This window comes from Neorhizobium sp. PAMB6716, assembly GCF_058242805.1.
In genome coordinates, this window is the sequence record NZ_CM177835.1 from 1,748,689 (window position 1) to 1,804,026 (window position 55,338).

59 protein-coding genes and 1 tRNA gene (1 of these 60 only partly in view) are annotated in these 55,338 nt (G+C 61.0%); 32 read left to right on the top strand and 28 right to left on the bottom strand.

Features of this window, described 5'->3' with window-relative positions; all coding sequences use genetic code 11:
* A protein-coding gene (gene tyrS, locus AC4CWH_RS08470) for a tyrosine--tRNA ligase (RefSeq protein WP_491321197.1) crosses the window boundary here: on the top strand, positions 1–1,160 show its 3' portion. The gene continues 97 nt to the left of window position 1, outside the view; the window shows 1,160 of its 1,257 coding nt (coding positions 98–1,257); its start codon lies beyond the left edge, outside the window; it ends in the stop codon at positions 1,158–1,160.
* 92 nt (positions 1,161–1,252) lie between these two features.
* Here tyrS and AC4CWH_RS08475 read toward each other — a convergent pair whose 3' ends face one another.
* On the bottom strand, positions 1,253–4,669 hold the full coding sequence (locus tag AC4CWH_RS08475; protein ID WP_491321198.1) for a hypothetical protein: 3,417 nt from the start codon (positions 4,667–4,669) through the stop codon (positions 1,253–1,255).
* 113 nt (positions 4,670–4,782) lie between these two features.
* On the opposite strand from AC4CWH_RS08475, the gene AC4CWH_RS08480 reads away from it, so the two are divergent.
* The 5 genes from AC4CWH_RS08480 (at position 4,783) to AC4CWH_RS08500 (ending at position 9,719) form a co-directional block, all read left to right on the top strand.
* A complete protein-coding gene (locus AC4CWH_RS08480) occupies positions 4,783–5,250 on the top strand; it encodes a peroxiredoxin (protein WP_491321199.1) in 468 nt (155 codons plus the stop codon).
* Between the two features lie 13 nt (positions 5,251–5,263).
* Positions 5,264–6,127, top strand: a complete 864-nt coding sequence (locus AC4CWH_RS08485; RefSeq protein WP_491321200.1) for a ferritin-like domain-containing protein — start codon at positions 5,264–5,266, stop codon at positions 6,125–6,127.
* 84 nt (positions 6,128–6,211) lie between these two features.
* Positions 6,212–7,609, top strand: a complete 1,398-nt coding sequence (locus AC4CWH_RS08490; protein WP_491321201.1) for a M23 family metallopeptidase — start codon at positions 6,212–6,214, stop codon at positions 7,607–7,609.
* Between the two features lie 174 nt (positions 7,610–7,783).
* Complete coding sequence (locus AC4CWH_RS08495) at positions 7,784–9,301, top strand: DEAD/DEAH box helicase (protein WP_491321202.1); 1,518 nt, start codon at positions 7,784–7,786, stop codon at positions 9,299–9,301.
* Positions 9,302–9,308: 7 nt separating this feature from the next.
* Positions 9,309–9,719: an NUDIX domain-containing protein gene (locus tag AC4CWH_RS08500; RefSeq protein WP_491321203.1), complete on the top strand. Its 411-nt coding sequence runs from the start codon at positions 9,309–9,311 to the stop codon at positions 9,717–9,719.
* An 89-nt stretch (positions 9,720–9,808) separates the two neighbouring features.
* On the opposite strand, the gene AC4CWH_RS08505 is transcribed toward AC4CWH_RS08500, so the two are convergent.
* The 8 genes from AC4CWH_RS08505 to AC4CWH_RS08540 all read right to left on the bottom strand — a co-directional run bounded on the left by AC4CWH_RS08505 (position 9,809) and on the right by AC4CWH_RS08540 (position 16,869).
* On the bottom strand, positions 9,809–10,147 hold the full coding sequence (locus AC4CWH_RS08505; protein WP_491321204.1) for an AzlD domain-containing protein: 339 nt from the start codon (positions 10,145–10,147) through the stop codon (positions 9,809–9,811).
* Positions 10,144–10,911, bottom strand: coding sequence for an AzlC family ABC transporter permease (locus AC4CWH_RS08510; RefSeq protein ID WP_491321205.1), 768 nt, complete (start codon positions 10,909–10,911; stop codon positions 10,144–10,146). Before AC4CWH_RS08510 ends, AC4CWH_RS08505 begins: the two co-directional genes overlap by 4 nt.
* Before the next feature lie 99 nt (positions 10,912–11,010).
* Entirely contained in the window at positions 11,011–13,533 is a 2,523-nt protein-coding gene (clpA, locus tag AC4CWH_RS08515; RefSeq protein ID WP_491321206.1) for an ATP-dependent Clp protease ATP-binding subunit ClpA, read from the bottom strand.
* 9 nt (positions 13,534–13,542) lie between these two features.
* The gene (clpS, locus tag AC4CWH_RS08520) at positions 13,543–13,896 is read right to left on the bottom strand and encodes an ATP-dependent Clp protease adapter ClpS (protein WP_491321207.1); all 354 of its coding nucleotides are present in this window, start codon (positions 13,894–13,896) and stop codon (positions 13,543–13,545) included.
* Between the two features lie 261 nt (positions 13,897–14,157).
* On the bottom strand, positions 14,158–14,508 hold the full coding sequence (locus AC4CWH_RS08525) for a phasin family protein (RefSeq protein WP_491281639.1): 351 nt from the start codon (positions 14,506–14,508) through the stop codon (positions 14,158–14,160).
* A 264-nt stretch (positions 14,509–14,772) separates the two neighbouring features.
* Positions 14,773–14,976 (bottom strand): DUF3126 family protein, encoded by a 204-nt coding sequence (locus AC4CWH_RS08530; RefSeq protein WP_210105165.1) that lies wholly within the window; start codon positions 14,974–14,976, stop codon positions 14,773–14,775.
* Positions 14,977–15,175: 199 nt separating this feature from the next.
* Positions 15,176–16,000, bottom strand: coding sequence for a serine O-acetyltransferase (cysE, locus tag AC4CWH_RS08535; protein ID WP_491281640.1), 825 nt, complete (start codon positions 15,998–16,000; stop codon positions 15,176–15,178).
* Positions 16,001–16,083: 83 nt separating this feature from the next.
* The gene (locus AC4CWH_RS08540; RefSeq protein WP_491321208.1) at positions 16,084–16,869 is read right to left on the bottom strand and encodes an alpha/beta fold hydrolase; all 786 of its coding nucleotides are present in this window, start codon (positions 16,867–16,869) and stop codon (positions 16,084–16,086) included.
* A 158-nt stretch (positions 16,870–17,027) separates the two neighbouring features.
* Here AC4CWH_RS08540 and AC4CWH_RS08545 point away from each other — a divergent pair, with 158 nt between their 5' ends.
* Together AC4CWH_RS08545 and AC4CWH_RS08550 are read left to right on the top strand one after the other, a co-directional pair.
* Positions 17,028–17,273: a zinc-finger domain-containing protein gene (locus AC4CWH_RS08545; RefSeq protein ID WP_491321209.1), complete on the top strand. Its 246-nt coding sequence runs from the start codon at positions 17,028–17,030 to the stop codon at positions 17,271–17,273.
* An 11-nt stretch (positions 17,274–17,284) separates the two neighbouring features.
* Positions 17,285–18,451, top strand: coding sequence for an FAD-dependent monooxygenase (locus AC4CWH_RS08550; protein WP_491321210.1), 1,167 nt, complete (start codon positions 17,285–17,287; stop codon positions 18,449–18,451).
* Here AC4CWH_RS08550 and AC4CWH_RS08555 read toward each other — a convergent pair whose 3' ends face one another.
* Positions 18,452–19,642 (bottom strand): cystathionine beta-lyase, encoded by a 1,191-nt coding sequence (locus AC4CWH_RS08555; RefSeq protein WP_491321211.1) that lies wholly within the window; start codon positions 19,640–19,642, stop codon positions 18,452–18,454.
* A gap of 357 nt (positions 19,643–19,999) precedes the next feature.
* On the opposite strand from AC4CWH_RS08555, the gene AC4CWH_RS08560 reads away from it, so the two are divergent.
* From AC4CWH_RS08560 to AC4CWH_RS08575, 4 genes are all read left to right on the top strand, one after another.
* The gene (locus AC4CWH_RS08560) at positions 20,000–21,025 is read left to right on the top strand and encodes an amino acid ABC transporter substrate-binding protein (protein WP_491281645.1); all 1,026 of its coding nucleotides are present in this window, start codon (positions 20,000–20,002) and stop codon (positions 21,023–21,025) included.
* A gap of 103 nt (positions 21,026–21,128) precedes the next feature.
* A complete protein-coding gene (locus AC4CWH_RS08565) occupies positions 21,129–22,322 on the top strand; it encodes an amino acid ABC transporter permease (protein ID WP_491321212.1) in 1,194 nt (397 codons plus the stop codon).
* A 3-nt stretch (positions 22,323–22,325) separates the two neighbouring features.
* Positions 22,326–23,480 carry an amino acid ABC transporter permease gene (locus tag AC4CWH_RS08570; protein WP_491321213.1) on the top strand — a complete coding sequence of 385 codons (1,155 nt, stop codon included), beginning with the start codon at positions 22,326–22,328 and terminating at the stop codon, positions 23,478–23,480.
* Between the two features lie 13 nt (positions 23,481–23,493).
* Positions 23,494–24,267: an amino acid ABC transporter ATP-binding protein gene (locus tag AC4CWH_RS08575; RefSeq protein ID WP_491281648.1), complete on the top strand. Its 774-nt coding sequence runs from the start codon at positions 23,494–23,496 to the stop codon at positions 24,265–24,267.
* 87 nt (positions 24,268–24,354) lie between these two features.
* On the opposite strand, the gene AC4CWH_RS08580 is transcribed toward AC4CWH_RS08575, so the two are convergent.
* On the bottom strand, positions 24,355–24,999 hold the full coding sequence (locus AC4CWH_RS08580) for a hypothetical protein (RefSeq protein WP_491321214.1): 645 nt from the start codon (positions 24,997–24,999) through the stop codon (positions 24,355–24,357).
* Between the two features lie 347 nt (positions 25,000–25,346).
* The gene (locus AC4CWH_RS08585; protein ID WP_491321215.1) at positions 25,347–25,715 is read right to left on the bottom strand and encodes a hypothetical protein; all 369 of its coding nucleotides are present in this window, start codon (positions 25,713–25,715) and stop codon (positions 25,347–25,349) included.
* A 130-nt stretch (positions 25,716–25,845) separates the two neighbouring features.
* Here AC4CWH_RS08585 and AC4CWH_RS08590 point away from each other — a divergent pair, with 130 nt between their 5' ends.
* The 3 genes from AC4CWH_RS08590 (at position 25,846) to AC4CWH_RS08600 (ending at position 26,870) form a co-directional block, all read left to right on the top strand.
* Complete coding sequence (locus tag AC4CWH_RS08590; RefSeq protein WP_491321216.1) at positions 25,846–26,145, top strand: hypothetical protein; 300 nt, start codon at positions 25,846–25,848, stop codon at positions 26,143–26,145.
* Between the two features lie 130 nt (positions 26,146–26,275).
* Positions 26,276–26,401 (top strand): hypothetical protein, encoded by a 126-nt coding sequence (locus AC4CWH_RS08595; protein WP_491321217.1) that lies wholly within the window; start codon positions 26,276–26,278, stop codon positions 26,399–26,401.
* Positions 26,402–26,624: 223 nt separating this feature from the next.
* A complete protein-coding gene (locus AC4CWH_RS08600; RefSeq protein WP_491321218.1) occupies positions 26,625–26,870 on the top strand; it encodes a DUF982 domain-containing protein in 246 nt (81 codons plus the stop codon).
* 99 nt (positions 26,871–26,969) lie between these two features.
* Here AC4CWH_RS08600 and AC4CWH_RS08605 read toward each other — a convergent pair whose 3' ends face one another.
* Positions 26,970–27,209, bottom strand: coding sequence for a hypothetical protein (locus tag AC4CWH_RS08605; protein ID WP_491321219.1), 240 nt, complete (start codon positions 27,207–27,209; stop codon positions 26,970–26,972).
* 509 nt (positions 27,210–27,718) lie between these two features.
* Between AC4CWH_RS08605 and AC4CWH_RS08610 the strand changes: the two genes are divergently transcribed.
* The gene (locus AC4CWH_RS08610) at positions 27,719–28,348 is read left to right on the top strand and encodes an exopolysaccharide biosynthesis protein (protein WP_491321220.1); all 630 of its coding nucleotides are present in this window, start codon (positions 27,719–27,721) and stop codon (positions 28,346–28,348) included.
* A gap of 72 nt (positions 28,349–28,420) precedes the next feature.
* Here the strand turns inward: AC4CWH_RS08610 and AC4CWH_RS08615 are convergent, their stop codons facing one another.
* Positions 28,421–28,627 carry a hypothetical protein gene (locus AC4CWH_RS08615; RefSeq protein ID WP_491285350.1) on the bottom strand — a complete coding sequence of 69 codons (207 nt, stop codon included), beginning with the start codon at positions 28,625–28,627 and terminating at the stop codon, positions 28,421–28,423.
* 233 nt (positions 28,628–28,860) lie between these two features.
* Between AC4CWH_RS08615 and AC4CWH_RS08620 the strand changes: the two genes are divergently transcribed.
* The 3 genes from AC4CWH_RS08620 to AC4CWH_RS08630 all read left to right on the top strand — a co-directional run bounded on the left by AC4CWH_RS08620 (position 28,861) and on the right by AC4CWH_RS08630 (position 30,376).
* Positions 28,861–28,935, top strand: a tRNA-Asn gene (locus tag AC4CWH_RS08620).
* 233 nt (positions 28,936–29,168) lie between these two features.
* A complete protein-coding gene (locus AC4CWH_RS08625) occupies positions 29,169–29,501 on the top strand; it encodes a hypothetical protein (RefSeq protein ID WP_491321221.1) in 333 nt (110 codons plus the stop codon).
* Between the two features lie 122 nt (positions 29,502–29,623).
* Positions 29,624–30,376, top strand: coding sequence for a hypothetical protein (locus tag AC4CWH_RS08630; RefSeq protein WP_491321222.1), 753 nt, complete (start codon positions 29,624–29,626; stop codon positions 30,374–30,376).
* 11 nt (positions 30,377–30,387) lie between these two features.
* Here AC4CWH_RS08630 and AC4CWH_RS08635 read toward each other — a convergent pair whose 3' ends face one another.
* Genes AC4CWH_RS08635 through AC4CWH_RS08685 form a run of 11 tightly spaced genes read right to left on the bottom strand, consistent with a single transcriptional unit; the run spans position 30,388 to position 41,958 of the window.
* Positions 30,388–31,206 carry a hypothetical protein gene (locus AC4CWH_RS08635; RefSeq protein ID WP_491321223.1) on the bottom strand — a complete coding sequence of 273 codons (819 nt, stop codon included), beginning with the start codon at positions 31,204–31,206 and terminating at the stop codon, positions 30,388–30,390.
* 1 nt (position 31,207) lies between these two features.
* Positions 31,208–33,925, bottom strand: a complete 2,718-nt coding sequence (locus AC4CWH_RS08640) for a hypothetical protein (protein ID WP_491321224.1) — start codon at positions 33,923–33,925, stop codon at positions 31,208–31,210.
* Positions 33,926–33,933: 8 nt separating this feature from the next.
* The gene (locus AC4CWH_RS08645) at positions 33,934–37,281 is read right to left on the bottom strand and encodes a TipJ family phage tail tip protein (protein WP_491321225.1); all 3,348 of its coding nucleotides are present in this window, start codon (positions 37,279–37,281) and stop codon (positions 33,934–33,936) included.
* Positions 37,278–37,700 carry an NlpC/P60 family protein gene (locus AC4CWH_RS08650; RefSeq protein ID WP_491321226.1) on the bottom strand — a complete coding sequence of 141 codons (423 nt, stop codon included), beginning with the start codon at positions 37,698–37,700 and terminating at the stop codon, positions 37,278–37,280. Before AC4CWH_RS08650 ends, AC4CWH_RS08645 begins: the two co-directional genes overlap by 4 nt.
* The gene (locus AC4CWH_RS08655) at positions 37,697–38,221 is read right to left on the bottom strand and encodes a hypothetical protein (RefSeq protein WP_491321227.1); all 525 of its coding nucleotides are present in this window, start codon (positions 38,219–38,221) and stop codon (positions 37,697–37,699) included. The genes AC4CWH_RS08650 and AC4CWH_RS08655 overlap by 4 nt, the downstream gene beginning before the upstream one ends.
* Positions 38,218–38,640 (bottom strand): hypothetical protein, encoded by a 423-nt coding sequence (locus AC4CWH_RS08660; protein ID WP_491321228.1) that lies wholly within the window; start codon positions 38,638–38,640, stop codon positions 38,218–38,220. Before AC4CWH_RS08660 ends, AC4CWH_RS08655 begins: the two co-directional genes overlap by 4 nt.
* Positions 38,637–39,950: a hypothetical protein gene (locus tag AC4CWH_RS08665; protein WP_491321229.1), complete on the bottom strand. Its 1,314-nt coding sequence runs from the start codon at positions 39,948–39,950 to the stop codon at positions 38,637–38,639. The genes AC4CWH_RS08660 and AC4CWH_RS08665 overlap by 4 nt, the downstream gene beginning before the upstream one ends.
* Positions 39,889–40,290 (bottom strand): hypothetical protein, encoded by a 402-nt coding sequence (locus AC4CWH_RS08670; protein WP_491321230.1) that lies wholly within the window; start codon positions 40,288–40,290, stop codon positions 39,889–39,891. The genes AC4CWH_RS08665 and AC4CWH_RS08670 overlap by 62 nt, the downstream gene beginning before the upstream one ends.
* The gene (locus AC4CWH_RS08675; RefSeq protein WP_491321231.1) at positions 40,287–40,748 is read right to left on the bottom strand and encodes a hypothetical protein; all 462 of its coding nucleotides are present in this window, start codon (positions 40,746–40,748) and stop codon (positions 40,287–40,289) included. Before AC4CWH_RS08675 ends, AC4CWH_RS08670 begins: the two co-directional genes overlap by 4 nt.
* Positions 40,748–41,656 (bottom strand): ParB/RepB/Spo0J family partition protein, encoded by a 909-nt coding sequence (locus AC4CWH_RS08680; RefSeq protein ID WP_491321232.1) that lies wholly within the window; start codon positions 41,654–41,656, stop codon positions 40,748–40,750. Before AC4CWH_RS08680 ends, AC4CWH_RS08675 begins: the two co-directional genes overlap by 1 nt.
* Entirely contained in the window at positions 41,653–41,958 is a 306-nt protein-coding gene (locus tag AC4CWH_RS08685; protein WP_491321233.1) for a helix-turn-helix domain-containing protein, read from the bottom strand. The genes AC4CWH_RS08680 and AC4CWH_RS08685 overlap by 4 nt, the downstream gene beginning before the upstream one ends.
* 247 nt (positions 41,959–42,205) lie before the next feature.
* On the opposite strand from AC4CWH_RS08685, the gene AC4CWH_RS08690 reads away from it, so the two are divergent.
* The 9 genes from AC4CWH_RS08690 to AC4CWH_RS08730 all read left to right on the top strand — a co-directional run bounded on the left by AC4CWH_RS08690 (position 42,206) and on the right by AC4CWH_RS08730 (position 48,714).
* The gene (locus AC4CWH_RS08690) at positions 42,206–42,901 is read left to right on the top strand and encodes a S24 family peptidase (protein ID WP_491321234.1); all 696 of its coding nucleotides are present in this window, start codon (positions 42,206–42,208) and stop codon (positions 42,899–42,901) included.
* An 11-nt stretch (positions 42,902–42,912) separates the two neighbouring features.
* The gene (locus AC4CWH_RS08695) at positions 42,913–43,233 is read left to right on the top strand and encodes a hypothetical protein (protein ID WP_491321235.1); all 321 of its coding nucleotides are present in this window, start codon (positions 42,913–42,915) and stop codon (positions 43,231–43,233) included.
* Positions 43,233–43,580 carry a hypothetical protein gene (locus AC4CWH_RS08700; RefSeq protein ID WP_491321236.1) on the top strand — a complete coding sequence of 116 codons (348 nt, stop codon included), beginning with the start codon at positions 43,233–43,235 and terminating at the stop codon, positions 43,578–43,580. Before AC4CWH_RS08695 ends, AC4CWH_RS08700 begins: the two co-directional genes overlap by 1 nt.
* A 274-nt stretch (positions 43,581–43,854) precedes the next feature.
* Complete coding sequence (locus AC4CWH_RS08705) at positions 43,855–44,028, top strand: hypothetical protein (RefSeq protein WP_491281656.1); 174 nt, start codon at positions 43,855–43,857, stop codon at positions 44,026–44,028.
* A gap of 194 nt (positions 44,029–44,222) precedes the next feature.
* Complete coding sequence (locus AC4CWH_RS08710) at positions 44,223–44,522, top strand: hypothetical protein (protein ID WP_491321237.1); 300 nt, start codon at positions 44,223–44,225, stop codon at positions 44,520–44,522.
* Positions 44,523–44,857: 335 nt separating this feature from the next.
* A complete protein-coding gene (locus tag AC4CWH_RS08715) occupies positions 44,858–45,895 on the top strand; it encodes a cysteine synthase A (RefSeq protein ID WP_491281658.1) in 1,038 nt (345 codons plus the stop codon).
* Positions 45,896–45,903: 8 nt separating this feature from the next.
* Positions 45,904–46,644: an alanyl-tRNA editing protein gene (locus AC4CWH_RS08720; protein WP_491321238.1), complete on the top strand. Its 741-nt coding sequence runs from the start codon at positions 45,904–45,906 to the stop codon at positions 46,642–46,644.
* A gap of 73 nt (positions 46,645–46,717) precedes the next feature.
* The gene (gene sseA / locus AC4CWH_RS08725; protein WP_491321239.1) at positions 46,718–48,139 is read left to right on the top strand and encodes a 3-mercaptopyruvate sulfurtransferase; all 1,422 of its coding nucleotides are present in this window, start codon (positions 46,718–46,720) and stop codon (positions 48,137–48,139) included.
* Positions 48,140–48,243: 104 nt separating this feature from the next.
* Complete coding sequence (locus AC4CWH_RS08730; protein WP_491321240.1) at positions 48,244–48,714, top strand: DUF1203 domain-containing protein; 471 nt, start codon at positions 48,244–48,246, stop codon at positions 48,712–48,714.
* 46 nt (positions 48,715–48,760) lie between these two features.
* On the opposite strand, the gene AC4CWH_RS08735 is transcribed toward AC4CWH_RS08730, so the two are convergent.
* Positions 48,761–49,432, bottom strand: coding sequence for a PadR family transcriptional regulator (locus AC4CWH_RS08735; RefSeq protein WP_491321241.1), 672 nt, complete (start codon positions 49,430–49,432; stop codon positions 48,761–48,763).
* A 333-nt stretch (positions 49,433–49,765) separates the two neighbouring features.
* On the opposite strand from AC4CWH_RS08735, the gene AC4CWH_RS08740 reads away from it, so the two are divergent.
* A complete protein-coding gene (locus tag AC4CWH_RS08740) occupies positions 49,766–51,754 on the top strand; it encodes a bifunctional 2',3'-cyclic-nucleotide 2'-phosphodiesterase/3'-nucleotidase (protein ID WP_491321242.1) in 1,989 nt (662 codons plus the stop codon).
* A 57-nt stretch (positions 51,755–51,811) separates the two neighbouring features.
* On the opposite strand, the gene AC4CWH_RS08745 is transcribed toward AC4CWH_RS08740, so the two are convergent.
* Together AC4CWH_RS08745 and cobT are read right to left on the bottom strand one after the other, a co-directional pair.
* On the bottom strand, positions 51,812–52,165 hold the full coding sequence (locus tag AC4CWH_RS08745; protein ID WP_491321243.1) for a hypothetical protein: 354 nt from the start codon (positions 52,163–52,165) through the stop codon (positions 51,812–51,814).
* 264 nt (positions 52,166–52,429) lie between these two features.
* Positions 52,430–53,461 (bottom strand): nicotinate-nucleotide--dimethylbenzimidazole phosphoribosyltransferase, encoded by a 1,032-nt coding sequence (gene cobT / locus AC4CWH_RS08750; RefSeq protein WP_491321244.1) that lies wholly within the window; start codon positions 53,459–53,461, stop codon positions 52,430–52,432.
* Positions 53,462–53,560: 99 nt separating this feature from the next.
* On the opposite strand from cobT, the gene cobS reads away from it, so the two are divergent.
* Genes cobS through AC4CWH_RS08765 form a run of 3 tightly spaced genes read left to right on the top strand, consistent with a single transcriptional unit; the run spans position 53,561 to position 55,305 of the window.
* The gene (gene cobS / locus AC4CWH_RS08755; RefSeq protein ID WP_491321390.1) at positions 53,561–54,358 is read left to right on the top strand and encodes an adenosylcobinamide-GDP ribazoletransferase; all 798 of its coding nucleotides are present in this window, start codon (positions 53,561–53,563) and stop codon (positions 54,356–54,358) included.
* Positions 54,359–54,376: 18 nt separating this feature from the next.
* Complete coding sequence (locus AC4CWH_RS08760) at positions 54,377–54,604, top strand: DUF1289 domain-containing protein (protein WP_491321245.1); 228 nt, start codon at positions 54,377–54,379, stop codon at positions 54,602–54,604.
* Positions 54,601–55,305, top strand: coding sequence for a retropepsin-like aspartic protease family protein (locus tag AC4CWH_RS08765; RefSeq protein WP_491321246.1), 705 nt, complete (start codon positions 54,601–54,603; stop codon positions 55,303–55,305). Before AC4CWH_RS08760 ends, AC4CWH_RS08765 begins: the two co-directional genes overlap by 4 nt.
* Positions 55,306–55,338: the final 33 nt, after the last annotated feature.

Consider the following 55,338-nt stretch of genomic DNA (forward strand, 5'->3'; position numbering starts at 1 on the left):
AGGAGACGGTCACGGCCTATATCGGCTACGATCCAACGGCCTCCAGCCTGCATGTCGGCCATCTTACCCAGATCATGATGCTGCACTGGTTCCAGCAGACCGGCCACCAGCCGATCTCGCTGATGGGCGGCGGCACGGGCATGGTGGGCGACCCCTCGTTCAAGGAAGAAGCGCGCAAGCTGATGACCATCGAGATGATCGAGGAGAATATCGCCTCGATCAAGCGCTGCTTTGCCCATTACCTGAACTACGATTCCGGCCCGAAGGGCGGCGCCCTGATGATCAACAATGCCGAATGGCTGCGTGGGCTGAACTACCTCGAATTCCTGCGCGATGTCGGCCGTCACTTCTCGGTCAACCGCATGCTGTCCTTCGACAGCGTAAAAACGCGGCTGGACCGCGAGCAGTCGCTGTCCTTCCTCGAATTCAACTACATGATCCTGCAGGCCTACGACTTCGTGGAGTTGAACCAGCGTTACGACTGCCGGCTGCAGATGGGCGGCTCCGACCAGTGGGGCAACATCATCAATGGCATCGATCTCGGCCACCGCATGGGCACGCCGCAGCTTTACGCGCTCACCTCGCCGCTTCTGACGACCTCGTCCGGCGCCAAGATGGGCAAGTCGGCCTCAGGCGCCGTGTGGCTGAATGCCGATCTGATGCCCGTTTATGACTTCTGGCAATACTGGCGCAACACGGAAGACGGCGATGTGATCCGTTTCCTCAAGCTGTTCACCACCCTGCCCATGGACGAGATCGCAAAGCTTGCAAGCCTCGGTGGCTCGGAGATCAACGAGGCAAAGAAGATCCTTGCGACCGAAGTGACCGCAATCCTGCACGGCCGTGACGCGGCGGACGCATCGGCAGAAACCGCACGCAAGACCTTCGAGGAAGGCCAGCTTTCAGACAACCTGCCGTCGATCGACGTGGCTACGGGAGAACTGGAATCCGGCATCGGCCTGCTCGCCCTCATCGTCAAGGCCGGCCTTGCCGCGTCCAACGGCGAAGCCCGCCGTCATGTGCAGGGCGGTGCGGTGCGCATCAACGACCAGCCGGTCGCCGACGAGCGCAAGCTGATCGGTACAGGCGACGTGACCGGTGATGGCGTGATCAAGCTGTCGCTGGGCAAGAAAAAGCACATCCTGGTGCGCCCGGCCTGATCGGCTAAAACGTCTTTAAAGAACAAGAAGTCCGGCCCTCGCGCCGGACTTTTTCGTTCTCCATCGCGTGCATAGGCGGCAACGTTCACGTTTTACTGGAACTCGAAGATCTGGCGGAAAACGCCGGGCGCAATGATCGATAGGGGATTGATCGTCAGTTTCGGCTGGTCGAAGCGACCAACGACCTTGAAGGTGATGCCCAAAAGTCCGCGGTCGCGGCCATTGCCGAGAATGGCACCAATGATCGGCAATTCCGCAAACAGCCGGTTGAGGCCATAGGCGGGCATGAAGGTTCCGGTCATGTCCATATTGCCTGCGGCATCGCGCAGCATGCCTTGAAATGTCGCACCGATCTGCTCACCGCGCACGACGCCGTTTTCAACACCAAGCGCACCGCCGCGATAAACAACGCGGGCAAAGGCGCGCTGGAATTTTTCCGAACTGACATCGATGTCGCGCTTCACCGCCGCATTGAGGCTTCGCCCGTCCTCGCCGACCGGCGTGGAGACGATGGATTGCAGGCGGTTTTCGTTCACCAGCGAGAAGCTGCGGATATCGACCGACCCACTCATGTCTCCCGCCGCTTCGTTGTTGAGGCGAATGTTGAGCAATCCGCCGCGCATGTGATCGTAGAGATTGGCGAAACGCACAAGCGCACCGGCGTCCCCACTGGTCAATGTGATAACTTCACCGCCGTCGCTGCCGGCCGTCTGGGCCACAACAGCCTGCCCGCTACCGGTCACCGCGTTCAAGTCCACCGCACTCAGCTTGCCCTCGCGCAGCGAAAGCGAGAAATCGACATTGCCGAGGCTTTCGTCGTTGAAGCCGATGGCGCGGTCGAGTTTTGCCCGCACACGTGCGCTGCCGGAGGATTTGCCGCCACTGCCGCTGCCACTGCCGCCGCCTTGGGCACGGATCTGCTGGAGAACGGGACGCAGGTCGGCGGCCTTGCCGGAGGCGGAAATATCATAGGTGCCCTTGGATCGTCGCACGGACACGGCAAGGTCATCGGAAGGTGACAGGCGGACCTGCGAGAAATCGGCAGAGACCAGCCCGCCGCTCCCCATCTTCAGGTCGCCGCGCACGCCAAAACCATCGCCGGTCACATCCAGCCCATGAATATCGGCGCCGCCGTCTTTTTCGCTCAGTTCAAACGCAGCAGTTGCCGGAATGCCGCTTCCTTTCGTCCAGCCGACCCCCGGCACGGACAGCACCGCGCGCCCGAGATCGAGCTTGACGCTTTGGCGGTCATCATCGATGCGTTTGACCTCCACGCCCACGGTGCCGTTGATGATATCGGACAGGCCGGGCGCCAGTTTTTCCCGCTGCTCATTGTTGAGCGATGCCGTGACCACCAGGTCTCGCGCCACCTCCGACGTCTTGCCGATCGGCTCGACAAGCTTGATCTGCGCCGGAACGGCATCGATGGTGCCCTTGGCGGAGAGACGGGCAGCACTTCCGTCGATATCGAGATCACCCTCCAGATTGCCAATCTTTCGCCCGGCAATCGGTTGGCCGACATCAACGTTCAGGAGATCGATATTGGCCGAAAAGGAGGGCTTGGGCGGATTTTGGGCGCTGACCAGGCCAAAGCGGGCCTTGACTGCCGCGCGGCCATCCCCCTTGAAGTCTTCGGGCTTGAAGGGCGTATTCTTCAGGCCTTCGATCGGCTTGAAGCTTGCAAGTTCCGCCAGCGCATCGGCAGAACCCGACACGTCGAGCGCAAGATCGGCCATCAGCGGCTGTGTGTAGGTGGAGGCAATGGCAAACTTGCCGCCGTCTGCGGTTACGCTACGTCCGGAGGGAAAATAGGACGCTGCTTTTTTCACCCCCACTTCGATACGTTCGCCACGCACGTCCACATGGCCGGCGAGATCGCGCACCGGTGGCAGGTCTCCGGGAAGGGTCAGCCGGGTATCGGCAATGTCGAAGACGATGTTCAGCTCGTTGCTGTCGAGCTGCAGGGGGATGCCCGGCCCATGCATCCGCCCGGCCGGGATGAAGACCGAAATCGAGCCATTGGTGACTGTTCCGCCGAACATATTGGCGACGGCCCAGTCGCGCGCCTTGCGCGCCATCCAGAACGGCCAAAGCTGCTTGACGCCGGCCACATCCATGCGCGGCAACTGCGCACCAAAACTGATTTCCGGCGAGACGACGCCGGGGAAATGCACCTTCAGCGAGCCCGCCATCTGGCCGGCGGGGCTCGAAACCTTCATGTCATCATATTCGAGCACGCGGTCGGCCGAGAAATAACGGCCGCTGGCAGTGAGATCGAACAGAACCGGTTCCTCGCCGCCATTGGCGGCCTGCGCATGGCCGCCGCTGATCAGCGTGCTGAGGCCAAAACCGGGGCGCTTTTCGGCAGGATTCAGCCGGTCGAGATCGACGATGGCGCCGGTCAGCGGCAGGACGGTCGGCCCGAAGCGGAATTTCGACGGCCGGATCTCGATGGAATTTCGGGTGAAATCATAGGCGGTGTGGATTTCCGCGCCCGACAGTTCCTGACCGACGCCATCGAAATAGAAAAAGCCCGGCGCATGGTGAATGCTCGCCTCGATCACAGGCTCGGTTTCCTGCGTATCGCGTGTCGCGTTGATATCGACGTCGATGGCACCCTGAAGCCCCTCGCGCGGCGCACCGTCGGGCATGCGCTGCAGCAGGAAGGGCGTCATGTCGAGGCCGGCCACGTGCGCTTTCAGGGCTCGCGTCACGCCATTGACGGCGGTTGCCTGCACATTGAGATCAGCACGCCGCCCATCCAGTTCCATGATGCCGGTGAGCGCCACCAGGCCTTCCTGCGTCAGCGTCAGCTTCAGGTCATTGATGAGAAGCGTGGAAACCTTGCCTTCACGGTCCGGCGGAAACTGGATGTTGATGCCGTTGATGCGCACAAGGCCGGTTCCGGTGCGCTCGATAATGCCGCGCGCCTCGTCCAGCCGCTGGAACGCCTGTTCGAGCGCTGCCGGCAAGCGGTCGACACGCGTCTTCGACAGGTCCATCGGATCGCCTGATGGCAGGAGTGCCGTATCGAGCGAGATATTGTCGGCCTCCATGCGCCGGATGGTGACGCGACCGCTGATCAGCGCCAGCGGATCGATGGCAAGGCGGATGGCGGCGGTGCGCGTCAGGTGTTCGCCGGTCGCGACCTCAACGATATCGACGTCCCGGGCTTCGAGCGCCAGGCGAAAATCATGATCGAAGCGGATGGCGGTGGAGCCGACCGTTGCGCTGTAGCGATTGCCGATGGCGTTGGAGAGGGCGCTCTGCGCGCGCGCATTGAGCGCGCCGTCAATGGTGCCTGTTTCGATGGCAAAAAAGCCGCTTACCACCGCACCGGCACAAAGCGCCAAAAACAGCAGACAGAAGCGCAGGATGCCTTGCGCACGCGAACGCTCGCGCGGGCAGTGCACGATCAGCGGATCATGCGCCTGCGCCGAGGGAAGCTCATGCAGCGCCACCAAATCCTTCCGGCGGAAGCTGACCTTTTCCCCTCTGATTTCCGCCATGTTTCTCCAAAGCGTGCGTCACCCGTGATTCGGGTGATCTGGACCAATGTCGCGCCAGTATATATCGATTGCGGCGACAATTACCCAACATGCAGGCGAAAGAAAGGAAAACTATGTCGGAACTAGCAAGCGGCATGCCAGCCCCGGATTTTACCCTCCCCCGCGATGGCGGCGGTGAAATCACGCTGTCGGCCCTCAAAGGCGCACCGGTGGTTCTCTACTTTTACCCCAAGGACGACACCAGCGGCTGCACCACCGAGGCGCTGCAGTTTACAGCGCTTTCCGCCGAGTTCGAAAAACTGGGCGCCACCGTGGTTGGCGTATCCCCTGATTCGGCGGCCAAGCACGACAAGTTTGTAAAGAAGCATAACCTGTCTGTGGCGCTTGCCGCCGACGAGGAACAGGTGGCGGCCAATGCCTATGGCGTCTGGAAACAGAAAAGCATGTACGGCAAGAGCTATATGGGCATCGAGCGATCCACCTTCCTCATCGCAACCGATGGCACAATCGCCCGCGTCTGGCCGAAGGTGAAGGTCGAGGGCCATGCGCAGGAAGTGCTTGAAGCGGTGAAGGCCTTGTGACAAGGACGGGGCCATGACAGAGGCCCCGCTCCCACAAGAAGCCACACCCAAAATCCCGCTGCCGCCGGTATCGTCGCTGCGCGCCGGCGCCATACTTGCCATTTCGTCGGCTGATCTCGACGTGAAGACGGAACTGGCGCAGCAGACGGCCACCCGCTGGTTCGAGCGGCGCCTGTCGCTTCGCTCCCCACTCGATCCGCCACTTGCCGACCGCCCCGGGCGCCCGGCAAAGCCGGAGCTGGTGCCGCCGAAGCTTGTCGAAAAGCGGTCCCTTCACACGGTCAAGGGCCGCATCGCTATCCTCCATGCCATCGCCCATATCGAGTTGAATGCCGTGGATCTCGCGCTTGATATTGTCGCGCGTTATGCAACCGAACCGGTGCCGAATTCCTTCTTCGATGGCTGGATGCAGGTGGCGTTCGAGGAGGCCAAACATTTTCGCATGGTGCGCAAGCGGCTGAACGACCTGGGTGCCGATTATGGCGACATGCCCGCCCATGACGGCCTCTGGCAGGCTGCCCATTCCACCCGCAACGATTTGACCGCACGCCTTGCCGTGGTGCCGCTGATCCTTGAGGCCCGCGGGCTTGACGTAACGCCCTCGCTGCAGGCCAAGATGCGCGAGACCGGCGACCATGAAACGGCCGCCGTGCTGGACGTCATCTACACCGACGAGAAAGGCCATGTCGCCATCGGCGCCAAATGGTTTCGTTTTCTCTGCGCGCGTGAACGCAAGGACCCGGCAGCCACGTTCCGGGATCTCGTGCGGGCCAATTTCCGCGGCGCGCTGAAGCCGCCTTTCAACGATCTCGCCCGCGCCGAAGCCGGCCTCACACCCTCCTTCTACCGGGCACTGACGGCCACCAGCAACGCCTGATACACACCATGTAACGCTTCGTTAACCTTAACAGGTTCTAATCTTCTAAAGAGAAGGCCCTTAAGGATTGGCTGGGAGACGAACGTGGCGAAGGCTGGCGACAACAGCGTCTTTGGCAGGAAAGCCACAAGACCCGTTCTCATCCTGGCATCCGGCAACACCGTGCGTCATGTCACCCTTCGCCCCTGGATGGTCGCGGGCGGCGTAACGCTGTTTGGCGTTCTCTCCATCGCCTATCTCGCCGCCACCACCTATCTCGTCTTCCGCGACGACCTGATCGGCGCCTCGATGGCAAGGCAGGCACGCATACAGCACGACTATGAGGGCCGCATTTCAACGCTGCGCGCCGAGATCGACCGCATCACGTCACGTCAGCTGATCGACCGCAAGCTGGTAGAAGACAAGGTAGAGCTGCTTCTCGAACAGCAGGAAACGCTTTTTTCCAGGCATGGAAAGCTTGGCGACTTCGTTCAACGCGCCGAAGCCTCAGGCCTCACCCCTCTCAACGGACACGAGCTTGCCAGCGACGAGCCACTTGCTGAAACCGGTCTCGCCCAGGCCTACCAGCAACACAACACGACCGAAAATCCGGCGGGCCGAAACCGGGCCCTGAAAGCCATCGAGCGGCTGATCATGCCGGAAACCACGCCGGCGGCGGGGCCGAACGGCGCCCCGGCCACGCTCGGCTTCGTGCCTCTTCGCGACCAACCCCTGCCCGGCGAAGGTGTGGCGGAACGGGCAAGCCGCGCAGTTTCCAAAGTGGCGCGGTCGCTGAAGACCATTGAGCAGGAACAACTGGCGCGCATCCGCGGTCTCACCGAAAACGCCGATGAGACGGCAGACGCAATGGCAGCCATCATGCGGCGTACCGGGGTTTCGCTCCAGCCGCCGTTGGCAGAGGCGCCAGCGGACGGTACGCAGACTGGAGCGCCAGCGGGCGGCTCAGTGGGCGGTATTGGCGGTCCGTTTGTGGAGCCCGCGGCAACCGACCCCTTCGACAACCAGCTTGACCAATTGGACACCGCCCTGACGCGGCTTGAAACCGTTCGCCAGACAGCCATCGCCCTCCCCTATGGCAACCCGGCCCCCGGACACGAGATCACCAGCCGTTTCGGCAATCGTATCGACCCGTTTCTCGGTCGGCTTGCGCTGCATGCGGGCGTCGACTTCCAGGCAGAAACTGGGGCCGACGTGCATGCAACCGGTGCCGGCCGGGTCATCACCGCCGGTTACAACAGCGGTTACGGCAACATGGTGGAGATCGATCACGGGCACGGCATCACCACCCGCTACGGCCATCTGTCGCGCATTCTCGTGTCGGAAGGCGAGACGGTGGCCAGTGGAGACGCGATCGCAAGGGCAGGCTCGACCGGGCGCTCCACCGGCCCGCACGTACATTACGAGGTGCGCCGTGATGGCGAGGCGACAGACCCCGTTCACTTCCTCAATGCGGGGATGAAGCTGACGACCTACTTGAAATGAGCTGAACGTGTTCCAGTTTGATCTTTATTGCGGGCGGATTTACCAATCCGGCCGCTTACAGCGCTGTTTTCTTGACTTTAGGCCATATTGCGCCTATGTCGCGCCCATCGTCGGACGCCAAGCGGTTCCGACTCACAGCGTTCTTCATGAACCGGAACGGAAATAGTTTTTTCTTTGACCACATTTGCTGATCTTGGCCTGAGCCAGAAAGTCCTTTCTGCCGTCACTGACGCGGGTTACACAATACCCACGCCGATCCAGGCTGGCGCCATTCCGCCTGCCCTGCAGCGTCGCGACATCTGCGGCATCGCGCAGACCGGGACAGGCAAAACGGCATCCTTCGTGCTGCCGATGCTGACCCTCCTGGAAAAGGGCCGAGCGCGGGCACGTATGCCGCGCACTCTCATTCTTGAGCCGACGCGCGAACTGGCAGCCCAGGTTGCAGAAAACTTTGAAAAATACGGCAAGAACCACAAGCTGAACGTGGCTCTTCTCATCGGCGGCGTCTCCTTCGAGGAGCAAAACCGCAAGCTGGAGCGTGGCGCAGACGTTCTGATCTGCACCCCCGGCCGGTTGCTCGACCATTGCGAGCGCGGCAAGCTTCTGATGACCGGTGTTGAAATTCTTGTCATCGACGAAGCCGACCGCATGCTCGACATGGGCTTCATCCCCGATATCGAACGCATCGCCAAGATGATCCCGTTCACCCGCCAGACCCTGTTCTTCTCGGCCACCATGCCGCCGGAAATCCAGAAGCTGGCCGATCGCTTCCTGCAGAACCCGGAGCGTATCGAGGTGGCAAAGCCCTCGTCGACGGCGCTCACTGTCACGCAGCGTCTCGTTGCCGCGCACAACAAGGATTACGAGAAGCGCGCCATCCTGCGCGATCTCATCCGTGCGCAGGACGACCTGAAGAACGCCATCATCTTCTGCAACCGCAAGAAGGATGTGGCGGATCTGTTCCGCTCGCTCGAACGCCACGGTTTTTCCGTCGGTGCCCTGCATGGCGACATGGACCAACGTTCGCGCACCGATATGCTGGCTGGCTTCAAGGCCAATGCGATCACTCTTTTGGTGGCCTCCGACGTGGCCGCCCGCGGCCTTGATATTCCAGACGTCAGCCACGTCTTTAATTTCGACGTGCCGATCCATGCGGAAGACTATGTCCACCGTATCGGCCGCACCGGACGCGCCGGACGTTCCGGCCGGGCCTTCACGCTGGTGACCAAGACGGACACGAAATTTCTCGATGCCATCGAGAAGCTGATCGGCAACAAGATCGAATGGCAGGACGGCGATATCTCGGCACTTCCCGCGCCGATGGAAAGCCAGGAAAGCGACCGCCCCCGCTCCAAGGGCCGTGATCGCGACAAGGACCGGGGCCGCGGACGTCGTTCCGCCGTTCCGAAGGCGGAGGTCCGCCAGCCGGAAACTCCGGCCCTCATCGAAGAAGCGACCACGATCATCGAAGCAAGGACGGATAGCGTGAATACTGAGCAGCAGCCCAAGGCGGACAATCGCAAGCCCCAGCACGGTGCCCGCAATGCGGTGCGCCAGCAGAGCCCTGCCAATGATGACCAGCGCGAACGCCGCCAGCGTCATCACCGCGACCACGATGACGGCCCGACGCCTGTTGGCTTCGGCGACGACATTCCCGCATTCATGCTGATCGTTGCCGGCGCCAAGGGCTGAATAGCCGATGTCGCCACGGCCGGGATCTGATTTTCCAGGCGTCGGGGCGGGTCTTCTGATCCGCCGCGACGATGGCCGTCTCCTTCTCTACAAACGCGTCAAAGCGCCAGAGGCCGGCTTCTGGAACATCGTCGGCGGCAAGATTGACCATATGGAACACTCGGCCGACGCGGCACGCCGCGAGGCCGAGGAAGAAACAGGCCTTTCCATCGGTCACGTCGATTTCCTCTGCGTCAGCGAACAGCGCATCGAGGCCGACCGCCAGCACTGGCTGTCGATGATCTACATCACCTCCGATTTTTCCGGCGAGCCGCAACTGACCGAGCCCGACAAGCTCTCGGCCATGGGCTGGTTTGCGCCCGACGACCTGCCGCAGCCGTTGTCGGCCTTTGCGCGCGACGCACTGAAACATCTCTAAATTTTCGCACGAGCGGCCATGAGGTCGATTGCGTGCCGGCAAACATGATCGCCGCCGAGCGCCTCTCCGATAGAGGCCGCCTGAAAAAATCAGAGCAGCAGCAGGCCGGCCGACAGGGTTGCAATCGACACAGCAACGCAGACGATGACGCGTTGGCCTGCAAGCAGGAAAGCTGCAAATCCCAGCCCAAGGGCTGCAAGCCGCAGCCAGAGCGGCGAACCGGCAAGCGTACCGGTTGGAAAGACAACGAGTTTTGCCGTCACCGCCATCACAAGTGCTGTGGCAACCGCCCTCACCCAATGCAGCGCTTCGGAATCTTCATCCAGCCGGTTGCCAACGAGCACGCCAAGCCAGCGCCAGAGATCGGTTGCCAGCCAGCCGGCAACGATGATGACGAGATAGGTCCACCACCAGGTTTCGCTGTTCATGGTCCTTCCTCCAGCCGAGTCTCGCGCAAGCCCGCGCGGCGCGGGCGCACGAAAAAGCGGTCGATGAGATAGGCGACGGTTCCGCCGCCGACGCCGGCGTAGAGGATATCGAATTCCGGCTCGATCAGCGCCATCGCCGGCCCCATCACCACACCGATGACGAAGGCAAGTTTCACCACCGAATGGCGTGCCGAAGCCCAGATCGAGGCGAAGAAATAAACCGGCGTCAGCATGAACAGGCAGCCGGCGACGACAGGCGGAAACTGCGCCACGATGCCGTAGCAGACCCCGACGATGACGGCGTTCACCAGCGTCAGCGTGATGGCAAAACCGGCGAAATAGGCGGTTCGTTTGTCTCGCGGCACATCGTTCAGATGCTGTATGGCAAAGACCCAAGAGGTGATCGCGACGAAATGCGACAGGAAGAGCAGAAGCCATGTCGGGCTCTTCTCGTTCTTCATATCAGGCATGATCGAGGCAACCATCGGCATCATGCGGATGGAAGAGAGCGTGACGGCGAGAAAACTTGCCGCAAGCGGCGCGCCACCGGCCATGGTGCCGATGAGGATCATCTTGGCCGGCAGCGCCCAGACCGACAGCGTCATGAACACCGCCTGGCTGCGGGTAATGCCCGATTCCAGCGCAAAGGCGCTGAAGCCGACAAAGGATGTCATGAGAATGAGCGCCGGAAGCGAGGTAATGCCGCGCATGCCGGTGAAAAACCAGGAGACGCTGGAGCGCACGTCAGGATCGGAAGGAGGCATCGAATTGTCCGGTATGGCCGTTCGCAACCGACCGGCATGCAGAAAAGGCAATGCCGGGGCTTTTTGAAGCCCCGGCACAGAATTGTCAGATCGGATCGATCATTTCGTCTTCGGCACCCGCGGAACGGTCGAGCCCTTGCGTGGCTTTTCCTTCTCCTCGGTCAGCACGTCCGCCTCGGCCTCGGACCGGGCCTTTGCGGCCTTGCCCTTGGACGACGGTGACTTCGGCTCCGCCTTTGCCTTGCCCGGTTTTGCCTTGGCCGTCGTGCCGTCCTCTTCGACGGCTTCCACTTCGGCTTCCGGCTTGGGCTTCACGGGTGCTGCCTCGGCAATCGATTCGAGGATCAACCCGTTGGTTCCATCGGGCTTCGTTCCCACCGTCACCTTGACGACGCCCCCCTTGCGCAACTTGCCGAACAGGATCTCGTTGGCGAGCGGCTTCTTGATGTGCTCCTGGATGACGCGCGACAGCGGGCGGGCCCCCATACGCTCGTCGTAACCCTTTTCCGCAAGCCAGGCGATGGCATCCTGATGCAGGTCGAAGGTCACGTTGCGTTCCGACAGCTGGCTTTCCAGCTGCATGACGAACTTCTGCACGACCTGATGGATCACGTCGGTCGGCAGCGGCGCAAACGGGATCGTTGCATCGAGACGGTTGCGGAATTCCGGCGTGAACAGGCGGTTCAATGCCTCCTCGTCTTCGCCGGTGCGCTTGGAAGAGCCAAAGCCGATGGCAGCCTTTGCCATTTCCGATGCGCCCGCATTCGTCGTCATGATCAGGATGACGTTGCGGAAGTCGATCTTCTTGCCGTTATGGTCGGTGAGCGAGCCATGGTCCATCACCTGCAACAGGATGTTGTAGATGTCCGGATGCGCCTTTTCGATTTCATCGAGCAGCACGACCGAATGCGGATGCTGGTCGACGCCATCGGTCAAGAGACCGCCCTGGTCGAAACCGACATAACCGGGAGGTGCGCCGAGTAGGCGCGACACCGTGTGCCGCTCCATATATTCCGACATGTCGAAGCGCAGAAGCTCGACGCCGAGCGACGAGGCGAGCTGCTTTGCCACTTCCGTCTTGCCCACACCCGTCGGGCCGGAAAACACGTAGGAGCCGATCGGCTTGTTGGGCTCGCGAAGACCGGCACGCGCCAGCTTGATCGCTGTCGATAGCGCCTCGATGGCGGCATCCTGCCCGTAGACGACCGAGCGCAGTTCCTTTTCGAGGTTCGCCAGCACGGCCTCATCGTCCTTGGAGACGGTTTTGGCCGGAATGCGCGCCATCGTGGCGATGGTGACCTCGATCTCCTTTTCGGTGATCAGCTTGCGACGCTTGGAGGCCGGCAACAGCATCTGGGCAGCGCCGGTCTCGTCGATCACGTCGATCGCCTTGTCCGGCAGCTTGCGGTCGGAAATGTAACGCGACGACAGTTCCACCGCGGCCTTGATGGCCTCGTTGGTATAGCGCAGCTTGTGATATTCCTCGAAATACGGCTTCAGGCCCTTCATGATCTCGATGGCATCATCGATGGAGGGTTCGTTGACGTCGATCTTCTGAAAACGACGCACGAGTGCCCGGTCCTTTTCGAAGAACTGGCGATATTCCTTGTAGGTGGTGGACCCGATGCAGCGGATGGCGCCCGAAGACAGCGCCGGCTTCAGCAGGTTCGACGCATCCATGGCGCCCCCCGACGTCGCACCGGCACCGATCACCGTATGGATCTCGTCGATGAAGAGAACGGCGCCCGGAAACTCTTCCAGTTCCTTCACCACCTGCTTCAGGCGTTCCTCGAAGTCACCGCGATAGCGCGTACCTGCAAGCAGCGTGCCCATGTCGAGCGAGAAGATGGTGGCATCCGCCAGCGCTTCCGGCACCTTGCCCTCAACGATGCGTTTGGCAAGGCCTTCGGCGATGGCCGTCTTGCCGACGCCGGGATCGCCCACATAAAGCGGGTTGTTCTTTGAGCGGCGGCACAGCACCTGAATGGTGCGGTTCACCTCCTGATGACGACCGATCAGCGGGTCGATCCGGCCATTGACGGCTTTTTCGTTCAGATTGACGCAATAGGCCTTCAGCGCATCCTGAGGCTTCTTGGCAGAACTTTCTTCCTGCTCGCGACCGGGCTTTGCATCCGCATCACTGTCTTCGGCACCGCGTGGCGGGCGCACCTGGGAGGCGCCCGGACGCTTGCCGATGCCATGGCTGATGTAATTGACCGCATCGTAGCGGGTCATCTCCTGCTCCTGCAGGAAATAGGCCGCATGGCTTTCGCGCTCGGCAAAGATGGCCACGAGCACGTTGGCGCCGGTCACTTCTTCGCGACCGGAGGATTGCACGTGGATAACGGCGCGCTGGATGACGCGCTGGAAGCCGGAGGTCGGCTTGGAATCCTCGTCATACCCGGTGATCAGGTTGGCGAGTTCGTTATCGACGTAATCGGAGACTGTTTTCTTCAGGACGTCGAGATTGACATTGCAGGCTCCCATCACGGCAGCGGCATCGGCATCGTCGATCAAAGCCAGGAGCAGGTGTTCCAGGGTGGCATATTCGTGGTGCCGCTCATTGGCGAAGGTCAGTGCCTGATGCAGCGCCTTTTCGAGACTAGGCGAAAATGTTGGCACGTCGGTTCCTCACTTCTTTTCCATGACACATTGCAGCGGGTGCTGGTGCTGGCGGGCAAAATCCATGACCTGGCTCACCTTGGTCTCAGCGACCTCGTACGTAAAGACCCCGCATTCGCCGACACCGTGATTGTGAACGTGCAGCATGATACGGGTGGCCGCTTCGCGGTCCTTCTGGAAAAAACGCTCCAGAATATGAATGACGAAGTCCATCGGTGTGTAATCGTCGTTCAGCAGAAGCACGCGGTAGAGATTGGGCTTTTTCGTCTTCGCCTTGGTCCGTGTGATGACCGAGGTGCCGCGATTGCCGCTGTCTCCCTGTCCGTTCTTCTCGTCTTGCATGTAGATCGGCAATGCGATCATCTTTCTATCATTCCCCAACAGTCCGGCAGCTCGTTCGAACGAACAGCCGGAGCCGGACATCAGAAGCACTTATCTAGTTCGTCGAAGCGCGATTTTAAGCCCCTCTCGCCATCGCGCAATCACTATTCCTCAGGAACATGCCGATAGCGGGGGAAATAAGCGGCATTGCCGTGAATGGGCAGAATCAAAAACCGGTTGCGCCAGAAACGCAACCGGTTCTTTTGGTTTCCATTCAAGCCTGGATGCGATCGGTTGTCGGGATCAGGCGGCGTTGGACACCACCACCGCCGTTGCCCGCGCTGCCGGCAGCTCGTAGGGCTTGTAGGCATTCTTGGCCAGATCGGTGTACATGCCGCCGATCTTGGTCGCTTCCGCGACGAATGCCTCATAAGCGGTCTTGGCAAACTTGGTCTGCAACTCATACGCTGTCTCGATGCTGCGCACAGCCATCAGCTGTTCCATGAAGCTGGTAAGCTCCTGCATCGACTTCTTGGAATAATCGCCCGTTTCCGACGCAATGGCCTGAAAGCCCTTCGTCACCTCGGCATAGTTTTTCAGCAGCCCGTCGACTGCTTCCTTGTTCTTCCGGCTGGCTTCATCGAGATTGAACATTTCCGCCTCCTATGGGTGCATTCCCACTTGCTTATGGAATGATTCCGCAGTGCAAAAGTCAAGAGTGGAATCGTGCCGCAGCTGCGAAGAAATGCGCGAAGACCAAATGCCGCGGCACCTGTTTGCGCATCCGCAAAAATGACTGCCAAAACCCATAAAAAACGGCGGGTCGCAAGGCGCCCGCCGTTTTCGAAATCGTGATCCGGACCGCGCTATTTTCTTTCCGGAGAAAGCGTCGCGAGGATCGTCAGGGCAAACGACCGATCAGAGATCGACGTCGAGGATTGCCATCGAGAAGTTGTAGGACCGCTCATCGTCCTCATCATCGACATAGACAACGCCGAGGAATTCATCGCCGGCATAGACCTCTGCCGAATCATCCTTGCGGGGGCGTGCCCGGACGCTCATCGTGGGGTTGAATACCCGCTTGAAATAGGCATCGAGCTTCTTGATTTCATCGGCTTTCACTGGTGTCTCTCCGTCAGTGTTCTCGTTGCGGGGCTTTTGGCATGGGACAAAGGCGAAAGTAAAGAACGTCCGCCCATGATCCTTTGCCTGTCCGCGCGCACGTAGTTTCGAGCGCCCGGCAAAGCCGCCGGTGCAAGCGACATAGACGCCTGCGACCGCCGATCAACCCCTCGGCAGGCAAACCCTCCGGAAACCGAGATCAGTCTTCCGAGCGCAGGATCTGGTCCATCAGGCGCGAGGGTTCCGAACACCCCGCCTCTCCTACCACTTTCGCCGGCACGCCAGCGACTGTGGTTTTCGGTGGTACCGGCTTTAAAACGACGGAACCGGCCGCCACGCGTGAGCAATGGCCGATCTCGATATTGCCCAGGATTTTTGCACCCGCGCCGATCAGCACGCCGTTTGCGATCTTCGGATGACGGTCCGCGCCTTCCTTGCCGGTGCCACCGAGCGTCACGCCATGCAGGATCGACACATTGTCGCCGATAACAGCCGTCTCGCCGACCACGAAGCCGGTGGCATGATCAAGGAAAATGCCTTTGCCGATGCGCGCTGCCGGATTGATGTCCGTCTGGAAGACGCTGGAGGCGCGGCTTTGCAGATACATGGCAAAGTCCCGCCGCTCACGTTTCATCAGCCAATGCGCCAGACGGTGCGTCTGGATGGCGTGAAAGCCCTTGAAATAGAGCACCGGCTCGAGAAAGCGCAGGCAGGCCGGGTCGCGGTCGTAATAGGCCTGGATGTCGACGCGCAGGATCGCGCCCCATTCCGGCCAGTCATCCAGCATTTCCTCAAACGTCTGGCGCAGAAGCACCGCCTGAAGGTCCGGATGATCCAGCCGTTCGCAGATCCGGTGGATTACGCTATCTTCCAGCGAACGGTGGTTGAGCACCGTCGAATAGAGGAAAGCCGCCAGCAGCGGATCACGCTCGGCGCTGGCCTGCGCCTCGTGCCGCAACGTATCCCAGATCGGATCGACCGAGGCGATCGGCTCCTTGGGGCGAATTTCAGTGCGTGCCGACATGGCAGTATCCTCGTTTGCGCAGAGGCCAGTATATAGAACATTCTTTGCCAAACACCAATGCCGGCGAAACGTTCGCGCCTTGGTCAGCCGCCGGCAATTTCGCGGTAAAAGTCGAGAACTGCAGCCTTCAGCACCCGGTCGCCGACAGCCAGCATGTGATCGCGGTTGGGGATGTCGAGGGCACGCGCATTTGGCATCAGCGCTGCCAGTTCCTGCGGGGACCCTGCAATATCGTCCTTCGTCCCAACGCCGATCAACGTCGGAACCGTGATTTTTGCGATATCCTCGCGCGAGACGAGATCGCGTGATCCGCGAATGCAGGCGGCCAGCGCCTCGCGGTCGCTCTTCGTCTGGTCGGCAAAGGTCCGGAACATTTTGCCGCGTGCATGCGTGATCTCGTCCGGCGATGCGGCCAAAAGCGCATCGGCAATCGGATCCCAGTCGCCAACGCCGTCGGTCATGCCAATGCCGAGACCGCCGAGCACCAGCGAGCGGACGCGCTCCGGATGGCCAAGCGTTGCAAAGGTCGAGATGCGCGCGCCCATCGAATAACCCATGAAATGCGCCTCATCGATGCCGAGATGATCGAGCAGCGCAATCGCATCGCCCGCCATGACCCAGGGGCGGTAAGCTTCCGGATCACGCGGCTTGTCACTTGCGCCATGGCCGCGATTGTCGATGGCGATCACCCGATAACCGGCATCGGCCAGCGTCTTCAGCCAGCCGGGATAAACCCAGTTGACGCTGGCGGTGGAGGCAAAGCCGTGGATCAGCAACACCGGCTCGCCGGAGGGATTGCCCTCGTCGAAATAGGCAAGCTGCAGATCCTGATGGGTAAATTTCTGAAATTCGGGAGCATTGAGGTTCATGAGGCAGGCTTCCTTTCGCGGGCGAGACCATAAGCCATGTGACAGCTGGCCTGAACAGGCAAGGCGACAAAATCCCGCCTGTGGGCGATGTTTCCCCCTACACTTTCGCGGCATGCCTCTGTAATGTCGGCGCAGATTACAAGCATTGGAGTTCAAACATGGCCGGTCACGGTATTCCCCATTTCCAGAACGACGGTGGACATCGCCTCATCGAGGTGGGCGTGAAGGAATTCATGTGCACCGGGGCCAACGTTCCCTTCGACCATCCGCACATCTATATCGACATGGGCGACGACAACGAAAAAGTCTGTTCCTACTGCTCGACGCTTTATCGCTACAATCCGGCGCTGAAAGCCGAAGACACGATTCCGGCCGGCTGCACCTTCCACGTCAAAGCTGCCTGAACCGAAACGCCATGGCGATCACACATGCAGCCATTGTCGGCGCCGGCATGGCCGGCCTGACGACGGCGCTGGCGCTTGCCGTACGCGGTATCCGCTCCGACATCATCGAGCAGGCACCGCATCTGGCAGAAGTGGGTGCGGGCCTGCAGATCTCGCCCAATGCCAGCCGCATCCTGGCGCGGCTCGGCGTTCTCTCAGGTCTAGAGGCGGTCTGGACGGAGCCGGAGCGCATCGCGATCTCCTCGGGAAAATCGCTGCGCCAGCTGTCGCATGTGCCGGTCGGCCGGTTTGCGCGTGAGCGCTGGCGCGCACCGTACGGCGTCATGCACCGGGCGACCCTTCAGCATGTGCTGCAGGCAGCCGTGGAAAACAACCCGCTTTGCCGCCTGCATCTGGGCCAGCGGATCGGGCAGAATTGCCGCACCTCGATCAAAAGCATGATCGGCAGCACGCCAGATGTCATCATCGGCGCCGATGGCGTGTGGTCGAGCATACGCGATGAAATCGAGAATGCGCCGGAGCCGGATTTTTCGCGCAATGTCGCATGGCGCTTCACCGTTCCCGCAGAAAAGGCGCCGTCTTTCCTGATGCCGCAGGCGGTGACGGCTTATGTCGGCCCCTCCTGCCATCTGGTCTGTTATCCGCTGCGCGAAGCCGGCGGCTTTAACGTCGTTGCCATCGCAAGCGGCGTCAGCCCCGGTGAAACCTGGGAAGTGCATGCCAGCATGGAGCAGAAGCGCATGCTGCTGCGCCAGTTCAAGGGCTGGCACCCCGAGATCCTGTCACTGCTGACGGGTATGGAATCGGGGAAATTCTGGCCGCTCTATCAGGTGAGCGACGGGCGCTGGCAGAACGGCCGCGATATCGTGCTGGTTGGCGATGCCGCCCATGCGATGATGCCGTTTGCAGCCCAGGGTGCGGCCATGGCCATCGAGGATGGCTGGGAGCTTGCGGCACGGCTTGCCGCAACACCTGCCCTTGGCGATGCGCTGTCCAGCTACGAAACATCGCGCAAGGCGCGCATCGCCCGGGTCCGCAACCGCGGCGCGTTCAACCGTTTTGCCTATCACGTGCGCGGGCCGCTGCGTGTCGGCCGCGACCTCGTGCTTGCCCTGCGTCCGCCGCAAGCGCTCGCGGCGGATCTCGACTGGCTCTATGGTTATGAGGCCGGCGTCTGATCAGACGGCGGCAGCGGCTGCAAAACCCGCTTCCAGATCCTTCTGAAGATCGACAACATCTTCAAGGCCGATCTGCAGGCGGATCACCGGCCCCTCGGTCGGCGCCTTGGCGATAGTGCGGTCACCGAGATTGACCTTCACCGCAAGGCTCTCGTAACCACCCCAGGAATAGCCGAGCCCGAAGATCGACAGCGCATCCAGGAAGGCATGCGCCTTCGCACGAAAATGCTCCGGCCCATCCGCCTTCAGAACGAAGGAAAAGACGCCGCTGGATCCCTTGAAATCGCGCTTCCACAGCGCGTGGCCGGGAAAGCTTTCCAGCGCCGGATGCAGCACGCGGGCAACGTCGTTGCGGGCCTCAAGCCAGCGAGCCATCTCAAGCGCGCTCTTTTGATGATGTACAAGCCGCACGCCCATGGTGCGCAGGCCGCGCAGGATCTGGTAGGCGTCATCAGGCGCGCCGCAGATGCCGAGCGTGATCGTTGCCTCGTGCAGGCGCGGCCAATGTTTTTCATTGGCAGAAACCGAGCCCATCACGATATCGGAATGGCCGGACGGATATTTCGTCGTTGCATGGATCGTCACATCGGCGCCAAAATCCAGCGCACGGAAATAAAGCGGTGTCGCCCAGGTATTGTCGATCGTCACCACGCAATCATGCCGGTGCGCGGCATCGGCGATGGCGCGGATATCCTGCATTTCCATCGTATTGGAGCCCGGCGCTTCCGTGTGGACGAGCCGCGTGTTGGGGCGAATGAGAGATTCGATGCCCGAGCCGATCGCCGGATCGTAATATTCGATCTCCACACCCATGCGCGTCAGCATCGTATCGCAGAAATGCCGGCACGGCGCGTAGACCGAATCGACGATCAGCGCGTGGTCGCCACTCGAGAGATAGGCGAGGAACGGCACGCTGATGGCGGCAAGCCCTGACGGCACCAGAACGGTGCCGGCCGAGCCTTCCAGCGCATTTAACGCATCGCACAAGGCATCGGTCGTCGGCGTCCCCCGCGTGCCATAGGTATATTTCTGGTCACGGCTTTCCATCGTCTTGCAGTCGGGAAAAAGCACCGTCGAGCCGTGGACCACCGGCGGGTTGACGAAGCCATGATAACTCATGGGATCATGGCCGAGATGAGCAAGGCGCGTGTTATCACCGGCGCCGGTGAGGTAGGTCTCTTTGTTTTTCATGGGAAACTGCGGCTTTCGTATTGACGACCGCCGAAGTTTTGAAGGCAGAGGGGACGCCGGTCAAGCCCGGCAGACAGCGGCGCTTGCTACCTATGCGCTACAACCGGAGCCGCTGTCGCTCGTTTAAGCATAGGCTGCATAAAATCTGACACCCTGCCTAATATATCATCTACCCACGGCAATTTGTCGGATTTGAGGCGCTAATTTAAAGTGCAAGACTTGACCCCTGCACATATTTCCGACTGTGATACAGGCAGCTCGTCTCGGGAGGCCTTGCGGGCGGCCTTTCGTTGCTGATCCCCGGATCGGCGGCAAGGCTTTGGGTCTATCAAAAACAAGAGATAAAGGTTGGGAAAAATGAAAAAGACGATTCTGTCAGCTGCGATTGGCGCGGCAGTCCTTGGCGCCGCCTCGGCTGCTTCCGCTGCCACGCTTGCCGACGTCAAGGCCAAGGGTTTCGTTCAGTGCGTTGTGAACACCGGTCTTGCCGGCTTTGCTTCGCCGGACGCATCCGGTAACTGGACCGGTTTCGACGTCGACTACTGCAAGGCCGTCGCTTCGGCAATCTTTGCCGACGCCACCAAGGTCAAGTACACGCCGACGACGGGCCAGACCCGTTTCCCGGCGCTGCAGTCGGGTGAAGGCGACGTTCTGTTCCGCAACACCACCTGGACGATCAGCCGCGACACAGCCCTTGGCCTGAACTTCCGCACCGTCAACTATTACGACGGCCAGGGCTTCATGGTTCCGAAGAGCCTGAACGTCAAGTCGGCGCTTGAACTGTCGGGCGCTGCCGTCTGCGTCCAGTCCGGCACCACGACCGAACTGAACCTTGCCGACTACTTCAAGGCCAACAACCTGCAGTATAACCCGGTCGTCTTCGAAAAGTTCGAAGAAGTGAACGCTGCTTACGCCGCTGGCCGTTGCGACGTCTACACCACCGACCAGTCGGGCCTCTATGCTGTTCGCCTTGGCCAGACGAATCCGGATGATCACGTCGTTCTGCCGGAAATCATCTCCAAGGAGCCGCTTGGCCCGGCCGTTCGCCAGGGCGACGACCAGTGGTTCGACATCGTCTCGTGGACCCACTACGCGATGATCCAGGCTGAAGAATTCGGCATCACGCAGGCCAATGTCGACGAGATCCGCAAGTCCACCACCAACCCTGATGTCAAGCGTTTCCTCGGCGTTGAAAAGGACTCCAAGATCGGCACCGATCTCGGCCTGACCAACGACTGGGCCTACAACATCATCAAGGGCGTCGGCAATTACGGCGAAGTCTTTGAACGCAACATCGGCAAGGGCTCGCCCCTCAAAATCGAACGTGGTCTGAACGCCCTGTGGTCCAAGGGTGGCCTGCAGTACGCACCGCCGGTCCGTTGATCGCATCCTGATACCCGGCGGGGCGGCACTGCCGCCTCGCCTCTATACCCTTAGCATAATTAGAAAATAACGGCCTTAAGGCCTTGCGGGGAAATTGGCACGCATGACAGACCACGCCATCAATGCGCCCACGCGCGGACGCACCCTCCGATCCCTGGTCTACGATCCCAAGGTTCGAAGCCTCTTCTTCCAGATCGTCACAGTCGTCATCACGGCTTTCTTCATCATCGAAATCTACCATAACGTCACGACCAACCTGGCGCAGTCCAACACGGCTTCCGGCTACGCCTTTCTCGGCAGCCGCGCCGGCTTCGATATCGGCCAGTCACTGATCGCCTATTCGAGCGATTCGACCTATGGCCGCGCCATTATCGTCGGCCTGTTGAACACATTGCTGATTGCTGCGTGCGGCATCGTGACGGCGACCATTATCGGCTTCATCGTCGGGCTCGGGCGCCTGTCGAAGAACTGGCTGATTGCAAAGCTCTGCACGGTTTATGTGGAAGTCTTCCGCAACATTCCGCCGCTCCTCGTCATTTTTTTCTGGTATTCCGGCGTTCTGTCGACACTGCCGCAGCCGCGCGATGCAATCCAGGCACCGTTCAACATCTTCCTCAGCAATCGCGGCCTCACCTTCCCGAAGCCGATCTGGGGTGAAGGCTCGGGCCTGATGGTCATTGGTTTTGTGGCCGCCGTGCTTCTGTCGATTGCCGTTTCGCAATGGGCCAAACGCCGGCAGATGGCCACCGGCCAGCAGTTTCCCAGCGGCTGGACCACCCTTGGACTGATCATCGGCCTGCCGCTCATCGGTTTCCTTGCCGCCGGTTCGCCGCTGACTTTCGATATTCCCGTCGAAGGCCGCTTCAACCTGTCGGGCGGCGCCGTCATCGCACCGGAATTCGTGGCGCTTTATCTCGCCCTCTCCTTCTATACCGCGGCCTTCATTGCGGAAATCATCCGTGCCGGCATCGGCGGCGTTGCCAAAGGCCAGTCGGAAGCGTCTGCAGCCCTTGGTCTCCAGCCCTCGCAGGCGACGCGACTGGTCGTTGTGCCACAAGCCATGCGCATCATCATTCCACCGCTGACCAGTCAGTATCTCAACCTCACGAAGAACTCGTCGCTTGGTATCGCAATCGGTTTTCCGGACCTCGTTTCAACCGGCGGCACGACGCTCAACCAGACGGGGCAGGCTGTGGAAGTGGTTGCCATCTGGCTCGTCGTCTACTTGACGATCAGCATCACGACCTCGCTCTTCATGAACTGGTTTAATGCCAAAATGGCCCTGGTGGAGCGGTAAACCATGGAAACACGCAATCTTTCCTACGTCCGCGACAGCATGCTGCCGCCTGAACCGGCCCCCGACAATTCCAGAAGTTCGGCCGCCTGGATCCGCGCCAATCTTCTGGCAACGCCAAAGGACGTGGTGTTCACGCTGGTTGCGATCGCATTGCTCGCCTATGCGCTGCCGGGCATCATCAACTGGCTGTTCATCCAGGCAAGCTGGGTCGGGTCGGACCGTTCGGTCTGCGCCACCGTGGTCCAGGGCGGCCTCCAGCCGAACGGCTGGAGCGGCGCCTGCTGGGCTTTCGTCGAAGACCGCTTTGCCCAGTTTGTCTTCGGGCGTTATCCACTCGACCAGCGCTGGCGTGTGCTGCTGACGCTTGGGCTGTTCATCGCGCTTCTGGCACCGATGCTCATTCCGAAGGCACCGAAGAAGGGCCTGAACGCTCTCCTTCTCTTCGTCGTTTTCCCGGTCGTTGCCTTCTTTCTCTTGAGCGGCGGCTTCGGGCTGTCGCATGTGGAAACGCCGCTCTGGGGCGGGTTGATGGTCACCCTCATCCTGTCCTTCGTCGGCATCGCCGTGTCACTGCCGCTCGGCATTCTGCTCGCGCTCGGACGCCGGTCGAAAATGCCTGTCATCAAGACGATCTGCGTCGTCTTCATCGAAGTCATCCGCGGCGTTCCGCTGATCACGGTCCTCTTCATGGCAAACGTCATGTTGCCGCTCTTCCTGCCGACCGGCTGGACGATCGACAATTTTCTGCGCGCGCTTGTTGGTGTGGCCCTGTTTGCCTCGGCCTATATGGCGGAAGTCATCCGCGGTGGCCTGCAGGCCATTCCGAAGGGCCAGACCGAAGGGTCCGAATCGCTCGGCCTCAGTTATTGGCAGACGACGCGGCTGATCATCCTGCCGCAGGCGATCAAGCTGGTCATTCCCGGCATCGTCAACACCTTCATCGGCCTCTTCAAGGATACGTCGCTCGTTTCCATCATCGGGATGTTCGACCTGCTCGGCATCGTACAGCTGAACTTCCGCGATCCGAGCTGGATCAGCCCCGTCGTACCTTTGACCGGCCTGATCTTTGCAGGGTTCATGTTCTGGGTCTTCTGCTTCGGAATGTCGCGTTATTCCGCCTTTATGGAACGGCATCTCGACACCGGGCACAAACGATAAAATGGGGAAAAACATGGCAAACGCCGCACCCGCCGCAAAACCGGCTTCCAAGACCGACATCGCTGTTGAAATCACCGCCATGAACAAGTGGTACGGGGATTTTCACGTCCTGCGCGACATCAACCTCAAGGTGAAGAACGGCGAGCGGATCGTCATTGCCGGGCCCTCGGGCTCGGGCAAATCGACGATGATCCGCTGCATCAACCGGCTGGAGGAACACCAGTCCGGCCAGATCGTCGTTGATGGCATTGAACTGACCAACGACCTGAAGAAGATCGACGAAGTGCGCCGCGAAGTCGGCATGGTGTTCCAGCACTTCAACCTCTTCCCGCATCTGACGATCCTGGAAAACTGCACGCTTGCGCCAATCTGGGTGCGCAAGATGCCGAAGAAGGAAGCCGAAGAGGTTGCGATGCATTACCTGAAGCGGGTCAAGATCCCCGAACAGGCCAACAAATATCCGGGCCAGCTCTCCGGTGGCCAGCAGCAGCGCGTGGCGATTGCCCGCTCGCTCTGCATGAAGCCGAAGATCATGTTGTTCGACGAACCGACCTCGGCGCTCGATCCGGAAATGGTCAAGGAAGTGCTGGACACCATGGTCAGCCTTGCCGAAGAAGGCATGACCATGTTGTGCGTGACCCATGAAATGGGCTTTGCCCGCCAGGTTGCCGACCGGGTGATCTTCATGGACCAGGGCCAGATCGTGGAACAGAACGCGCCGGCGGAATTTTTCGACAATCCGCAGCACGAGCGCACAAGACTGTTCCTCAGCCAGATCCTGCACTGATTTTTCCAATCGGCAGGCGAGACGAACACAAAGGGCGCCACGTGCGCCCTTTGGCACATCTAAGGACCGGCAAGGCTTGCCCGCGGGTTACCAGCGGAAGAAGTAACGCGCGTTGACCCGTGCGGCCGGATCGCCTCCGGCGGCGCGATTGATTTCGCCGGTGACCGTGAACTGTTTGCCGAGCTTCTGCTCGAGAGCGATGCCGCCGCCAAGCCGCTTGAAACTGTCGATGGCGCCGGCTTTCACCTGAATTGCAGAGCCCGTATCGCCATAAGACAGCTTCAGCGCCTGGTTCATGTCCAGGCCGCTCCAGCTTTGTGCCGCCCCATCATAACGCAGCGTGTATTTCCGACTGACCTCCAGGTCGAGATCCGGCGTCAGGATTTCCCGGTCCGCATAGGTCATCTGCGCCGCAGCGCTGCCAGTCAGCGCGTTGAGCGTGAAATCGACGTCTCGGCTCAAGCGGGACGCTGGCGTCTGCAAGGCCTCCGCCCGCACCCGTCCCCAGAGTTTGACTGGCGTGTCCACCGGCCCGCCGACCACGGCCGATGTCACACCCATGTCGACACCCGCCGATGCGGCGGTCCAGCCCGGGATACGAAGGCCCATCCGGGCCGTATAGGATGTGTCGGAGCTTTTGCTCGGCGCCCAGATGAGCAACGGTTCCTCGGCTGAAACGGAAACCGGCGCGGCTGCGAATGCGCAAAGAGCAAGAATTTTGCGGGTGATCACGGCGAGCCCCCATTCTGGCGTTTCGTTTGCGGCACGGCATATCTGCCGAACCGGGCGTCGCCCTCCCCGCGTCCTCCTCACATCCTTGTACCATTATAATTCAGAATCGGGCAGCAGCGCAGCCACGATATGGTGACTGTGTGACTTTGGGGCATCAATTTTCGAATAGTTACAAAATGCGACACAACGTGACGAGCATCGGGTCGCTTTCATGTTAGCATGGCATTGAAAAAGAAAAAAACGAGCTACTTCACACCGGGAGGTATCGAGTTATCCGGATCGGTCGTCGCCTGATGCAGCAAGGATTGTTGCCGACGATAGCCACGGGTCAGGATGTAACACGATAGTCAACAGAAACGGGTAATCTGCCCGGAAACCGTGGACGAGACAAAGTAATCATGACGATTGTGCAACTGGATTCCGCAAAAAGGCAGACCGAACAGGCTGCCGGACCATCCATTCCTTCGCCCCTTGCAGATGTTTCCGCCCAGAGCCTGATCCGGATTGCAGCGCGGGTGGCCTTTGCGGTCGCGGTGATCGCCATCCTCTGTACCTGGCGCCAGACCGGTATCTGGTAATCCCATTTCCCCAGTGAATTTGACGCCTGCCTGTCGCCGCCACCACGTCGGCGCCGCATTTGCGTTCAAGGAATGTCGCCACAGTGAAAACGCGCCGATTCGTTTGACATTGTTTGCCCGTGCAAACAGCGTGGCCAAAAATGTCTCCGGCCTGTGCAAGGCAATTGCTCTTCCAGAAGAGCAGGCAGCGCGACACTGGTGATTTCAAGATGCGGGCAGCATCGACAATGGCAGTGCAGGCATGACGCAGGACAAGAGACGCAGGATCGTGGAACAGGTCATCCAGCGGCTCGATGCCAGTGGCATGGCATTCGAGACGGATCCGCAATTTTTATCCGCCATGAACGATTGGATTGCCGGCTCCATAGAGATGCCGCAGCTGCGCCAGCGTTTTCTCGACCTGCTACAGGAAAGACAATCGGCAGTGCGGATCCGTTACGCGCTGCCGCCCCGGCCGCCCGAAAAAGGGCGCTCACCCCTTGCCGGGAGCGCCCTTCCCACCCCTGTCAACCTCGAACACGCAGCGGAACTGCGGCAGGAGGAAATCGAGATAGGGCGTAACGACTAGAAGGGATGTCGTGACTTCGGCCTCAAGGGCTGTTGCGGGGGCATCGCTCCCCGACGGCGCGGGTGTTCAGGTACAGTTAAGCTTACCACTTTATATTAACCCTTGTTCATATTCAAAACGGGGGAATATCATGGCGCTGCACGGAACGGCCTTTGTTCTTGCCCTTGTCCTGTTTGCCATTTCCCTTCCGCTTGCCGCCAAGTTTGCCCGGCACGACCCACGGCCTGCGATCGAATTTTCCCGCATCCAGCGCTGAACCTGCTGATGTCCTGGATTGAGCCGCCCTCGATCAGGACAGGAACCCGTCCGGTGAAATCCGGCCCTGAAGGTCCATGCCTGCCTTGCGACAGGCAGAGCCATTCGCTACACACCGCGTCTGGCCGTTACGGCGCCGAGAGCGCATGATGCGTCATGGGACTTAAGGGACTTAACCAGCGATGATCGGCCGTCGCTTGCGGTCGTGAGAACGGAAAACAGCCATGAACACCCCCTGGAGTACACCGGTCGCAATCCGGATCGGCGAACCGCCGGAAGAGACCCTGATCACCACAACGCAGGCTGCAGCCTGGGCGATGATCGAGGACTGGCCGACCGAAGACGGCACTGCGCTGGACCGCGCCCTGCCCCTCTGTGCCGCCGTGGATGCCCGCAAGAGCAAGCCGGAAGAGGCCCGCAAGGCCTTCGTCGATGCAGCCTCGGAGGCCGGCATTCTGATCCGGGCCTAACTTATTTATGGGGTAAACGGCCCGGCAATCCTTGTGATTGCGATGGTCGTGACATGCAACGCCGCACCATCCATGCGGGGGCTTTTTGCTGGCGCCGCCTTACACCGGCCAATAGGCATCGTCTCGAAAATGCTCGGGAATTTCCGGCGCTGCCAGCAGCGCATCCACGACATAGCTGATCCGAAGCTTTAAATCGCGCATTTCCTGCGGCATCCGCACACCAAGGCCAAGCGAGCGGACCCGCTGCCATTCATAGCCCCGCTCCCGCAGGCGCCGTGCCGCCTCGCGCCTGACGTCCGAAACGCTCGGCGGCGCTGTTTTTTCGGCCGGTTCGTACAAACCGCCTCTGATCAATCGCAATGTCGATGCCACACTCTGCCCCTACCGTCCCCCTCCGGTTGTGGCGGACGAAGCTTGCGGGAAACTGAACGGACAGGCGCCGCAAACATATTTCCGCAGACATGATTACGTACGAATACGCCAATGGATCACCCGACCCGGAAATGGTGGCCGGCCGATCAAAATCCTGTTATCATGAAGCTGCCGGCGCGTTGAGGAGCGCATCCGGCACATCGTCATTTCGGTTTGAGGAGACCGGCAATGCACTATCTCACACTCGTCACCGCACTTAATCCGTACATTCTCGCCGCTCTGGCCCTGGTGCTGGCCTGCGGCGTCTATGATCGTTGGCACAACACACACTGACGCCAACCCGTGAAAAGGCAGATTGATGCCCGTGTCCGCTGCCGCTTGTGGATGTGGTGAAGACACGCGCCCTTCAACCGCCACCTGAATGCTGATAGTGTCTGGCCGGAAAACAACCGGAGATCCAGGCTTTGCAGCAGACCATGACCTTTGACGATACATCCAGATCGCTCAGCCAGACGCTCCGCGATCTGATCAGCGGTATCCGGGGCCAGACGGTCACGCTGCGCGAGCTTATGGATGCGGTTGGCGAACAGGGACTGTTGCTGATCTGCGCAGTCGCGTCGCTTCCGTTCCTCATCCCGGTGTCCATCCCCGGCGTCAGCACGGTATTCGGGGCAGCGATCATTCTGGTCAGCATTGCCATCTGCCTCAACCGCATGCCCTGGCTGCCGGCAAAGATCCTCGATCGGAAGCTCGATTCGGCAAAACTCGTGCCGGCGCTGGAAAAGGGGGCAAGCCTCGTCTCGCGTGTCGATCGTTTCCTCAAACCGCGCATGTCCGGCCTCACCACCGGTGGCGCCATCGGCCGCGTCAATGCGCTGGCGATTTCGGCCGGCGGCGTGCTTTTGATGTTCCCGCTCGGCCTCATCCCGTTTTCGAATACGCTGCCGGGTGTGGCGATCCTCCTCCTGTCCACCGGCATGATGCAGCGCGACGGCCTGGTGGTGCTCGGCGGCTACCTGTTTTTGCTAATCACAGCGGTTTATTTTACCGCACTTGCCTGGATGGCCGTCGCTGCAGGCCAGGGCCTTGCGGGCGTTCTCGGCTGATTGGTTGCCAACGCCTATCCACGCCCCGCACCGGCCACTTTATCCCCGGTGCGGTCGCCGCCCTGGCATTGATCAGGGTTGTTTGGGGCGTGCAGTGCGCCTGCGACCCCACCAGAGGGTCAGCCGGCGGCGCTTGCGGCGCACATAGGCGATATCGTGCGACAGCACCAGAAGACCGAGCGGCACCATCCAGAAACCGAGAATCGGCAGGAATCCCAGCGTACCCCCGCCGACAAGGGCTGCGCCGACGCCTATGCGCCCGATCCGCGAGCGTGGCATGGGCACGCGCCTGCCCCCCAGATGCAACCGCCCGCTTGCCGCATCAAAGCCAAATTGGCGCGGCTTTTCCTTATGATCCACGGGTTTCACCTTCCAACAGCATCTTCTAACGTCGTTGGCCAGATGGGAAGCGGATGTGGATAAAGCAAGCAGGTGAAACTTTTTTGAAAAAACCGCTTGGCAAAACGATCAAGCGTTTGTATTACCCCGCTCACACCGCGGCGACGCGATGTTCCCTGGTAGCTCAGCGGTAGAGCATTCGACTGTTAATCGACAGGTCGCCGGTTCGAATCCGGCCCGGGGAGCCAAATTCTTCAGCAGATTGCTGATTATAGATAAAAGCCGGTTCGTTCGCGAGCCGGCTTTTTTCTTGGAAATTTTTGCGCGAATTGCATTGAGGCAGCCTCAGCGCCCTCACCACGTCCTGTAGCGCGCAAAATCGGTTGGCACGAAGCGCAACATCACTTGGCAGCATTTACTGCTGAATAGTTAGCGCCAAATTGGCATCCCGTCGGATGGTTACAACAGGGGATGCTGGCGCATGTCGGACGAAGCAGAGATTAAGCTCTTCAACCAGAATGGCTGGCCGATGTGGCAGGAGATCCCGTCAGGGACAAAGCCGCAGTTCCGATGGCAAAACAGCTGGAGTGATGACGGCCTGCCAGATCTTATTGGGTTTGACGGCACTCAGCCGATCGGTCGCATTTTTCAGATCGAATCGGTCGCCACACCCGACGTATGGTTCTGGCTGCTTTACGGTGTCGAAGAGAAGAAGAGGAAGCGCCCTGTCCAAGGCAGCGGATGGGAGCGCTCTAAGCTGGTCGCGGCCTGCAGGGTGGAATGGTGTTACCGCCGGATGCTTGAAAGTGAATGAGGCCGGCTTGTCGCCGGCCTTAACTATCTCAGAATGGCTCGACGCGGTGGATGGCTTTGCGCTGGCAGCAACGCTGGCATATACATTGCGAACAAAGAAACAGCAAAGGTGGGACGATTGGCATGAACTGGGAACTTGTTGTGCAGGTGGCATCAGCGGTAGGCACGTTGCTGGCCGCATATTACACGTTCCGGGCGGCCTTAGCATCGAAGGAGGCTGCAGACGCGTCAAAGGATGCGCTCCGAAATCAGATGGAAGCGCGGCTGCACGTTTCGATCGCGCAAAAATCGGTTACGTTGAGTTGGGATCCGAGGAAAATGCGCGATCCTATTGTAGAGAGTTCATGCCCCTTAGAATGGGAACTGGTGAATGTAGGCCTGGGAGGCGCCGTTAATATCGATCTCACTCAAGAGATGCAGGTCGACCCCTACTATTTTGACTTTGTGCCTTCACGGAGCGGGCTAACGCTTAATGTTTCGAAGTCCGGTTGCCGCTGGAGTAACATCTTCGGTCCGCCATTCTCAGAAGTATCGGAGAGCTATCTCGGAATAAAGCAAAACGCTGCACCGTCCGGCGCTTCCACGTCGATCTCCTGGCCCAAGAGCATGCATTCGCAGTTGTTTTTCGCATTTATGACTGAGGTCACCAAGCCCGACGTCCTATTTATCGAGGCTAACGTACAAAATCAGGGCCGCATTCTCACGGTGTCAGCGTCATATGCTGCTGCTGATGGCACAAGCAGGGTTGTGTCGACGTCTTACCACGTTCACTGCAGTGCAGCCCGATTCCTGGGGCCGTCGCCCCACGAAGGCGCGACCGACATTGAACAGGCCGGCCCTATCGAGCTGGATCTCATCTTCAGCCCAGTCGGCTGAAGGCCCTAGCCCTACGGCGTGTCGGCTGGATCGAGTGCCCAGCTGTCGCCATGGTACCGGCCGCCAGCGGCGAAGAACTTGGCATAGAGTGCTGCATCCGCCTCGTTCAGCTGGTCATAGGTCTTGCCTGTGGCGAGGACGTCGACCAAGTGGAAACGGTAGAGGATGAACGAGCGCCCCTCGTTGGGATTTGCCGAGTTGTAAGCCGGGATATTGCCGAACGCGACGGCCTCCTTCGCCGTAGTCGATACGCTGCCAGGAACGGTGCCGCTCCAGCCTGTCGGACGGCTGGCCGCCACACGCTGGGTTCCGGTGGCATTGCTGAAGCCCGCTTCAAAAAGCTTGTTGGCCGAAAATCCCGCGTTGTTGCCGATGCTCACTTCGAAGAGGTTGCTCGCAGTCAGCGCGGCGCGCGTGACATTGCCCCAGAGAAACATGGCATAGGACCGCGTCGGATTGGCGCGGATGTACTCAGCGACGACGTCAGATAAACGAGCATAGGCCGCATGACCGCCTTGAGCCGAGCGTGAGACGACGCCGTGCAGCGCCTTCTTTGTGGTGCGCTCGAATTTCGCCTCGCTGGTGGTGAAGGTATTGGTCCAGGAGAAGCCGAGGCTGGTTGCCGAGCCCGAGCCGATGAGTGCTGCGGCCTCCCTGGTGGCGATGTTGTAGATCACGTCGCCATTGGCGGGTACGCCCGACGTAGTGACATAGGAATGCGTCATGTCGAGCATGGCGAGACTGCCGGCCGTCAGGCCTTCGTCATCGCGCAGGATTGGCAAGCTGGTGTCGGTAAAGGAAACATCGGTCAGGCTGAGCTTCTGGCCCATATCAATAGTACCTCGTGTTGATGGTGGAGATGATGGCGTCAGACAAGGGGTCCGCGCCTGTGGTGGAGAGATGCGTGGCGTCCCAGGTCCATTCGATCCAGGTGCCGTCCACGTTGATCAGCAGCGCACCGGTCGTGCCGTTGGCGATGCGGATGTAATAGTCATTGGCCGTGCCTCCGCTCGGCAGACCGGCCGTCGACCAGGTGCCCTGGTAGACGAGTGCCGAGGGGCTGACAGGCAGCGCAGTGCCGCCAAAGAAGGACAGCGGCACGATGCCGTAGGTCGCGGCGACCTGCTCCTCCGTCATCCCTGGAAAGTGAGGGTCCGGGATGTTGCGGCCGGCAGCTGCTGCAATCAGCGCGTCATAGGGATGGATGGCGAGGCCGGGGAATGTGGCGTCATACCAAGCCTTCAGCTCGTAAAGCGCGCCGGTCTTTGCCTTCTGGTCCTCGTGCTGGGAGGCTAAGAGACGCGAGCCATTCCAGGTGAAGGTGCGCTGGCCAAGGACACTGAGAAACAGCGCCCGACGATCGCGCGAGCCGATCAACTCGTACATGGCCAGGCTTGTCTCACGGATCTGGGCAGCCGTTGCCTCGGTATTCGGCTGGTTGTTCTGGCCATGCCATGGAATGACGATCGCGCCGGCAAAGGCATCGCCCTGGCGTGCGATTTCGTATTCCATCATGGCCAGGATCTCGGATGATTTTCCCCCGCCGTATGAGTTGACGATGCCATCACGCCCCGACTTCGACAGGACGAGGCCGCCGGTGCCACCAACGCCATACATCGAGTCCGAGATCAGCCAGAGGAAGTCCTTGTGCCGGCGGGCATTCACCTGCATCTGCGCCGAAAGACGCACGCCGACGCTCGTTGCCGATTTGTCCGCCCGTCGCACCTCCCATTCGGAGGCATCGGCAATGCAAGGCAGCGTGATCGCAGCATTCGCGGCATAGGTAGAGGGCGCGCTGTTGACGATCTGCTGCCAGCCGCCATCGGCATAAAGAGCGTAGTCGCCACCGGCAAAGGTGATGCCGCCGGCGGTGCCTGCTGCGCTCGCCTGATAGAGTTCGCCATTCGCTGGCGATGCCGGCAAGCCACCGGAGGGCGCGAATTCGCCGCGATAGCAAAGATCACCCTTGGCCACATCGATCTTGTACCACCGCTCGTATTGCCAGCCGCCGCCGCCCGGCTGCGGGCCGATATAGAGGATGCGGTCACCCGCCGCATAGGTCAGGCCGTCGAATGCGCCGGCAGCGGAGGCCGTCCACCAGGTGTTCTTCGCCCGCGATCCGCGCGTGCCGGGTGCGGTCTGGATGTGCCAGGCGCTGTCCGAACCATAGACCAGCGCGTCGCCAACCTTCATGCCGGCAAAGTCGCCTGTCGAGGTGGCGTCGGTGCCGTTGACGTAGAGGAAGTAATCTCCGGCGGCAAAACTTCCTGACGGTGCGGAGACGGCCGGCCCCGCCAGCACGCCCTTATAGTTCGTCGAGGGCCAGCTGCCCGGCGACCAGGTGCCGCCATAGGACGTACCGAGGATCTGCAGGCCGAGCGACTTGCGGATCTCGATCGACTGGCCGGACTTGTTGAGGCCACGCATCAGCCGCAAAGGCCGCGCCGGAAACGGTTTCCAGAGGGATCCGTCGCCGGTCATGGTGGTTAGCGCCACCTCGCCGGTGCGTTGGCGCCAACGGTCAGGCTTTGCCGCCACCACATCGGTCGGCCTCGGCACCACGTTGCGCGACAGGCTGTCCAGCAGATTGTCAGCAGAAACCGATTTCCCGATCAATGTGCTGACACGTATGGTCACCGCACCGCTGTTGTCGATGCCGAAGGCAATGCGGCCGTTGGCATCGACGATGGCATAGGCAAAGCCTGTCTCGCTCGACATGGCCTGCCCGAACAGCCCGGTCACATCGGCTCCCAGCACCTCATAGTCGATACTGCCTTCGGCAAGACGGATCTTGCAGTTGACGGTGCCGTCGAGGTCGATCGTCAGGCAGGCACGCCCGCTCGCATCGACGATGGCATAGGCGGCGCCGCTTTCGATCGGCATCGCCTTGCCCACAAGGCCCGTCACGTCACTTGCAAGGTTGTCATAGGTGACGGCCTGCTCGCCCACCTTGATCTTCCCGCTCACAGTCCCGTCCGCCGCGATCATCAGGCAGGCGCGGCCGGCTCCGTCAACGATTGCGCCAACAAAGCCGCTCTCGGGGGCCATGCGGACAAAGCGGGCATCCGACATGCGATCATCGAGAACGACCTTGGTCGTTGCCGGGGTCATGGTCCTGTCTGCAGCAGCGCCGGCCAGTGCCTGGTCGGTCGAGGCTGGCGTCAGATAGTTGTCGCCGATCCGCACCCAGCGCCCCCAGGCGAGATTATACCGGTAACGCCCAGCATTGGAGACAGCCGCGCCGTTGTAACCGGTCGAGGTGGCAGCAGGATGCGTGCCGGCATCGCCGTCGAGAACCTGCCCGCCGGCGCCATCGGTGGTGGAGGTCCGCGGACTGAGCGCCGCCCAGGTCGCCTCGGTCAGCAAGCCTTTCACCAAATCGTCACGGACGCTCTGGAATTCGGATGCGATCGCGCCGGTGACAGCCAGCTGGCTGTTGAGGTCAGACACAGCCTGCAGGCCGGTCGAGCCCGAACGATTGCCGATGATCTCATCGATCAGCGGCACCCGGTTTGTGAGATTGGTAGATTTGACGCCTGCGTCTGCCATGGGGTGCCTCAGCGAATGGTGACTGTGAAGGGACCGGCAACAGGTCCGGGCAGGCCGTCCGCGTTTTGCGGTTCGACCCAGATGTAATGGGTGCCCTGCGCCAGGCAGGTTGCGGTTTCGAGATAGGCGACGACGTTATCGACGGAGCCGTCAAAGGCGCTGTTGGCCAGCAGTTCGAAGGTGTTGTTACCGGCCGCCGCCTGGATGCGATCGGCAAAGATGCCGTTGGCTGATCGCGCCGTGCCGGCGCGCGTCGTGCCTCCTGTCAGGCGTGGCGTTAGCGTGCCAGCCGTCACGCCTGAAAGCTGGGTCGAAACGCGGAAATACTGGCCGGCAGTGGTTGTAAGCGGCTGGCTGATCGCATCCATCGAGCCCGGCGTGTGGGTTGCGACACCTGCCGCGATCTCCCATCCGGCATCGAGCGTCCAGGTGCCTGTTTCGCTCATTGCGCCGTTGATCAGCAGGTTCTCGCGGGTCGCGTCACCGATCGCAACGGAATAGGAGCGCGATGCAACGACCTCGACCTGACCGCCGATCGCGTCCGTTGCCCGGTTGAGCGCGGACGTGCTGGAGCGGTAGATCTGCACCTGCGTCGTTGCGGTGTCGGCCGAGGTGGAAAACTGCACCACGGCGCCGCCCAGCAGTGCGCCGATCGAGATCATGCTGTCGTCCAGCCCGCTTGCGGCGGAAGCATCGGTTGCGCCGACTGTCACGCTGACCACGGTCGTATAGGCACCGGGCGTGCCGCTTGACGAGAGAGCGGCCGCGCGCAGCTGCACCACGTTGCCGGTGGCATAGCCAGTGATCGTTGCGCCGCCATTCGAAGCTGGGAAGTCCAGCGTATCCCAGACCGTCGAGCCGTTAAGCCGGTGCTGCAGCCGGAAACTGGCGCTGGGGATTGAGCCGGTCCCCGGCGCCAGCAGCGCCGTGATGGCGCCAACCGCACCGGCACCATTCAAGCCGGTCGCTATGGAGGTAAATTTCGGCGTTGGCGGCACGGTGGAGCCGGCATCGATCTCGGAGCCGACGCGACCATTCCAAGCCGGCGCCACCTCTTCATCCGTCAGCTCGTCAATGATCGGCGCTGCATCGACCATACGGTAATGCACCGACATGTTCTCACCGGCCTCGACGTCCTGGATGATGACGGGAATGCTCTCGCTGGTCGAACGCCCGAAATGCACGATGTCCCCAACGGCCGGCATGTCGCCTTCGCTTCCAAACCGCAGCAGGCGCGTCTCACCGGCCGCAGTCACGACCTGGCGCACAACAGAAGTCCCGACCGTGTCCTCGTCATCGGCGAACACACGGAAGCGCACCGCATAGGTCACGCCGGCATCCATGGTCACCGGATCGGATAGCTCGATCAGGCGCCCCTCGATCGAGCGGACGCGGGCGGTTGCCTGCGTGCGGTCGAGGATATCCATCGACAGCATGACCAGATCGCCGCGTGTCGCGACGCGCGCCGGGCCGTCCTGTGATGCCTCGTAGATGTCCGGCCGATAGAGCGCTTCGTACATGCGCCGGCGCGCCTCGCGCCACACCTCGGCCGGGTTCGTCTTGCCGGGCAGTTCAAGCTGCTCGGTCAGCGTGATCGGCCCACTATGGCCCGGCCATGGCACCAGGCGCTCGGCTGGCTTGTAGTCATTGGTGGCGTCGAGGAACTTGACGCGAAACCCGTGTGGCGGCCGAATATAGGTTCGTGTCGAGCGCATATTGTAGGCATTGCGGGGGTTGATGTGGTCGACCACCAGCGTCTGCGGCCGATCGATGACTACGCCCCAGCGCACGCCGTCATGGCGCTTGGCGGCCCGGCCGGCGCCAGCGATCTGGGAGAGCATGTCGCCGAGCGACAGCGACGGATCGTCAATCACGCCATCAAACTTCAGCCCCTTGATGCGGCAGAAGTCGTGCCAGTCCTCCAGCTGATCAAGATCAATGCCGGCATCACTCACCGGCCGTGGATTGGCATTGCTTTGCAGGACGTCGCGATAGAGTGACGCCGGATTGCTGGTGGCTCGCGCGACCCAGGCGCCCGTCGCGTGGTCGTAGTCGAGGCAGATCCGCGACGCCTCGGCGCTGAAGTTATCTAGCTGGCCATTCAGCTGGTGCGTCGCCTTGATGCGCAGGGCTGCGAGAGAGAGCGGCTTGGAGAAATTCAGCACATACTCCGGCCGGATAGTCTGCAAGGCCGCCCAGGTGGTGCGCTGCTGGATCTTGATGTCGGTCGTTTCCGGCGTCAGCATGATCACCCGGATCTCCCAGCGGCCGCGCGTTGGGAAATCCCAGGTGTGCTGGCGATAGAAGGCTTCCAGCGTGCGTGCGGTGATGTTGAGCGTCACCACGTCCGCCCAGGCTTCCGTGTCGCCAGGTGTCACCAGCCGGTGCTGTATCTTCATCGAGACAGTGGTGGCGTTCGTTCCGCCCTTGTCATTGCTGGCATAGAGGCCGGCCGGCCAGCTGAAGATGGCCGAGGCGCCAGAGGCATCGGCGCCGGTGGTGCGCGTGACGGGCGTTTCCTCGGCCGCACTGCCGCTGATGATTTCTCCGAGATCGTCGCGCGGGAAAGGTCGTGTCAGCTCGGCGCCGACGTTCTCTTCGGCCACCTGCCGGGGAAGGAGCGAGATCGGCGCATCGCCGGTCAAGCCGCTGCGCAGTTCCGTTTCCACCTCGTCATATTCCGAGATGTCAGTCTCGCCGATCCTAAGGGCGCTCAGCGTGAGCCAACCATAGCCAAAGTTGAACAGGCTGCGGACATAAAGCCAGTTGCCGACGATCTCGCTATGTGACAGCGCGCCGAAGGGCGGTGCATAGCGGATCTTGCCCAGCACGACGGGCACCGCACCCTCGCGGTCCAAACGGTTGCGCCAGCCACTGATTGCATAGCGATTCTCGCGCTCCTGGCTCTGCGGCTTCTCAGGCGGAATAAGCGCATTGATCAGCAGGTTGCCAAGCACCGAGACGCCAATGCCGATCAGGCCACTGGCAATGGCAAAGCCGACGGTGCCGGCCGTAAAACCCAGTGCCAGAGCCCAGTATTGACCGAGCGCGACTGCGGCGATCGAAACGACGATCTGCAGGATGGACTTCAGCGCATTCTTGCCAGGCAAGACACGGATGACCACGCGCACGCCCGCATTCGGATAGGCCCGGTGCCAGATAGTATGCGGCACGATCTGCGTGCCGCGATCGGTGACGAGAGCCACACGGATATATTCGCGGCCGATAGCACGATCCGGCAGCACCTGGTCGACAATCTGCGCAATCGTCATGCCGGCCGGAAACTCCGCCGTGATGCGATCCTGCCCCGGATCAAAGGCCGGCGCTGCCAGAACGGATACGAGACCCTGGCTCATCGAGCAGCCCTCGAAACCAGTTCAACATGCCTGTAAACGCCCGTTAAACGGTGTTTCCAGACGCCGCCTTCGTAGCTCTCCACCTTGGCGCAGTCTTCGCCGGCCGCGTGCAGCATGAGGCCGTGCTGCACCACGATGCCGATATGGGTATCGAGGCGGCCACGCCGGAAGACGGCCACGTCGAAGGCCACGGCACGCCCGGTCACAGGAATCCACATCGGCATTGCTGTTGCGCCCGCCACCAGGGCGGCGATCTCGGCATGCTCATCGACAGAGCTATAACCGAGATAATCCGGCAGGCTGATCTGCAGCTCCTCGCGATAGACAAGGCAGGCAAGGCCCCAGCAGTCGCAGCCGTCGCGGTCGCGGCCGAACTCGGCAAAGGGCAGTCCAACAAAGCGGTTCGTCCAGTCGATCATAGGTAAAGCCCCGGAAACCCGTCGCGGCTCATTCGGCCGCCCGGAAAATATTCGTTCTCGATTTCCTCACGGCTGATCGACAGCGTGATCTCGCCGGCATTGATGTCGGCCGAGATGATTTCGAGGTCGGTGTATTCGACCTCGATGAGGCTGGGAGAGGAGGCCAGCACCACCGCCATGTGGAGGGTCGCGATGTCGACAAAGGAGCGCACCAGGCGCACCATGTCCGCATCGAGGTTTTCCAGCACGAGCTTTGCCGATGCCGGCGCATCCTCCTGGTCGGAGGGCAGCACGGTGGATGCGACGACCCACAGGAACGGTTCCGTCACGGGGTTTGCACCGCGCCAGGTCGATCGGGTGCCGTAGTAGAGCGGATCTTCCGACAGCCGTTCCGTATTATCGGTGGACAGCCGGATCGGGGCAGACAGCAGCGGATGGTTGATCTCGAACAGCACCACGTAAAGTTCGGACGTCGCCTCGGCATCCTGGGCCAGTCTGGCGTTGAGGGAGACACGCCTCATGGCATCACCTCGACAGAAAACGTCTTTCTGAATTCGACACCAACGATCGTCTCGGCCGGCAACTCGTCGCCGAAGGTAACGAGCCACATGGCAGCCAGCAGGATCGGCTGGCCTTCACTGGTCAAAAGCGGCTGGCCATCGCTGGCCGTCAGTGCCCAGCCGTCCGTGGTCGGATCCGGCATGCGAAACAGCAGCGCGCCCTTTTTGGTGTCGTACTCATAGAAGTTGTCGAAGATCGCCCGCTGATCGGCCGTCAGAAGCACCGACAGGCTGACCACTTTAGAGACGTTGGAGAACCGCCGGCGGAAGGCGGCTGGGCCTGCATCCGATGAGCGGCGCAGACGGGCTTCCTGTGGCTGCGACGACCACGTGTTGCGCTCGGGCTTGGGAAGTTCCGCGGGCCATGTGGCAATCGTCATCGCGCCACCCGCTGGGGCTTCATGCCGAATTCGCTCTGCAGCGAACGGCGCAGCGGGTTTCCTCGTTGTGCCACGGCGCCGGCGGTCATTTCGCCGACCTGGATGACAGTCTGCCGGCGACCCTGCTCATCGGTGCGCTCCTCCGCCTGCACCTGCTCGCGACCGTAATTGTTGATGACGATCGAGGAGCCGCGATCACTGGCGCCGGCCGCATAGGGATCGGCGGTGCGGGCATTGCTGTTGGCGCTGGCATAGACAGGGGCGATTGAGGCCACATAGCCGCCTGTGTCGAATCCGGTCTTGCCCCCGCTGCGGGCCATGCGGCGCAGGCCGTCGAGATTTTGCACTCCGATCGCGGCCGTGCTGGCGGCATCGAAGACATATTCCTTCTCATGGACGACGCCGGCGACGCGGGTCGGGTCGGACCCACCGGTGTCACCACCGCCGGAGAAGCCACGTACGAGGAACGAGCCGAGCGTCGTATTGGCAGACCAGGCCGAACTGGTCGGAGAGACCCCGCCGAAGAGCTTGCCAATCCCGCCGACGAGCGAGGACCAAAAACCACCGCCCGACGATGCACCGCCGGTCGCTGCGATATTGCCGATCTGGCTCAGACCGTTCGACAGCTGGCCGAGGCCATTGCCGAACACGCCGAGGTTCTGCGTGGCCGCACCGGTCGAGCCGGCCAGCGAGGCCAAGGATGCCGAGGCTTCCGTCGCCCGGCGGATCTGCAGTTCGGAGGCATTGATCCAGGACGTGGCGACGGAATTATCGGTATTGCCCGACAGCATCTGGAATTGCTGCTGCCCGCCCAGCATGCGGCTGGCGCCGGTGGCAAAGCCGACATGTCCGCCAGTGCTTCCCGCGCCGAGCCCACGCGACTGGAGCAGTACGTCGCCGCGCAGCAGCTGACTGGGATCGACCGCGCTGCCCCAGTTTTGGAACGAGTTTGCCGTGAGCGATCCCGAACCATCGATCCCGACTTGCTTCAGCGCCGAGTTCACGAAGCCGGCGCACCAGGCGGTCGTTGCCGCATCGATGTCGACGCCGCCGGCGCGCAGGAAGGAGTTTATATCGGTGCGCTGGCTCACCTCATTCGAGCCGATCAGGCCGAGCGCCTTGTCGACGGCATTGCCGGCCAGCCCGGAATAGACGCGCCGGCGCGCCAGCGAGATGGTCGCACCGCAGTCGGTGCATTCTTCGGTGCCAGCGCGCTTCAAGGCGGCGCTGGCGGCGCGGCAGCCTGCCTCACGTTCCTGTTCGGCACGCTCGGCCGCGAGATCGAGCGCGGCATTGCTTCCAAAATTCATGGTTTTGCTCCTGCGGCATCGGCGGCTGCGACAGCCGACCGGCGCTTCTGCTCGCAAACGCGCAGCGCGCCCCGGTCGCGGCTCCAGCTGGTGGTGGTCTCGGCCTCGGACAGCCTGCGATCGGGCACGCCTTAGCCAGGTCGATGGTGATCGCCTGCCACTGATCCGTGACCGATGCGCGCTGGTGGACCCGGTCCATCTCCTTGCAAAAGGTCGTGTAGATGGCGAGCGTGCCAAACGTCTTGGCCTTGGCCTGGTCCCAGGCATTTTGCGCCCCGAGCAGCGCATAGCGGGGCAACCGCTCGAAATAAGGTAGTTGATTGTGGTTGGTGATGTTCATCGCTGTTTCGCCCTCCATTCGGCGTCTGCTGCCTGCTCCTCGCGCTCAAGCAGCGCCCGCAGCTCGCGGGCTCGCTCGCGCTTCAGAAGCGCCTCGTACTTCTTGGGGATGGCGATCAGCCCGGCCTCTTCGAGAAGGACGTTGAGGGCGCGGGCATCGCCGGTGATCGCGACCAGGGCGGCAAGCCGCACGGCCGAGATTTGGTTCTGCTCTTTGGCCTGGGACGTGTAGGCATCCAGCATGGCCTTGGAGACAGATGTCTTGGTCATGTCGGACATGGCGTGCGCTATGTCCTCGCGCGTCATGTCACTGTCGTCGATGGTAAGCGCGATGGCCTTGGAAAGCCGCCCGGCCAGGGACCACGCCTTGACGGCGTCATCGGCAAAGCGCTCGACGACCGGCTCTGGCTGGTAATCCCTGAAGAGATCGAGCGAAAAGGCATCGCGCTTGCGGGCCATTACTTGCGGCCCCGCTTTGCCTGCCAGCGCATGATGCCGGCTTCGTTGAGATCAAAGAAACGATCCTGCTGCGGCTCCTGCAGGCGACTGAACGACTGCGCCATCTTCTCCCAGGTCTCGATTGCCTGTTTCGGACGGCCGTCCAGATAGGCAAGCGCATCTTCGACGGAGGCGAACTTGCCCGACAGGATCAAGTCGACGACTGCGGTCTGGCGCTCTGCCTGCTTGATGCCGCCGAGCACATAAAGTTCGCCCTCAGACTTCGCCAGCGCATGCAGCTCGATGCGCTCCCGTTCGAGCGAGGGGATCGAGGCGATTCGAAGCGCGCGAAACACGCTGGCGCGGGAGATGCCGAGGAACGCCTGGGCGGCTTCGGAGAAGCTGGCGGCAAACTGCGCGCTGGCCTCTGCAAGCGCCTCATCCGAATTGAGTCTAAACTTTAGACTCAATTCATCGGCTGCCTTTAAAGCCGGTTTTGGTCCGGGTTTAAGAGCCGGTTGAGCCGCCCGGTAGATGGCGCACCAGTCGGCAATCGCGACGCTGCGATAGAGCGCCGTAAGCGGATTGCGCAGCAGGTTTTCCGAGATCGATCGAAGCCGGGGCTCTGCCTCAGATGCAAACTCCTCCGGCGTCTTGATCAGTGCCCGGATCGTCGAAACGTTGAGAAAGCGCACGGCTTCCAGACGCAGCCGGCCAAAGGTCAGCTGGAAACGGTCACCGCTGGTGATGACTTCGATTGCCTGCAGCTGGCCCCGGACGTCGATATCCTCGGCCATGGACTGGATGGCATACTGCGGATGCTTGCGGTGGTCGCGGGCGATGTCGACGAGTGCGACGGGGATCTCGCGCTCGATGCTGATCGGCGCAGCACTGTCTACGGATGCGATGCGGGCTGCCATGGCGTTCATGCCACGCTCCGCGCGCTGTCAGCCGTTCCTGCGCGTTTTTGGCTAGCGGGAGCAGCGGCCTTGCTGGTAGTCTCGCCAGCATCATGACGGCCAAGCGTATAGCTGTCGGGGAAAAGTTCGCGGAACGGAATGCCAAGTGCCGAGGCAATTGCTTCGGCACCTGGTCTGCTGGCTCCGATGATACCCGCACGGCATGCGCTGTCGTAGAGGCCAGCATCACGAGCAATTCCTGTCAGGGTTTTACCCTGCCTTAGAAGCTCGGCTTTGATGGCCGCGCGATCCCACTTTTTAGTGGTCGTCATGGTTGCTCCCTAATTTCTGACCTCTGCGAAAGGTCGGTTCAGTGGGGGGTAGTCGTTCAAACAATGTTGCAACTGCATATTCGCGTAATTGCTTGATTCGGTCAACTCGATCCACGTGATTATTTGGTCAAAGTTCACGGAAAAGATTGAATCCGCCGAAGCCGCGCATTCAATAGGTAAATCAAGCTGTTAATGCGGAGATTGCCGACAGGGGGGACTCTGACGCAAGGTCAGAGTTCGCGTTTTTATGGGAACAACGTTCCAGCAAAGACTTGAGGAATTGATTGACGGCGAATCAGTCCACGCTTTTGGAAAGCGGGCTGGGATCAACGACACTTCAATGAGGGCCTACCTGCGCGACACCATGCCGGGACTGGATAAGTTGGTCGCGATCGCCGAGGCCGGGGGCGTCACCCTCGATTGGCTTGCTCGGGGAATTGGCCCTAAAACGAGCAATGTTGATGACCTCACCGTCACGGCACCGGACGGTAATCAGGCACATTTTCAGCTCAAGACGTCGGAGCCAAAAGGGTTTGCCCTGATACCTCGGCTTGATATTCAGGCTTCAGCAGGAAACGGGCGCGTCGCGCTGCACGAAGACCCATTGGAATATCTAGCATTTCAGAGCGATTGGCTTCGCGGTCGCGGAATCAACCCATCGACGGCGAGGATACTCACCGCTCGCGGCGATAGCATGGAAGAGACGATCCGGGATGGCGATGTCCTGCTCGTCGATGCTTCGATCGACCGTGTCAGGGACAATTCAATCTACGTGGTCGTTTATGGCGAAATGGTTCTCGTAAAGCGCATACACGGGCGCCTGAATGGGTCATTTCAGTTGATTAGCGATAATCCACGCTACCCACCTGAAGAGGTCTCTGCAGGTGAAGTGGATCAGCTTAATATTGCCGGCCGCGTGATGTGGTTTGGAAGATCGATTTAACGGAGCTGCGCATGCATAAGGCATTGATTCTGATCACGTTAGGAGTAGCTCTTGCTTCTTGCCAGAGCCAGATGCGCGCACTGGAAAGTGGCGGAGCAATACGAGTTGAGCCCTCCAACGTGGCCGGTGCCGACTACGTCGTACATCTGCGCAACACAGTAGATTTCGGCTACAACCCGGACGATAAGGCCAATCGGGACAAGTTTGCTCTTCAGATGCTGCAGAAGCAGTGCCCAACTGGTCGGATTGTAAAGGAAACCAGCGTCGAAACAGGCACCTATGCGCTCGGCCGCGTCGCACGCACCCACTTTGTTTACGTGAAGTGCCAGTGATGGCGTCTCGCATCCTCCACGCTGCCCTGGCAGGCGTTCATTCTCCGAGGGCGATGATCTTCGGTCTTCTGCTGCTTGCATCCCATGGCAGCGCCTTTGCAGGCGAAGAGGCTGGCATAATCAAGCTGGGCTCGACCTATTGGATGTCCAAAGAGTGCCGGATTACAATCAGGCCTGATGTCGAACGCTGGCTGGAGGAGTTGGGCACTAAATCAGCCACGGCTGACCAGGTGCAGGAACTTCGGCCGCGCGTGGAAGAAGCAGTGAAGGCTGCCTTCGCTGCGGATGGCAAAATCCTCACATGCATCGCTTTGCGAGCGGCTCTCTACCGCGACGGTTGGCTATAGGCGGTATCTGTCTAAGCCCGCCATCCTGCCAAGTGATCTTGCGCGCGGCTTTCTGCCAACCTTCCCACAAAGCGTCGTGAACGCCCTTATATTCCGGGCCTTTCGCAGCCATTCCCACGAATTCCTAGATATTCCCACTCACTGCCATCTGTTATTGCGGGTTACACGTCCCTATGCCCTATGCCCTATGCCCCATGCCCCATGCCGCATGAACCGCTTGACGTTCCGTTCGAAACAGACTAGAACAAAAGAAGAACAAAGACGGAGATGCCTTATGACGAGTGCAGAGCAAGTCGTAGAGAATGCATTGGCGGCCGTTGCCGCGTCGCGGGCCTTGCGTGAAAAGGCTGCGGAAGACCGCAAGAAAACGTTCCAGCGCATCCAGATCGCCAGCCAGAAGCCGCTCTATGTGCCCAAGGGCGTGCAGATGCCGCTGCGTTTCAGCTAATCCTGCGGCGCGGTGATGACAGCCTACGAACAGTCATTAACGGTTTCGGCGCTGCCTGCGCTCGAAATACCCGAGACGTCCGCGCCAGTTCGACGGGTTAATGTTGTGTTAAAAAAATCGGAACCGATCCGCCCCTCACCTGTTTTGTCATTGGCAAAAGCGGAATGCCTGAACCAAAAACAGGAGTAACACTTATGTTCAAGACACTGATGACCGTATCCATCCTCTCGCTTGGTCTGGCCGGCGGCGCTGTCGCACAGACGTCCATGGGCAATGGCTCGGCAGCGGGAACCGACATGCAGTATGGCACCTCGACAAACCCCGCCTATGGCACCTCCGGCGCCAGCACGGTGGATCCGACGGTGACATACAGCACAACGGGCACAACCATTCATCCGGGAACGACACTGTCGTCTGACGGCAATTGCTCGGCCCCCGTGCCGGTTGACCAGGTCGAGCAGAGCAAGAACCCGGTCACGCGCACCCAGTGCTAATCTGGGCTGATCCGGGCTGATGTGGATCGATGCTGACGGTGGCGATACGGGAAGCCTGTATCGCGCTTGGCATCTTAGTCTCTGAGATTTTAAAGGGGTGGCTTTAGCTGCCCCTTTTTCAGGACAGTCCTCACAAGCGCCTGGCAAACGGCTGCGACGCGCCGGCAACCTCAAGGCGGTCACCCACCCCTTTACCGGCCTTTCCGTCATCATTCGCCTGTTTGCGCGAACGGATTTTACACGCACAAGTGTGGAAGCGGAACGTATTTCCTTGCCGTGCGGCTCATGACGTCGGAAAAGCGTTCAAGCGAAGTTTTGCAAGATAGGGCAGTTCCATGACCATCAATCCGTCCGTGCTGAGTGTGATCGGCAATACGCCTCTGATCCGCCTCAAAGGCCCGTCCGAGCTGACGGGCTGCGACATTCTCGGCAAGGCTGAATTTCTCAATCCGGGCCAGTCGGTGAAGGATCGCGCCGCACTTTATATCATCCGGGATGCGGAAAAGCGTGGCCTGCTGCGTCCAGGCGGCGTCATCGTCGAAGGCACGGCCGGCAATACCGGCATCGGCCTGACGCTGGTGGCCAAGGCGCTGGGGTATCGCACCGTCATCGTCATCCCGGAAACGCAGAGCCAGGAAAAGAAGGATGCGCTGCGACTTCTCGGCGCCGAACTGGTGGAAGTGCCCGCCGTTCCCTACAAGAACCCCAACAATTACGTAAAACTGTCCGGGCGCCTGGCCGAAGAACTCGCCAAAACCGAACCGAATGGCGCGATCTGGGCCAATCAGTTCGACAACATCGCCAACCGCCAGGCCCATATCGAAACCACGGCCGAGGAAATCTGGGCGCAGACGGATGGCAAGGTGGATGGCTTCATCTGCGCCGTCGGCTCCGGCGGAACGCTGGCCGGCACCGGCATCGGCCTCAAGGCGAAGAACCCTGCCATCAAGATCGGCCTTGCCGATCCGGACGGTGCAGCGCTCTACGAATATTATGCCCATGGCGAACTGAAGTCGGAAGGCTCATCCATTACCGAAGGCATTGGCCAGGGCCGCATCACGGCAAATCTTGAAGGTTTCACGCCCGATTTTGCCTATCGCATCCCGGATGCCGAAGCGCTGCCGCTGGTGTTTGATCTGGTGGAGGAAGAGGGGCTTTGCCTTGGCGGCTCCTCCGGCATCAACATTGCCGGCGCAATCCGTCTGGCGCGCGATCTTGGCCCCGGCCACACGATCGTGACCATTCTCTGCGACTATGGCAATCGCTACCAGTCAAAGCTGTTTAACCCGGACTTCCTCTCCTCGAAGGGTTTGCCGATCCCGCAATGGCTGGTAGAGAAACGGGATATAGCAATCCCCTTCCAGCAAGCCTGAGGATCTCCATGCCGACGAAACCCCTCTACCGCGATGATTTCTATCTTTCCACGGCAGAGGGTATCGTTACCGCCATCCACGAGGATGGCGGCATCGAGTTGGACCAGACCTGCTTTTATGCAACCTCCGGCGGCCAGCCGGGGGATACGGGTTTTCTGGAGCGTGCCGATGGCTCGAAGGTCCAGCTCGGCCCAACCCGGCACGGCCCGACGAAGGACATCATCATCCATGTGCCGCTTGCCGGCGAGGCCGTGCCCGACATAGGCGAAAAGCTTGTCCTGCATGTCGACTGGCCGCGACGTTACAAGCTGATGCGCATGCACACGGCCTGCCACCTGCTGTCCGTTGTCTGCCCCTTCCCCATCACCGGTGCTGCCGTCGGCGAAGACGAATCGCGCGTCGATTTCGACATGGGCGACACGGTGGACAAAGACGAGGTGACGGCAAAGCTGATGGCGCTTGTTGCCGAAAACCACCCGGTTTTCCTGCAATGGATCACCGACGAGGAACTGGCCGCCAACCCGGAAATCGTCAAATCCAAGAACGTTCGCCCGCCGGTCGGCCTCGGCCGGGTCAGCCTTGTCTGCATTGGTGAAAATTCCGGCGTTGACAGCCAGCCGTGCGGCGGCACACATGTGTCCGAAACTCAGGAGGTCGGGGCGGTTCACATCGCCCGGATCGAGAAGAAGGGCAAGGAAAACCGCCGGCTGCGTATCCGCTTCGGGACACCGGGCGGCGAGACCGCTTAAAGGCCGTCGCAACACCTCCCCCCCCACGGCATCGCGGCGTGCTTGAGGCATGCCGACATCGAGGAGAGACACCATGAGCACGGGTCAAAGCCGCTTCGTCGTTTCCGCGGCCTGGGTGGAAAGCCAGCTTTCAGACCCGGGCTTTCGCGTCGTGGATGCCTCCTGGTATCTACCGGCGCAGGGGCGCAACGGTGCGCTGGAATACGCAGCAGGCCATATTCCAGGGGCCGTGTTCTTCGATCAGGATGCGATTGCCGACCACACCACCGGCCTGCCGCATTCGCTCCCCTCGCCGGAGCTTTTTGCAACCGAGGTCGGCAGGCTTGGTCTTGCCGAGCACAATGTCATTGTCGTTTATGATGGTCCCGGCTTCTTTTCGGCGCCGCGCGTCTGGTGGATGCTGCGCGTCATGGGGGCCGAAAAGGTCTATGTGCTCGATGGCGGACTGGATGGCTGGAAGGCCGACGGGCGCCCGCTCGAGACGGAGCTGCCGGAGCCGGAACCGGCGGTCTTTACCCCTCGCCTGCGGGCCCGCCGTATCACCAGCCTTCACGAGATGCGCGCCGTCGTCGAGACCGGATCGGCGCAGGTGGTGGATGCGCGTGGCCCCGGCCGCTTTACCGGCGACGAAGCCGAACCGCGTGCCGGCATGCGCTCCGGCCATATGCCGGGTGCGCGCAGCCTTCCCGCGGCCAGCCTTTCCGAAGGCGGCCACCTGAAAAGCCTTGGCGCCCTGAAGACGATGATGGACGAGGCAGGCATCGATCTGTCGCGGCCGGTCGTCACCAGCTGCGGATCGGGCGTCACGGCAGCGGTGGTGACGCTAGCGCTCGAATCGCTCGGCCACACCAGCAATTCGCTTTATGACGGCTCTTGGTCTGAATGGGGCGGACGCGCCGACACGCCTGTTGTCACCGGCCCGGCCGAGACACTGGAAGCCCCGACCCATGGACCGATCAAGGCGCATGTCACGCGGCTTGAAATGACCGCTCCGCCGCGCCAGAGCCTTGCCGTTCCAGTCAATCTCCATACGGCGCTGATGAGCGCCCAGAACATTCCGCTGCATTATTACCGTTATCTCTACCGGCAGGTCGGCAAGCGCTGGCACTGGTACAATCGTCTGCGCCTCAGCGACGAGGAACTGTCGGCGGTCCTCACCGACAAGCGGGTGTCGGTCACCATCCTTTATGTCGATGGTGCGCCGGCCGGTTTCTTCGAACTCAACCATATCAACGAAGACGTGGTGGAACTGAGTTATTTCGGCCTGTTCGAACACGCACTCGGCCTTGGAATCGGCAAGTGGTTCCTGCTGCAGGCGCTCTATTCCGCCTGGCAGCTCAACCCGAAGACGGTGACGGTGACCACCAATACGCTCGACCACCCGCGTGCCCTGCCGCTTTACCAGATGATGGGTTTTGCACCGGTTTCCACCAGCGATGCCTGGATCGAACCGATGTCGGATGCGGAAACCCTGGCGCTTGCCAAACGCGACTGATCTTTTCAGAACACCTGCGCATTAAAACACCTGCGCAAGAATCGGGTGGCGACAGTGCCGCCCGTTCCGCATGGTCGCAAGCATCGCAACAGAGAGATGCCGCCATGCAGAACATCCATTTCACCGCCATGCCAACGAAAGCTGCCGACACATTTCGCAAGGGCGGCGTCGACGCCTATGGAAACGCTCCGGAACGCATGATCTCGCCCGGAGACGGCATGCCGTGTCGCCATTGCCTCGGGTTCATCGAAGACGGCGAGGACATGCTGGTCATCGCCTATCGTCCTTTCGACACCCTGCAGCCCTATGCCGAAACCGGCCCGATCTTTCTTCATGCACGCGACTGCCGGCGTTACGAAGCGGTCGAAATCCTGCCGCCGATGCTGACCAGCCCGGATTACATCGTGCGCGGTTATGGGGATAACGACCGCATCGTCTACGGAACCGGCGCGGTGACACCGACGGGAGAGATTGCCGCGCGGGCAGACGCACTTCTCCAGCGCCCCGATATTGCCTATGTACATATCCGCTCGGCCCGCAACAATTGCTACCAGTGCCGGGTGGACCGGGCCTGAAGCGGCCCGGTCAGCAGGATAGCAAGAGGCAAAAAGCCCAAAAAGATCAGTCGCGGGATGCGTCCGCCTCCAGATCTTCGGCCATCTGCAAAAGCGCCTTCACAATGCTGCCGGCGCGCCGTTCATCCTCGCTGAGGCGGCGTGCAATGACTTCTCTAAGATTGAGAAGGGCTGAATCGACACTGCGCGGCAGATCGGGGCCGTTCTCCTCGCGGCGGCCACGGCCTGCCTCCCGGCGCTGACGAATACGCTCGGCCACCATGGAGAGCCGCTCCAGAATGGCGCTCGCCAGGCCCCGGTTGCTGTCGAGATGCGCGCGGCCCTCGTCGGTGATGGAATAGCGCTTCTTGTTGCCATCCATTTCCGCCGAGACATAACCCGCCTCTTCCAGATAGGTCAGCGTCGGGTAGATGACGCCGGGGCTTGGCGCATAAAAGCCATAGGTCAGTTCCTCCACATGGCGGATGATCTCGTAGCCGTGACGCGGCTCCTTCTCGATCAGCGCCAGCACCAGAAGGCGCAGGTCACCCTGCAGCAGGAAACGCCCGATGCGGCTATCGCCGCCATCGTCCTGTCCGCCCTCGTCGGAGCCGCGGCCCCGTCCGCCCCGGCCGAAACCGCGGCCAAACCCATCGCCCCGCATGGCCAACAGGCCCTCCAGATCCATCCGCATCCGCTTGCCGCGGCCCGCACCATCTTCACATCTGCGTCCAAACATCGATCGATCCTCACGATTGTTTTTAGATATATCTAAGATAGATCAAATCACCCGATGCGCAAGGGATCGACCTATCGAAGATCTATCTTTTTAGACAAAATGGGATTGAAAATATCTAATCCCTTGAAAAGATAGAACTTCACGAACAGCCTCACCATCTCAAGATATATCGAAGACTGCGCCTGCCCGGGCGCTGCAGGGTTTATCCCGTTCCCGCCCGCGGGATGCGCTTGTTCAGGATTGTGCAATTCAACGCCGAGTACATGTCATTTTCCTGATGCGTCCCCGTGGCATTGACCCTACAGTCATGCTGTAACGAATGAGGGAACGTCCATGTCACTGCTGCTCGCCCCACCCCCCATGACCCGCCGCTCGCTTCTGGGTGGTCTTGCCGCCGGCTCCGCGCTGGTGCTGCTGCATCCCTTTGCTGCCCGGGCCCAGGCCAATCAGGCGCATCTGCGGCTGATGGAGACGACCGATATCCACGTCAACATCATGCCCTATGACTATTATGCCGATAAGCCGAACGACACGCTGGGCCTGTCGCGCACCGCAAGTTTCATCGATCAGGTGCGCGCGGAAGCGGGAAATTCCATGCTGATCGACAATGGCGATCTTTTGCAGGGCAATCCCATGGGCGATTACATGGCCTATGAAAAGGGCATGAAGGGCGGCGATCTCCACCCCGTCATGAAGGCGATGAACGTGCTCGGCTACGACTGCGGCACGCTTGGCAACCACGAATTCAACTACGGGCTCGACTTCCTGTTCAACGTCATGGCGGGGGCGAAATTCCCTGTTGTCTGCGCAAACCTCACCAAGGGGCAGCTGGCGTCGGATCCGAAGAAGGACGACCTGTTTTTCAAGCCGTACATGATCATTGAAAAGCAGATCCGCGACGGTTCGGGCGCCACAAACCCGCTCAAGATCGGCTTCATCGGTTTCGTGCCGCCGCAGATCATGGTGTGGGATGCCAAGAACCTCGAGGGCAAGGCGCAGACGCGCGATATCGTCGAAGCCGCCAAGGCCTGGGTGCCCGCCATGAAGGAAGAAGGCGCCGATATTATCGTCGCCCTTTCCCACTCCGGCATCGACGGCACCGGCCAGAGCGAGCGCATGGAAAACGCCTCGTTGTATCTGGCAGGCGTAGACGGCATCGATGCGATCTTCACCGGCCACCAGCATCTCGTCTTCCCCGGCCCGAAGGATTTCGACGGCATTGCCGGCGCCGACACGAAGAAGGGAACGCTGATGGGCAAGCCGGCGGTCATGGCCGGCTTCTGGGGCTCGCATATGGGTCTCATCGATCTCCTGATCGAAAAGGACGGCAAAAACTGGAAGATCGTCGACTTCACCACGGAGGCACGGCCGATCTACCACCGCGACGAAAACCGTAAAGTGGTGGCCGATGCCAAGGACAAGCCGGAAATCGTCGCCGCGGTGAAGGATGAACATGAGGCAACGCTTGCCTATGTGCGCCGCCCCGTCGGCAAAACGTCAGCGCCGCTCTATTCCTATTTCGCGCTGGTCGCCGACGATCCCTCGGTGCAGATCGTCTCCAACGCCCAGACCTGGTACGTCAAGGACCTCTTGAAGGAAGGCCAGTACAAGGATTATCCGGTCCTGTCGGCTGCCGCCCCCTTCAAGGCCGGCGGGCGCGGAGGTGCTGATTATTTCACCGATGTTCCCGCCGGTGATATCGCCATCAAGAACGTCGCCGATCTTTATCTTTATCCCAACACCGTACAGGCCGTTCTGATCACCGGCGCGCAGGTGAAAAACTGGCTGGAAATGTCGGCGGGCATGTTCAACCAGGTGCCGGAAGGCGCCAAGGACGTGCCGCTTCTCAGCACCTCCTTCCCCTCCTACAATTATGACGTGATCGATGGCGTGACCTATCAGATCGACCTGTCGCAGCCGAACCGTTTTGACAAGGACGGCAAGCTGGTGAACCCCGATGCCAACCGCATCACCGATCTGAAGTTCGATGGCAAGCCGATTGATCCCGCACAGAAATTCGTTGTTGCCACAAACAATTACCGCGCCGGCGGCGGCGGCAAGTTTCCAGACATTGCCGGCGACAAGGTGATCCTGGTGGCGCCCGATACGAACCGCGACGTGGTCGTGCGCTACATCATCGAGCAGGGCACGATCAACCCGTCCGCCGATGCCAACTGGTCGTTCAAGCCGCTTGCCGGCACAACGGCCGTGTTTGAAAGCGGGCCGAAGGGACGGCAGTATTTAGGCGACGTGAAGGGCGCAAAGATCGAGGATGCCGGCGACGGCGCAGACGGCTTTGCAAAATTCCGCCTGGTGCTCTGAACGAAATAATCTGAAACCATCTCGGTCGCCGGCAAGATCACGCCGGCGACTGGCGCCTCAATGCAGGATGCCGGCATGGCTCTCGCGGGCAAGCGCCTCGAACACCGCCTGCATGTCATCGGGATCGTCATTAACGATGAAAGGCTTCACCGCACTTTCCGGTTTTGCGTGGTCAACGACAAAGAGAAAAGCCATATCCTCCATCATCAGCGTTTCGGACGCCTGAAACAGAACGGCAGCATCCAGCGCGACATCGAGAAGAACACCAGAGGCTCCTGACAAAATATCTGCATCCAGTCTATCGGGTGAAACGGGCCCGACGATCAGGACGCCGGCATCCGCCCAGGCCTGCCTCACCGGATCGGCAACAAAATCCTCTGCCGCGACGATGACGATCTTCAATTTCTGCACCTTGATGCTGCTCCCAGGCGCTGGATATCTCGTCGCCGTCTACACATGACCGCTTATACCGGTCCAATTCTTCCCAACAGTCTGTGGAAGCAACAGTTTCAGTAAAAAATACGCAAAACGTGTCATAGCGATGCAAAACCCGCACCGCCACCCATGCGCAGGCGAAAACGGCAGGGTGCGCAACCGGAGGATCAGCGCAAGAGCGCAAAGCGACGAAGGGGGAACCTTGCCCCCGGCGGACATGCCGTCCGGGGGAAATCCGTGTTAATGGCGGTGCGGTTCGCCTGATGTCGTCACGCCGGCCTGCGAAAACGTCGCCATGCCGGAATGACAGGCGGCGGCGGCCTTCACGATGCCGGCAGCCAAGGCAGCACCCGTTCCCTCGCCAAGCCGCATGCCGAGCGCCAAAAGCGGCGTCTTGCCAAGCTTTTCGATCGCCTTCAGGTGACCCGGCTCGCCGGACACGTGGCCGATCAGGCAATGATCGAGGGCCGTCGGATTGGCAGCCTTCAGGATGGCCGCCGCAGCCGTTGCCACATAACCATCGATGAGGACGGGGATCTTTTCGACACGGCAGGCAAGAATTGCCCCGGCCATGGCCGCGATTTCACGCCCGCCAAGACGGCGCAGCACTTCCAGCGGATCGGAGAGATGATCCTTATGGAAGGCAACCGCGGCCTTCACCGCTGCAATCTTGCGGGCCAGAACCTCGCCCTGCGAACCTGTGCCGGGGCCAACCCAGTCTTCCGCGTCGCCGCCATAAAGCGCAAGATTGATGGCAGCGGCAATCGTCGTATTGCCGATGCCCATTTCACCGATGCACAACAGGTCGGTGCCGCCGGCAATCGCTTCCATGCCGAAAGCCATCGTGGCGGCACAGTCACGCTCGGAGAGCGCCGGCTCGCAGGTGATGTCACCCGTCGGATAATCCAGCGCCAGATCGAAGATTTTGAGGCCGAGATCATAGGTGGCGCAGATCTGGTTGATCGCGGCACCGCCGGCGGCAAAGTTTTCCACCATCTGCTGCGTTACGCTTGGCGGATAAGGCGTGATGCCATGTTTTGCCACGCCATGATTGCCGGCAAAGATGGCCACCAACGGACGGTTGACGGCAGGCGGCCGGCCCGTCCAGGCCGCAAGCCAATAGGCGATTTCCTCCAGCCGGCCGAGCGAGCCTGCGGGCTTCGTCAATTGCTGGTCGCGCTCGCGGGCTGCCACCAGTGCGCGGGTATCCGGGCCGGGAAGCTCGCGCAGAAGCACGCGGAAATCGTCGAAAGGCAGGCCGCTCATGCTCATCGGATCATTCTTCCTTTGGTCTTTTATCGCCGCGCTAGGTTTGTGCGACGGAATCTGATTTGCTAGGCCCCTGTTTATCAGGCATCGACGGAGGAACAACTGCCAAACGCCAAGGAATTTTGGGTGGAATTTTGCACCGACCTTGCACGCTCGCTCGCCTTCCTGTCGCGCCTGCCGGTTCCGGCGCGGTTTTTCGAAGGTCACGACGGCACGGTTTCGCGCGCCTGCCGCGCCTTTCCGCTCGCCGGTGCGCTGGTGGCCGTGGCCCCGGCGCTCGTCATTCTGGTGCTCGGATCCCACACGATTGCGCCACTGGTGGTCGCGCTTCTGTCGCTGGCCCTGATGACGGGGCTCACCGGCGGACTGCACGAGGATGGCCTTGCCGATTGCGCCGATGGCCTGGGCGGCGGCCGTGACAGGGAGCACGCGCTTGCCATCATGAAGGACAGCCGAACCGGAAGTTACGGCGTGCTTGCCCTCATCCTGTCGGTCGGCTTGCGCGCGGCCTGCCTTGCAGCACTGCTGTCCACCGGACCCGCGGCGCATGCCGCACTCTCGCTTGTGACGGCCGCTGCCGTCTCGCGGGCGCTGATGGTGTGGCACTGGTCGGCTCTTGCCCCGGCGCGCGCCAATGGCACGGCCGTCGCTGTCGGTCAGCCGCAGCCGCAGGCGCGCCTGTTTGCGCTTGGTTCCGCAGCCGTCCTCGCGCTGTTTTGCCTCGGCATGCCCTTCGGGCCTGCTCCGCTGCTGCTCTCGCTTACGGTGGCCGCACTGTCTGCCCACCTTTTCACCCGCTACGTCGCGCAAAAGATCGGCGGCCATACGGGAGACACCATCGGCGCCACCCAGCAGATCACGGAAACGGCACTGCTCTGCACCCTTGTGATCACGCTCTGAGAGGCCGATATTATCCCCATGATCACCCCTTGCATTCTCGTCTGCACCCTTGATGACACAACCGGCCTTTGCAGTGGCTGTGCCCGCAGCCTCGAAGAGATCGGCGGCTGGGCGAGCTATACGCCGGATGAGCGCCAGCAGATCATGGCAGCCCTGCCCGCGCGTCTTGCAGGCCTTGCGCAGGCTGCAAGCGTGCCGTCAATTGGTGGCGTTCAGTCAAACGGTCGGGATGGCCAAGCCTCATGAACGGTCTCACCCTCGTATTGATCCTGCTTGTCGGCGGCCTCGGCCTTCTGGTGTTCAACCACGATACCGGCCAGACGTTTGGCATGGCCAATGACGATTTTGCCCATCTCATCTATCTGCTCCCCATCGCAGCGCTGCTCTCTGCCGGCATCCTGGCCGGTCGGCGCGGACCGGCCGGAGAGGTTTTGCGCAATATCGTCATCTGGCTCGTGATCGTCACCGCACTCGTGGCCGGTTACCTCTACCGCGGCGATTTCAGCCGCTTTGCCTCGCGCATGATGGCAGGCCTCATGCCTGGCAGCGCCGTGGTGATGACCACCAGCGAAGGCGGACAGGAAGTCATCCTGCACCGTCGCCTTGGCGGACATTTTCAGGCGCGGGTGGAGGTGGACGGCACGACGGTGCAGATGCTGGTGGATACGGGCGCCAGTGCCGTGGTGCTGTCGCATGAGGATGCGATACGGCTTGGGTTAAAGCCGGAAACGCTGACCTATTCCGTGCGGGTGATGACCGCAAACGGGGAAGCCTATGCGGCACCTGTGCGCCTGTCGTCCATGGCCATCGGCCCGATCGAGCGGGAGGATATCCGTGCGCTGGTGGCCGAGGAAGGGCGTCTTTCCGAAAGCCTGCTCGGCATGACCTTCCTCTCGACGCTCGGTTCCTTGCAGATCCAGACCGACGAGTTGAAGTTGCGCGACTAAGGCCGTCATGGCAGCCTTCACCGGCGCCAGATC

Bases quoted from the DNA above. Each gene is read 5' to 3' on its own strand.
- AC4CWH_RS08485 (WP_491321200.1), top strand. From the start codon at position 5,264: ATGACAGAGGCCCCGCTCCCACAAGAAGCCACACCCAAAATCCCGCTG.
- AC4CWH_RS08715 (WP_491281658.1), top strand. From the start codon at position 44,858: ATGACCATCAATCCGTCCGTGCTGAGTGTGATCGGCAATACGCCTCTG.
- AC4CWH_RS08695 (WP_491321235.1), top strand. From the start codon at position 42,913: ATGCATAAGGCATTGATTCTGATCACGTTAGGAGTAGCTCTTGCTTCT.
- AC4CWH_RS08630 (WP_491321222.1), top strand. From the start codon at position 29,624: ATGAACTGGGAACTTGTTGTGCAGGTGGCATCAGCGGTAGGCACGTTG.
- AC4CWH_RS08670 (WP_491321230.1), bottom strand. From the start codon at position 40,290: ATGAACATCACCAACCACAATCAACTACCTTATTTCGAGCGGTTGCCC.
- AC4CWH_RS08705 (WP_491281656.1), top strand. From the start codon at position 43,855: ATGACGAGTGCAGAGCAAGTCGTAGAGAATGCATTGGCGGCCGTTGCC.
- AC4CWH_RS08565 (WP_491321212.1), top strand. From the start codon at position 21,129: ATGACAGACCACGCCATCAATGCGCCCACGCGCGGACGCACCCTCCGA.
- AC4CWH_RS08735 (WP_491321241.1), bottom strand. From the start codon at position 49,432: ATGTTTGGACGCAGATGTGAAGATGGTGCGGGCCGCGGCAAGCGGATG.
- AC4CWH_RS08680 (WP_491321232.1), bottom strand. From the start codon at position 41,656: ATGAACGCCATGGCAGCCCGCATCGCATCCGTAGACAGTGCTGCGCCG.
- AC4CWH_RS08550 (WP_491321210.1), top strand. From the start codon at position 17,285: ATGGCGATCACACATGCAGCCATTGTCGGCGCCGGCATGGCCGGCCTG.
- AC4CWH_RS08640 (WP_491321224.1), bottom strand. From the start codon at position 33,925: ATGGCAGACGCAGGCGTCAAATCTACCAATCTCACAAACCGGGTGCCG.
- AC4CWH_RS08625 (WP_491321221.1), top strand. From the start codon at position 29,169: ATGTCGGACGAAGCAGAGATTAAGCTCTTCAACCAGAATGGCTGGCCG.
- AC4CWH_RS08555 (WP_491321211.1), bottom strand. From the start codon at position 19,642: ATGAAAAACAAAGAGACCTACCTCACCGGCGCCGGTGATAACACGCGC.
- cysE (WP_491281640.1), bottom strand. From the start codon at position 16,000: ATGTCGGCACGCACTGAAATTCGCCCCAAGGAGCCGATCGCCTCGGTC.
- AC4CWH_RS08685 (WP_491321233.1), bottom strand. From the start codon at position 41,958: ATGACGACCACTAAAAAGTGGGATCGCGCGGCCATCAAAGCCGAGCTT.
- AC4CWH_RS08570 (WP_491321213.1), top strand. From the start codon at position 22,326: ATGGAAACACGCAATCTTTCCTACGTCCGCGACAGCATGCTGCCGCCT.
- cobT (WP_491321244.1), bottom strand. From the start codon at position 53,461: ATGAGCATGAGCGGCCTGCCTTTCGACGATTTCCGCGTGCTTCTGCGC.
- AC4CWH_RS08635 (WP_491321223.1), bottom strand. From the start codon at position 31,206: ATGGGCCAGAAGCTCAGCCTGACCGATGTTTCCTTTACCGACACCAGC.
- AC4CWH_RS08615 (WP_491285350.1), bottom strand. From the start codon at position 28,627: ATGCCACGCTCGCGGATCGGGCGCATAGGCGTCGGCGCAGCCCTTGTC.
- AC4CWH_RS08700 (WP_491321236.1), top strand. From the start codon at position 43,233: ATGGCGTCTCGCATCCTCCACGCTGCCCTGGCAGGCGTTCATTCTCCG.
- AC4CWH_RS08545 (WP_491321209.1), top strand. From the start codon at position 17,028: ATGGCCGGTCACGGTATTCCCCATTTCCAGAACGACGGTGGACATCGC.
- AC4CWH_RS08665 (WP_491321229.1), bottom strand. From the start codon at position 39,950: ATGAATTTTGGAAGCAATGCCGCGCTCGATCTCGCGGCCGAGCGTGCC.
- AC4CWH_RS08505 (WP_491321204.1), bottom strand. From the start codon at position 10,147: ATGAACAGCGAAACCTGGTGGTGGACCTATCTCGTCATCATCGTTGCC.
- AC4CWH_RS08575 (WP_491281648.1), top strand. From the start codon at position 23,494: ATGGCAAACGCCGCACCCGCCGCAAAACCGGCTTCCAAGACCGACATC.
- AC4CWH_RS08710 (WP_491321237.1), top strand. From the start codon at position 44,223: ATGTTCAAGACACTGATGACCGTATCCATCCTCTCGCTTGGTCTGGCC.
- AC4CWH_RS08690 (WP_491321234.1), top strand. From the start codon at position 42,206: ATGGGAACAACGTTCCAGCAAAGACTTGAGGAATTGATTGACGGCGAA.
- AC4CWH_RS08475 (WP_491321198.1), bottom strand. From the start codon at position 4,669: ATGGCGGAAATCAGAGGGGAAAAGGTCAGCTTCCGCCGGAAGGATTTG.
- AC4CWH_RS08480 (WP_491321199.1), top strand. From the start codon at position 4,783: ATGTCGGAACTAGCAAGCGGCATGCCAGCCCCGGATTTTACCCTCCCC.
- clpS (WP_491321207.1), bottom strand. From the start codon at position 13,896: ATGATCGCATTGCCGATCTACATGCAAGACGAGAAGAACGGACAGGGA.
- AC4CWH_RS08765 (WP_491321246.1), top strand. From the start codon at position 54,601: ATGAACGGTCTCACCCTCGTATTGATCCTGCTTGTCGGCGGCCTCGGC.
- AC4CWH_RS08675 (WP_491321231.1), bottom strand. From the start codon at position 40,748: ATGGCCCGCAAGCGCGATGCCTTTTCGCTCGATCTCTTCAGGGATTAC.
- AC4CWH_RS08500 (WP_491321203.1), top strand. From the start codon at position 9,309: ATGTCGCCACGGCCGGGATCTGATTTTCCAGGCGTCGGGGCGGGTCTT.
- AC4CWH_RS08595 (WP_491321217.1), top strand. From the start codon at position 26,276: ATGGCGCTGCACGGAACGGCCTTTGTTCTTGCCCTTGTCCTGTTTGCC.
- AC4CWH_RS08645 (WP_491321225.1), bottom strand. From the start codon at position 37,281: ATGAGCCAGGGTCTCGTATCCGTTCTGGCAGCGCCGGCCTTTGATCCG.
- AC4CWH_RS08600 (WP_491321218.1), top strand. From the start codon at position 26,625: ATGAACACCCCCTGGAGTACACCGGTCGCAATCCGGATCGGCGAACCG.
- AC4CWH_RS08760 (WP_491321245.1), top strand. From the start codon at position 54,377: ATGATCACCCCTTGCATTCTCGTCTGCACCCTTGATGACACAACCGGC.
- AC4CWH_RS08740 (WP_491321242.1), top strand. From the start codon at position 49,766: ATGTCACTGCTGCTCGCCCCACCCCCCATGACCCGCCGCTCGCTTCTG.
- AC4CWH_RS08655 (WP_491321227.1), bottom strand. From the start codon at position 38,221: ATGAGGCGTGTCTCCCTCAACGCCAGACTGGCCCAGGATGCCGAGGCG.
- AC4CWH_RS08525 (WP_491281639.1), bottom strand. From the start codon at position 14,508: ATGTTCAATCTCGATGAAGCCAGCCGGAAGAACAAGGAAGCAGTCGAC.
- AC4CWH_RS08730 (WP_491321240.1), top strand. From the start codon at position 48,244: ATGCAGAACATCCATTTCACCGCCATGCCAACGAAAGCTGCCGACACA.
- AC4CWH_RS08560 (WP_491281645.1), top strand. From the start codon at position 20,000: ATGAAAAAGACGATTCTGTCAGCTGCGATTGGCGCGGCAGTCCTTGGC.
- AC4CWH_RS08660 (WP_491321228.1), bottom strand. From the start codon at position 38,640: ATGACGATTGCCACATGGCCCGCGGAACTTCCCAAGCCCGAGCGCAAC.
- AC4CWH_RS08540 (WP_491321208.1), bottom strand. From the start codon at position 16,869: ATGAACCTCAATGCTCCCGAATTTCAGAAATTTACCCATCAGGATCTG.
- sseA (WP_491321239.1), top strand. From the start codon at position 46,718: ATGAGCACGGGTCAAAGCCGCTTCGTCGTTTCCGCGGCCTGGGTGGAA.
- AC4CWH_RS08720 (WP_491321238.1), top strand. From the start codon at position 45,904: ATGCCGACGAAACCCCTCTACCGCGATGATTTCTATCTTTCCACGGCA.
- AC4CWH_RS08510 (WP_491321205.1), bottom strand. From the start codon at position 10,911: ATGCCTCCTTCCGATCCTGACGTGCGCTCCAGCGTCTCCTGGTTTTTC.
- AC4CWH_RS08650 (WP_491321226.1), bottom strand. From the start codon at position 37,700: ATGATCGACTGGACGAACCGCTTTGTTGGACTGCCCTTTGCCGAGTTC.
- AC4CWH_RS08610 (WP_491321220.1), top strand. From the start codon at position 27,719: ATGACCTTTGACGATACATCCAGATCGCTCAGCCAGACGCTCCGCGAT.